Here is a 41,105-nt window from a genome sequence, read left to right on the forward strand (position 1 = left end):
AAGATTCATTTCGCAAAACCCCTATCTGCGTGAGCAGGTAGGGGTTTTGTCTTTCTGGCTGTCCAATACAGCGACTGAAAAGCCGATCTGGATCGCATCAGCCCCGCGCCAATTCGGCCAGGTGCGCCGTCGCTTCTTCGCTCTTGAGCACCAGTACATCCCCCTCAAGCGAATCAAGCACCACCTCGGCGGTATTGCCGATCAAGGCGCCAGATATCCCCGTGCGCGCCACGGTGCCGACGATGGTGACCACCGCATCGATCTGTTTCTCGGCATAGGGAATCAGTACATCGGCCGGCCCTTCGGCGACATGCAGGCGTTCTTCGCTGATATCGAACTCCGCCTGGAATGCCGAGCACGCTTCGCGGTAGCGTTTTTCGATGGTTTCGCTGAGCTGATACACAGGGTCTGACGCCGAGAGCATCGGCGAGGGATGAGCGCTGATGACGTGCAACTCGCCTTTGGCCAGTCTGGCGATCGCATAGCCATGGTCGATGATGCTGGCATGTAGTCGCCGATGATCCCCGTCCTGATTCCCCACATCCACCGCCGCGAGGATCTTGCCGCCGGTCCAGGGCCGTTCGCTTTTGACCATCAGCACGGCGCAGGGGCATTGGCGCAAGAGTTTCCAGTCGCTGGGTGTAAGCAGTGCCTTGCGCAGCGGATTGTCCGGACGATGCTCCTTGATCACCAGTTCGCACCCTTCGGCTTGCTGCACACTGACAATCGACTCGTGCAGCGTGTCATGCCAGGCCTGCTCATGGGTGACATTGTCGTAGCCATCATCATGCAGCTGGCTACTCAGCAGGCTGAGCAAGGCGCTGTGGTCCTGCTTCTTGTCGCACATCAGCAGATGCAGGCGTGCGCCGGTCACCCCGGCGATCAGCTTGGCCCGAGTCAAAGCCCGGCTGTGGGCGTGCTCGGGGTCGAGTACGACGAGGATGCTGCGAACGGCTTGCATGGGCATGACTCCCTTGGGATATGAAGACCAATGCCTGACTATAGTCGGCGGTCTGTGTCGCGCCGTTTGACGTGTATCAAGCATAGTCGCTGGCGATCGGCATCGCCCTCGGTATAATCCGCGCTCCTGCGATGTCACCCAGCTGTGAGCCTATGTCCCTGACCCCTGAAATCGACGCCTTCCTTGGCTGCCCTACGCCTGACGCCTGGATCGAAGCGGCGCTCGCCGACCAGGAAACCCTGCTGATCGACCACAAGAACTGCGAGTTCAAGGCCGCCAGCACTGCGCTCAGCCTGATCGCCAAGTACAACACCCATCTGGACTTGATCAACATGATGTCGCGCCTGGCCCGTGAGGAGCTGGTGCACCACGAACAGGTACTGCGCCTGATGAAACGTCGCGGCGTTCCCCTGCGACCTGTTTCGGCGGGACGTTATGCTTCGGGCCTGCGCCGCGTTGTGCGTGCCCACGAGCCGGTCAAGCTGGTCGATACCCTGGTAGTCGGTGCTTTTATCGAAGCGCGCAGCTGTGAGCGTTTCGCGGCGCTGGTGCCGCACCTGGATGAGGAGCTTGGTACCTTCTACCACGGCCTGCTCAAGAGTGAGGCACGTCATTACCAGGGCTACCTGAAACTGGCGCACCACTATGGTGAAGAAGCGGATATCGCGCGGGTGGTGGAGAAGGTGAGGGCAGTGGAGGCTGAGCTGATCAGCTCGCCAGACATGGAGATGCGCTTTCACAGCGGCATCCCGATGGCCCAGCCTGCCTGAGGGCGGCCGGGCCTGTGGAGGTGGGTCAGCTCACTGGCGACGGCCGAGCAGCAAGCCGACCACCAACCCGAATCCTGCGGAGATCGCGACGGTCTGCCACGGGTGGCCACCAATATATTCCTGCGTGGCATCTACCACCGGCTGTGCCTTCTGCCCCAGACGACTGGTGGCCTGGCGAGCCTGGCGCAGCTTCAGGCCGAGCTGGGCGCGCAAGGTGTCGGCTTCTTCGCCCACCAGTGAAGCGCTATCGTCGAGGAGCTTTTCGGACTCCTCGATCAAGGCCTGCAGCTCGCTGAACACCTGGTCCTTGATCTGATCGCTATCGGCTGTTGCGGTGGATTTCCTGGCCATGAACACGTCCTCGTAGGTGGATTGACTTGTACAGTGGATAACGGCGTGCGTCGAAAGTTGCAACGGCATACCGGCGGCTCGCCGCTACAGTGTAAGATAGCGCTCATTTTCAAGCGGCAGGAAAGACCATGAGTTTCAATCTGGCCAATAGAGACTTCGCCGAACGTGCACAGATCGAGGCGGAAAAATCACGACTGTTCCAGTTTTGGCAGAACAATCTCGGCAAGGCCAAGGGCGAGGCGGCCCGCATGATCGCCGAGAAGCCTCGACGCAAGGGCAAGTGGGCCGAATGGGTCCGTGCCGAGCTGGAGGGTATGTCGCCTCCGGAGTTCGCCGACATGGTGCGCAGCGAAGTCAACAGGATGATGGCGGCGGCCAGCGCCAACCGTTGATCCTCACCAGCCAGCACGCCCAGGCTGCGGTAAATCGAGCTTGCCTTTATCGGTGAAACGCACCGTGCCCAGCGGCCCACCGGCCAGCTTCCCGCGCAACACATAGGGCAATCCTTGTAGCGACTGGGTCTGGCTCAGGCCGTACGCCTGACGCAGGAACGAAAACGCGGTGATACTCACCGGGACCACGATCACCGCCTCGTCATATCGGCCGATATGCCCACGCTGGTCACTGACACCTGCTGCCAGCGGTTGATCGTTCACCTCCAGGTTCAGTGCAATACCGTTGAAGTCCACCGGCGTCTCGTTGGGGTTCTGCACGCGTATCTTCACGGCCATGCGCAACTCCAGGTCCTGTCCGGGCAGGGGCTCGATGCCGATGACATTGATGTTCAGCGGATCGCGGTTGTGCAGCAGCGCACAGGCATTGAGCGCCAGGGCCAGCAGCAGGGCCAGGCAAAGTCGGGCGGTGTTGCGCAAGCAGATGGTCATCGCAAGGGCCTTGGCTGGAGACGGCCTTTGAGTGTGGCAAATACGTCCCATCGTTGAAACCCTCGCTATCGGCCTGAAGGAAACATCGCGAATCAACTCCATTGGTTTTCATGCTTTTGTCGCGAACCTGAAGCGCCTTAGGCTATCCAACGCTTGGGCGCGATTTTTCGTACCGGAGATGAAGGATGAAACCTACACTGCCTTTCCTGGCCATCAGCCTGCTGCTGTGCCTTCCCGCTCACGCGGCACCCGTGCAGATGCCCTTGCTTGCTGCCAGCGACCGCAATAACCCCTACAACAGCCCAATTCAGCGCGCCAACCCCAACAGCCGCCAAGGCAGTGTGCCAGCGACGCCGCCGGTGCGCGGCCCCTCGACCCAGCCGATTGTGCGGCCACCGACGCTGGACAACCGCGGCATCGGTAACGGTGACAACCTGCGCCGTCAACAACAGACCCCGAACCTGGAACCCACTCGGCCACCGCGCGACTCACAACGTGCGCCCTGAGCCTCTTGATTGGAAGGATCCCTGCATGACGCCACGTATCTGGATGACCACCCTGGTTGCTGCCGCACTGTTCCCGTTATTGGCACAGGCTGCCGACGACAAGCAGTTTGCGAGCGAAGAAGGGCAATTGACCGTCAGTACCGTCGCTGATGGTCTGGCCTACCCGTGGGCTCTGGCATTCCTGCCGGGGGGCAAGGATATGCTGGTCACCGAACGCACGGGTAACCTGCGCATCGTTGGTGCCGAAGGCAAGGTCGGGCCGCCGCTGTCAGGGGTGCCCAAGGTCTGGGCGCAAGGGCAGGGCGGCCTGCTGGACGTGGTGCTTTCGCCGGAGTTCGCCAAGGATCGCACGGTCTATCTGTCGTATGCCGAGGAAGGCGCGGACGGCAAGGCGGGGACGGCGGTCGGACGTGGCCAGCTGTCGCAGGATCGCGCGCGTCTGGAAAATTTCACCGTGATCTTCCGCCAGCAACCCAAGCTGTCCGAGGGTAACCACTTTGGCTCGCGCCTGGTCTTCGACCGCGAGGGCTATCTGTTCATTGCCTTGGGCGAGAACAATCAGCGCCCCACCGCCCAGGACCTGGACAAGTTACAGGGCAAGCTGGTCCGCATCCTGCCCGATGGCGAGGTGCCCAAGGACAATCCCTTCGTCGGCCAGAAGAATGTGCGCTCGGAAATCTGGTCGTACGGGCACCGCAACCAGCAGGGCGCGGCGCTCAACCCCTGGACAGGCAAGCTCTGGACCCACGAGCACGGCCCGCGCGGCGGCGATGAGATCAACATCCCCGAGGCAGGCAAGAACTACGGTTGGCCGATCGCGACCCATGGCATCAACTACTCGCTGCTGCCGATCCCCGAAGCTAAGGGCAAGCATGTAGAGGGTATGGAAGATCCGCACCATGTGTGGGAGAAGTCCCCAGGCATCAGTGGAATGGCCTTCTACGACAGCCCGACCTTCAAGGCCTGGGATCACAACCTGTTCATCGGTGCGTTGGCCACTCAGGAGCTGATTCGCCTGCAACTCGATGGTGACAAGATCGTCCATGAAGAACGGTTGTTGGGGGAACTCAATGCGCGTATTCGCGATGTGCGGGTGGGGCCGGACGGCTACCTGTACGTGCTGACTGACGCCAAGGACGGGGCGCTGCTGAAGGTGGGCCTGCGCGAGGGTTGATGGCGGATCCGGGAAACCCCCATTACCATGGCGTTTTGCCTGCGATCCAAAGCCATGACGCCCTACGCCCTTTATCAGCAAGCCATCGAGCAGCAAGGCTTTGCCGCCGACCCTGCGCAGGCCGAGGCCGTTGCCGCCCTGCAGCAGTGCTTCGAGGCGCTGGAGCAGGGGCGCGGCGGCCAGGGCGTCTATCTATGGGGGCCGGTCGGGCGCGGCAAGACCTGGTTGATGGATCAGTTCCAGCAGTGCCTTGCGGCTCCTTCCCGGCGACAGCATTTTCATCACTTCATGGCCTGGGTGCACCAACGCCTGTTTCTGCTGGCTGGCACCGCCGATCCACTGCACGCGCTGGCCCGGGAGCTGGCCAGGGATATTCGCGTACTGTGCTTCGATGAGCTGTTTGTCAGCGATATTGGCGACGCGATCATCCTCGGTCGCCTGTTTCAGGTGCTGTTCGACCAGGGCGTGGTCATCGTCGCTACGTCCAACCAGCCGCCCGATCAGCTGTACCTCGACGGGTTCAATCGTGAGCGCTTCTTGCCGGCCATCGCCGCGATCCAGCGGCACATGCAGGTCATCTCCGTGGCCGGCGAGCAGGACCACCGCCTGCACCCTGGCGAACAGCGTCAGCGTTTCTGGATTGCCGAGGCGGGCAAGCCCAGCGCATTGGCCGAGGTATTCCGGCAACTGAGCGCGGATGACCCCGGCACCGACCAGCCGTTGCAGGTCGGTTCGCGGCAGATCCAAGTGATTCGCCGCAGCGAGCAGGTGATCTGGTGCCACTTCGCCGACCTGTGCGAGCAACCGCTGGCGGCGACTGAGTTCATGGCCCTGTGCGACCGCTATACGGCCATCCTGCTGGAGGGGCTGCCTGCACTGGGCGGGGTGCAACGTGCCGGGCGCATCGCCCGCGGAACCGAGGACGGCGCCCAGCGTGTAGTGGCCGGCGATCGCCAGCTACCGGCGCTGTCGCCCCGCGATGACAGTGTGCGGCGCTTCATCGCGTTGGTCGACGAATGCTACGACCGTCGGGTCGCCTTGTACCTGGAAGCCGAGGTCGCGCTCGAAGCGCTCTACACTCAAGGGTATCTGGCGTTCCCGTTCAGGCGGACCCTGAGCCGGCTGCGGGAGATGCAACTGCAACGCTTCGCCTGAAGGAGTCGACCATGGAGCTGCTGTCGCACCATCTGCTGACCCAGGCCTACAACAACGGCTGGGCCAACCATCGCCTGTACAAGGCATGCCTGCAACTGACCCACGACGAGTTCGTCGCCCCCCGTTGCAGCTTCTTTCCTTCGATCAAGGCCACGCTCAATCACCTGCTGACGGTGGACTGGTTCTACCTCAATGCCCTGGAGTGCGAGCAGCGCGGCGAAGCCCCCGAGGCCGATGGCGAGCGCTTCTTCGAGCCTGAGCAGCCGTTTGCCACCTGTACCGACCTGCATGCCCAGCAGGCCCAGGCCGACCAGCGACTGATCGCGTATTGCCGGCTGTTGCGTGACGACCAGTTGCGGCGCTATGTGAGTATCGTGCGGGCTGACCGGGTCCAGCGCGAGCAGCGCCTGCGCCTGCTCTCGCACCTGTTCGAACACCAGATCCATCACCGCGGGCAGGTGCATGCGATGCTCAGCGACACCTCGGTGCGCCCGCCGCAGCTGGACGAATTCTTCTGCGAGGAGGAAGCGCCCCTGCGCGCGGATGATTTTGCCGAACTGGGGTGGAGCGAAGGGCAGGTCTGGAGGGCGTGACAGCTTCGTTCACAGAGTCTGTTCAGGAGCGGCCTTGTGGCCGTAAAAGACCGCTCCCAGCCTGCAGCAAGGCGAGTGCTACTGCTGCAACCAGTTGATCAAGGCTTTGTGGAACACCTCAGGTTCCTCGATCTGCGGGGCATGCCCCATGCCTTCGAAGGTGACCAGTTGCCCTTGGGGGATCAGCTTGGTCACCTGCGGTCCGAGCACTGCGTATTTGCCCAGGCGTGCCTTGACCTCTGGCGGGGCAATGTCGCTGCCGATGGCGGTGGTGTCTTTGTCGCCGATCAGCAACAGCGTCGGCATCTTCAGGTCCTTGAACTCGTAGACCACCGGCTGGGTGAAGATCATGTCGTAGATCAGCGCCGAGTTCCACGCCACCGCTTCGTGCCCAGGCCCTTTGTTCAGGCCTACCAGCATCTGCACCCAGCGCTCGTATTCCGGCTTCCAGCGCCCGGCGTAGTAGGTGTTGCGCTCGTAGTTGCGCACCCCTTCGGCATCGAGCTTGAGTTCACGCTGATACCATTGATCGACACTGCGATAGGGCACGCCCAGGGCTTTCCAGTCCTCCAGGCCGATCGGATTGACCATGGCCAGGCGCTCCACCTGCTGTGGGTACATCAGCGCATAGCGGGTGGCGAGCATGCCACCGGTGGAGTGGCCCAGCACGCTGACCTTGTCGATGCCAAGCTGTTGGAGCAGTGCATGGGTGTTGTCGGCCAGTTGCTGGAAGCTGTATTGGTAATGCTCGGGCTTGCTCGAGGTGCAGAAGCCGACCTGGTCCGGGGCGATGACCCGGTAGCCGGCTTTGCTCAGGGCCTCGATGGTGGTTTCCCAGGTGGCGGCGCAGAAGTTCTTGCCATGCATCAGCACCACGCTGCGACCATTGGCCTTGCCCTGCGCAGGGACGTCCATGTAGCCCATCTGCAGGGCCTGGCCCTGTGAGGTGAAGGCGAAGTGCTGGAGTGGGTGAGGGTAGGTGAAACCTTCGAGCTGTCTGCCATAGGTGGGCGACTCGGCGGCGATGGCCGAGCTGCCGACGAGGCAGGCCAGGGCCAGGGCGGTTGCGCGCAGCATCGGGGTACTCCGTGTAGGTTCAAGTAGGAAAAGGCGACTGTAGCAGTCAGTTGACCTGCGGAACCGTGAAAGGTGTTACCCGCTGTGAAACCAGCCCAGGGTGATCATCGCGACCACCAGGTAGCGCCCGGCCTTGGCCAGGGTGACCAGCAACAGGAAGCGCCAGAACGGCTCGCGCATGATCCCGGCGATCAGGGTCAACGGATCACCGATCACGGGCATCCAGCTCAACAGCAGCGACCACTGGCCCCAGCGCTGGTAGCGCCGTTGTGCACCTTGCAACTGACTGGCGCTGAACGGAAACCAGCGTTTGTCACGAAAGCGCTCGATCGCTCGGCCCAGCAGCCAGTTGACCAGCGAACCGAGCACGTTGCCCAGGGTCGCAATCAGCAACAGCACAAGCCAGGCGTCGGGGGCGCGCAGGAGCAAACCGACCAGCACCGCCTCGGACTGCAGCGGCAGCAGGGTGGCTGCGCCAAAGGCGCTGAGAAACAGCGCCCAGAGACTGAGCATCAGTATTCGGCGACCACAGTGTCCTGGCCGTCCCGGGTCAGGCCGATGACCTGATAGGCATCCTTGTGGTCGCCCATTTCCATGCCGGGCGAGCCCATGGGCATACCCGGCACGGCCAGCCCCTTGAGATCGTTGCGTTTGGCCAGCAGGCGCACCTGTTCGGCGGGCACATGCCCCTCGACGAACTTGCCGTCGATCACGCCGGTGTGGCAAGACGCCAGGCGTGGTGCGACGCCCAGGCGCTGCTTGACCGCGCTCATGTTCGGCTCGACATGGTCGTTGACCGTGAAACCGTTGTCGCGCAGATGGCTGATCCACTGTTTGCAGCAGCCGCAGTTGGGGTCGCGGTAGACATCAATGACCTCGGCGGCCTGTGCCAGGCCACTGATGGCCAGCAGTCCAAAGGCCATCAGGTGTTTGCGTAGCATGGTCGAACTCCTTCAAAAACGCAGGCGCACACCTGCGACCAGACGGGTCTGCGCGGGGTCGTCGCCGTCTTCACGGGCCTGGTCGGCGCGGCTGCCGTGCAAGCGGTTGAAACTGACGCCGACATAGGGTGCGAAGCTGCGCGTGATTTCATAGCGCAGGCGCAGGCCTACTTCGCTTTCGGCCAGCCCCGAACCTTGCTCGCGCCCGGCATCGTTACGGCCGAAAAAGTTGGCTTCGAGGGTCGGTTCGAGGATCCAGCGATTGGTCAGCAGCATAGCGTAACTGGCCTCCAGGCGCAGCGCGGTCTGCTGTCGCTCACCGGCATAGGCGGTGGCCTCGAGCTCCAGCCCATACAGCGGCGTCCCTTGGATGCCGAACGCTGCCCAGGCCTGGCCGCTGGCAGGCTTGAAGTCCTGGCGTATACCGCCGACCAGCTCCCACCAGGGGCTGATGGCATGGCCCCAAAGCGCCTGCAGTTCGGCCTTGTGAGTGATGCCCTGTTCACGTTCACCTTCGCTGCGTAGCCACAGGCGATCGATGTCGCCGCCGATCCAGGCAGTGGCATTCCAGTTCAGCAGCCCGTTGTTGTCGAAGTGCTGGTATTCGAGTTGATCGACGATCACCGCCGCGTTCAGCGCATCGTCATGCACCTGGTGGCCCGACAGAGGGGGAAAGGCTGCGCGGCGGTCGGCATCGGTGATGACCGGCAACGCCGTGGTGGGCTGGGTCGGGTTTTGCTGCGCGCGCACCTCTTCGCTGGCCAGCAGCACCAGCAGGGTCACACTGGCCAGGAGCCAGCGGCTGTTGAGCTCATTCATCGACCCGTACCTCGCGGAACATGCCGGTCTCCATGTGGTAGAGCAAGTGGCAGTGGTAGGCCCAGCGGCCCAGGGCGTCGGCACTGACCCGATAGCTGCGCCGGGTTCCGGGCGGGATATCGAGGGTGTGCTTGCGCACCATGAAGTTGCCCTGTTCATCCTCCAGGTCGCTCCACATGCCATGCAGGTGAATGGGGTGGGCCATCATGGTGTCGTTGACCAGTGTGATGCGCACCCGCTCGCCATAGGTAAGGCGCAGTGGCTGAGCGTCGCTGAACTTCACGCCGTCGAATGACCAGGCAAAGCGCTCCATGTGGCCGGTCAGGTGCAGTTCGATGTCGCGTGAGGGTGGGCGGCCGTCGGGGTCTTCGAAGCGGCTGCGCAAATCGGCGTAGGTCAGCACCCGGCGGCCGTTGCTGCGCAGGCCGATACCGGGATCACCCAGGTGCGGGCGCGGCGCCATGGTCTGCATATCGACCAGCGGGTTGCCGCTCTCGCTGGCCGGGTGACGCTGCATGGCGGCCATTGCCGCGTGATTCATGCCGGCCATGTTGGCGTGGTCCATGCCAGGCATGTCTGCCATTGCGGCGCCGCCCATGCCGCCGTGCCCCATGTCGTTCAAGGTCAGCCGGGGGCGTGGGTCCGTTGGCGGGATGGGCGCCTGCTGGCCATGAGCATGGGCCAGGGTGCCACGGGCAAAGCCGGTGCGGTCCATGCTCTGGGCGAACAGGGTGTAGGCTGGGGCATCGCCCGGCTCGACCAGTATGTCGAAGGTTTCGGCCACGGCGATGCGCAGTTCGTCTACCGTCACCGGCACCACAGGCAGGCCGTCTGCGGCGATCACCGTGAGTTTCAGGCCGGGGATGCGGAAGTCGAAGTAGGTCATGGCCGAGGCGTTGATCAGGCGCAGGCGTACCGTCTCGCCGGGGCGGAACAGGCAGGTGAAGTTGCCCTCCGGTGGCTGGCCGTTGAGCAGGTAGCTGTAGGTGGCCGCGCTGATGTCGGCAAGGTCGGTGGGGCTCATGCGCATGTCGGCCCACATCAGGCGCTCGTCGACGGTCTTGCGCCAGCCGTCGCGCGCGACATCCTCGATGAAGTCACCCACAGTGAGCTTGTGGTAGTTGAAGGCGTCGGACTGCTTCTTGAGCGTCGCCAGCAGTGCTTCGGGGGCCTGGTCGCTCCAGTCGCTGAACAGCAGCACATGGTCGCGTTGGTAAGCGTGAGGCTCGGCCTCGCGGGGTTCGATGACGATCGCCCCATAGACCCCCGCCTGCTCTTGCAGCCCGGAATGGCTGTGGTACCAGTAGGTGCCACTCTGGCGCAGGGTGAAGTGGTAGAGGTAGTCTCCGCCAGGCTCGATGCCGGCGAAGCTCAGGCCGGGAACACCGTCCATGTTGGCGGGCAGGATGATGCCGTGCCAGTGGATCGAGGTGGGTTCGGTCAGACGGTTGCGCACGCGCAGGGTCACGCTGTCACCTTCGCGCCAGCGCAACTGCGGGCCGGGCAGGCTGCCGTTGACGGTGAGGGCCGTGCGCGGGCGGCCGGTGATGTTGACGGGAGTCTGGCCAACGTACAGTTCGAAGTCCTGGCCCTGCAGCGGTTGGCCTGGGCGATGGCCTTCGGCGGCGCTGGCCAGTGGGCGCCAGAGGCCCAGGCCGGCCACCGCGGTGGCGGCGCCGAGGCCTTTGACGAAGGTACGACGGGAGGGGCTGTGGGGCATGAATGGGCCTCAGGCAGGGCTTGGGTAGAGGCCTTGTCGCGATCGGGCGCGCCTTTCGAAGCCGCGGGCTTGCCTGCGAACGGGCCATGGAATAGCCCGATGATCCACCGCCATCCCTGTCAGCCAGCTGAGGCTGTCATTACAGCGCTGTCAGCTTAGGGCCTGCTGCGCAGGCAGGTCACGCATCAGCAACCCGAACTCGAGCGATACCTGTTCGGGAATCGGCAGGTACACCAGGTGCCCGTCGCCTGGCGCCACCTCGATGGCCTGGCCTTGTCGATCACCCAGCCGGTCGAGTTCGAAGTGGTAGTTACCGCGAGGGGTCATCAGTTCGAGGGTGTCACCCAGCGCAAAGCGGTTCTTCACCTTTACCTCGGCCAGCCCGCCGAAACGCAGGCCCGTCAGTTCGCCAACGAACTGCTGGCGCTCCGAAACCGAGTTGCCACGCTGGTAGTTCTGGTATTCGTCGTGCACATGGCGGCGCAGGAAACCTTCGGTGTAGCCGCGCTGGGCCAGGGACTCGAGGTTGTCCATCAGGCTGCGGTCGAAGGGCCGACCGGCGACAGCGTCGTCGATCGCCTGGCGGTAGGACTGCACTGCACGGGCGCAGTAGAAGTGCGACTTGGTCCGTCCTTCGATCTTCAGCGAGTGCACGCCCATCCGGGTCAGGCGCTCGACGTGCTGTACGGCGCGCAGGTCCTTGGCGTTCATGATGTAGGTGCCGTGTTCGTCCTCGAATGCGGGCATCTCTTCACCGGGGCGATTGCCCTCCTGCAGCAGGAACACCTGGTCGGTTGGGGCGCCAATGCCCAAGTTCGGTTCGCACTCGCGCACGATCTCGCCGGTGGCGTTTTCCCCTGCCGGGGTCGCCTGGTACTTCCAGCGACAGGCGTTGGTGCAGCTACCCTGGTTGGCGTCGCGCTTGTTCAGGTAGCCCGACAACAGGCAGCGCCCGGAGTAGGCCATGCACAGTGCGCCGTGGACGAAGACCTCCAGCTCCATGTCAGGCACCTGTTGGCGGATTTCCTCGATTTCTTCCAGCGACAGCTCGCGCGACAGAATCACCCGGCTCAGGCCCAGTTGCTGCCAGAACTGCACGCTGGCCCAGTTCACGGTGTTGGCCTGCACCGACAGGTGCACGGGCATCTGCGGGAAATGCTGGCGCACCAGCATGATCAGCCCCGGATCGGACATGATCAACGCATCGGGCGCCATCTCGATCACGGGCGCCAGGTCCTTGAGGAAGGTCTTGAGCTTGGCATTGTGCGGCGCGATGTTGACCACCACGTAGAAGCGCTTGCCCAGGGCGTGGGCTTCCTGGATGCCCTGGGCCAGGTTGGCGTGGTCGAATTCGTTGTTGCGCACCCGCAGGCTGTAGCGTGGCTGGCCGGCGTAGACCGCGTCGGCGCCATAGGCGAAGGCGTAGCGCAGGGTCTTCAGGGAGCCGGCAGGGGCCAGCAGTTCGGGCTTGGCGAGAAGGTTCATGGGTGCACCAGGGCAAAAGGTGCGGATGCTAAGGCGCGGCTGGCGAAGCAGTGTTGATCTGGGTCAAACGGCGTTGATGGCACTTTTGCCGCTTCGCTACGCACTAACGTCCAGGACAATCGAGGAATGCCCATGAATCAAACCGCTCTCCAGAATAGAGCCCTGGCCGTATTGCTGGCGCTGGTCACCGTCGCCTTCGTCTGGATCCTGTTGCCTTACTACGGCGCCATCTTCTGGGCCGTGATCCTCGGCATCCTGTTCGCGCCGTTGCAACGCAACCTGCTGCTGCGTTTCAACCGGCGGCGCAACCTGGCAGCCGGGGCCACCTTGGCCACCTGCCTGATGATTGCGATCCTGCCGGTGATCATCATCAGTGCCCTGCTGGTGCAGGAGGGCGCCACCCTGTACCAGCGCATTGAAAGCGGCCAGCTGGATATCGCCGGCTACATCGAGCGCGGCAAGGACATGCTGCCGCACTTCGTCCAGAACGGTCTGGACCGCATGGGCATGGGCAACCTCGATGGCCTGCGCGACAAGATCACCAAGTGGGCGACACAGGGCAGTCAGTTTCTGGCCGGGCAGGCATTCAGCTTCGGCCAGGGCACCTTCGACTTCCTGGTGAGTTTCGGCATCATGCTCTACCTGCTGTACTTCTTTTTGCGTGAGGGGCCGGAGCTGGCGCGCAAGGTGCGCCAGGCCGTGCCGCTACCCGAGCAGCAGAAGCGCCGCTTGCAGCTGAAGTTCAACCGGGTGGTGCGGGCTACGGTGAAGGGCAACCTGTTGGTGGCGATCACCCAGGGGGCTCTTGGCGGTTTGATTTTCTGGGTGCTGGATATTCCCAGTGCGCTGGTGTGGGCGGTGCTGATGGCGTTTTTGTCGCTGTTGCCTGCGGTGGGGGCCGGGATCGTCTGGGGGCCGGTCGCAGTGTATTTCCTGCTGACCGGCGCTATTTGGCAAGGCATCGTGCTGACGGCGTTCGGCGTGCTGGTGATCGGGCTGGTGGACAACCTGTTGCGCCCGATCCTGGTGGGCAAGGATACGCGCATGCCCGACTACCTGATCCTGGTGTCGACCCTGGGCGGTCTGGCGGTGTTCGGCCTCAACGGTTTCGTGATCGGGCCGCTGATCGCCGCGTTGTTCATCTCCAGCTGGACGATCTTCACCGAGAGCACGCCACAGGTGCAGTTGCCGTGAGGCTGTTCAGTCACGCTCCAGGATGAAGAACTGAAACAGCGCCTGGGTATCAGGGCAGGCGGCGATCGTACCGGTGACCTTCAGGCCCAGACGCTTGGCTTCGGGCTCGATGGCGACCAACACCGGGGTATGGCCGAAGACGATGATTACACCGGCTCGTCGCACACGTCGGCTCAATGCCTGTAAGAGGCGGGTGGCCTGCTGGCGGAGCATGACCTCGGCATTCAGGAAGCGCAGGATCAGCACGTCGCAACTGTCGGCGGCGGCCGAATCAGTGGCGTCGGCAATGTCGAACTTCAGGTTGGGCAGTCGCTGATGCATGCGGGCATGGGCGATCATGGCAGGGGATACGTCGCTGCCCAGGCACTGCGCGTCGGGCAGCCCTTGTGCGAGCGTTGCGATGAAGGTGCCGGTCGAGCAGGCGGGGTCGTGTATCACGGCGCCGGGAGCAAGGCGCTTTTTCAGTGTCGCCAGGCAGTGCTCGCGAAAATGCCGTTCCTGTGCGTCCAGGCGCCGAGCTAGCTGCGGGGTGTCATTCCAGAATGATGCAGGTGCTACTAGCTCTTGGCCCTGTTCGTCCACGACCGGAAAGGGGAAGTGGATGCTGGTGTCGTTGCTGCGCCGGGCCTGGGCGAACACCTGGTGTTTTTCGTCGGTGGACAGCGTCCGATAGTGCATCTGCAGGCGGTTGCCACACTGTCGGGTTCTGAGCAGCGGCCCCAGCAACATGGCCGGTGTCAGTCGGCTTCCCAACTGCCCCTGTTCATCCAGCAGCTTGCGCCCCAGGTATTCGAGGTTTTGCAGGCGGAGTATGAACAGGTTGTTCAGACCATGGCCAACAGGTTCTTCCAGCGTTGCGACCCCGCCTGGAGTATGGGCGCGCGAGGGCAGGTGCCGGGCCAGCCAGCGTTCGTGTCGGGCGTGTTCTGGTTGCATGGCGACCCCTCAAGGTTGCTGACTTCGGTGGGCGAGGCCCCTGGGCCCGGGGCAGACGACATTCCCGCTGCAGACGAGGTGGAAACGTTCGAGTCCGGGAACCACGACGTTCACCAGGCTGATGCCTTCGTGGCCTTGGAACAGCTGGCAGATACCGGCTTGCCTGCCATGGCGTTGAAGGTCTGCGTACAGATATCGCAGCTGTTGACGCACACTGCATCGAGGGCCTGGGTCAGGCAGCGCCACCGTGTGTCCTGCTTTTTCCAGCAGTACGTCGAGGTCGAACTGCAGGCACGATTGCAGGCGAGGAAAAGGCCGCAGCAGGCGTTCGGCCAGTTTCAGCTCATCCAGCGCACCGGGGGGGCGACTGTTGAGCTGTACCTGAACCAGTTCGGTGACCGCGCGGCGCACGGCATGCCAGGGGTCGAGCGAGGCGCCTGCGCCGAACAGCGCGCCATGCAGGCGTGATGCTTGCGACATGCGCAGTGCCAGATAGGTGCTGCTGGCAAACTCGCTGCTGATGTCCAGAACACCAATTGGCGCTTCCAGGCAGTCCTCGGCATGCTGCCAGATGCGTCCGAGCTCGGTGTGCGTGCCGGGTTTGCTTATCCAGCGCAAGGGGGAGGGTTGTCTGTAGTAGTAATGACGCAGGAAGAACAGCGACAGCGCATCGCGTTCGATGCTCTGGTTCAACGCATGCAGTATGGCTTCCTGGAGGGTTGCGCCGATGGCTGACCCATCATTGCTGCTGTAGCGTCGGAGCCCACGAAGGTCGAAGGTTTCGCCGGCAGCCGGGTGATCGGCGTAATCCGGCCGCGTGAGGCACAATGGATAGTCGAACAGCCATTGGCCGTCCAGGTCGTGGTAAGCCTGGCACGCCAGTTTCTCGTGGGGCTGTGCCGCAAGCCAGGGTTGCAGCATGTCATCTTGCAGGGTAGGCATTCGGGCCAAGTCGCTGGCCTCGTTGAGGTGATCATTACGGGTAAGGTGATCATCGAGAAAGTGCTCCAGTGCCTCGAAGCGTGCGCCGACCCGAGCTTCTTGCTCCAGGCCTTTTCCGCAGCCTTGGCTGGTAGCCCCGGTCTGTGAGCTGAGGCCTATGCGGGCCGAGCCGACCCATGTGCCTTCCCAGTGCTCTTCAACGTTCAGCGCCAGTTGTGCGAGTTGTTCATCGATGCGTTGCCTTGCCGTTGCCAGGGGGAGTTCACGTTCAGCCACGTACGTCATATGCATGCTGACTCCTGGGAGCAAGGCGGCTTGAGGGCCGCCTTGCAGGCTGGATTATTCGCGTTCGAGCTCGACGTGCTCGTGCTCGGCCAGTTGCATTGCGTCTGCGTGCTCGGTAGTCAGTTCGCCAGCCGCCTGATCAACCACGACCTCTGCTTCCAACTCGTTCAGTTTGTTGCTCATGCCACGATAAATGTATCCCATGGTGAAACTCCTTCTTGAACTCTGAGGGTTGTTGGCGGCGTTCTAAGGCCGCCGACGCAGTGTTCGTCAACAAGACGGTCTACGGAAAGGGAGGGTGCGCGGAGAGCCGTGTTAATGAAATGTGCGGTCACGGTTATGGCAGTTGACTGCATGCTTTCGCAGATCAATCCGCCCACACAGAGGGCTCAGGAGAAAGGAGGCGAGCTTTTGACAGCGGTCTGAGGGAAGGAATGAAGCAGTACCTTCGCGCAGTGTCTGTAGGCGCTTTCTATTTGAATGGCGATAACTGCTTTTTGGTCATGCTTTCATACTGCCTTCGATGTTTTTTCTGCATGGTCGAAGGCAATATGCTTGGCCGCCAGATGCTTTTGTATTATTTCAGCGTGTAAGAAACACCGATGTAGGCTGCAAAGCCCTCCCCAGGGGTCGAGCGCGCCATGTCGCTACCCTGGTCGTCATAGCCTGGGGTTACCGTGGCCGCATAGCGTTCGCCCGTCAGATTGCGCAGATCGATCCAGGTCTGCCAGTCCTGCTTCGGTGAGTCCCAGCCCAGGCGCGCGCCAAGCAAGGCGTAGTCGTCAGCGTGATAGCTGTTGGCGTAGTCAACCTGCACCTTCGAGGCCATCTGTGTATTCACACCGGCGTAGAAACCGCTGGGCCAGTCGTAGCGCAACTCGGCCTGGTAGTAATGCATCGGGATACCGGGCAGGCGGTTGTCGCCGAAGCGGTCATCGTCGCGGTAATGGAAGTCGCTGAAGGTGTAGGCCTGGCGCAGCGACAGCTTGCCGACGCCCGGCTGTTGCCACAGCGTGCTGTCCAGGCCTGCTTCGACGCCCTGGTGCACAGTGGGGCTGGCGTTGTACTCCTTGAACGGCTGGCCCGGCACGATTTCGACCGCCAGCAGTTCATGGCGCACCTGCGAGTAATACCAGGCCAGGTCACAGCGCCCCAGCACCGACTCGCCACGGGCTCCCAGCTCCAGCGTGGTGGCTGTCTGGTTCTGCATCTCGATGGGTTGCGTCGCGACGGTCGAACTCCAGATCAACGACCAAGGATGCGGTGGCTCGACGGAGCGGCTGAGGTTGCCGTAGACCTGGGTCTGCGGGTCGATGTCGTAACGCAGGCCCAGGCGCGGTGCATAGTCCCAGTCGTGCTGGCTGACCTTACCGCCGTTGGCAGGGAAGGTGACGGCACTTTCGCGGCGGGTGTAGATCATGGCAAGGCCGGTGGTCAGCCACAGGTTCGGCACCAGCTCCAGGTCGTTGCCCAGGTGCAGCACGGTGTCCGAGCCCTGGTAGCTGAAGTCGCGGCTGCGTGGGCCGAACACATCGCCATTGCGCACGAACTGCGAGGCGCCGCTGTTGGGCAGGTGCTTGGTAGTGCGCCAGCCAACGGTGGTCTTGCTCTCGTGGCCGAACAGGGTATCGCGACGCAGGTAGTTGAGCGTGCCGCTGACATCGGTGTAAGCCACTTTCAGGCGCATCGGGCCTTCGCGCAGGTCCATTGGGTAGTCGTGGTAGACCAGCTTGGCCTCCAGACGTGAGTCATCATCGAGGAAGAAGGTGGTCTTGTTGCCCACCCAGGTGCTGCCAGGCTGCGGACGGCTGTCATCGCGGGCGAGATAGGCCGGGTTGGCGGCGCGCGGGTGGTGCTTGATCTGGTCCTTGGTCAGGCGCCCGGCCAGGTCGTTCTCGGTTTCCCGGTAACGCAGGTAGAAGCGTGTTTCCAGATTCGGGTTGAAGCGATAGCCGACGTTGGCGGCGATGCCCTTGGCACTGCCGCTGCTGTGTCGCTGGTAGCCGTCGTACTCGGCGTCGGTCAGCGCCACGTAGTAGTCGAGATTGCCCAGTACCTGGCCAGAGCTGATGTGCCGGCGCTGGTAGCCGTGGCTGCCGGCCTCATAGCGCAGTTGCAGGGGCGCGGCGTCGTGGCCAGTTTGGGTCACGTAGTTGATCGCGCCGCCGAGGGCCAAGGCGCCCTGGTCGAAGCCGTTGGCACCGCGCAGCACCTCGGCACGGCTCAGCCACAAGGGTTCGAACAGCTCGTAGGGCGTACCGCCGGGGCCGGTCAGCGGCAGCCCGTCGAACATCGTGTAGACCCCCGAGCCATGGGCGCCTGGCGCGCGGTTGATACCCGAGCCCCGGATCGACAGCTTGATCCCGTCGTTGCCCGCCGACTGGGCGAATACCCCCGGCTGGTAGGCCAGTACATCCTGGTTGCTGGCCACACGCCCCTGGCCGACGCTGTCCATGTCCACCAGGTTGCTGGCGCCGGGTATCTCACGCAGTCGTTCGGCAGCGGCTTCCTGCTCGGACTGCTGGCGGTCCTGGATCAGCACCTGTTCGAGCTCGATGCGCTCGGCGGCGTGGGAGGCGGTGCCGGCCAGCAGGGCCAGCAGCGAGAGGGGGAGGTTCGGACGCATGGGCAGGGGGTTCCAGATCGGGTGCGGGTGTGTGACGCTGCAACTGTCAGACGAAGCACAGTTGTCGATCTGCAGAGCGCAGCGATGGCTCGTGCGTGTTAGCCTTGAGCGGTTCCTGCCGTTTCGGACGCCCTATGGCCAACCACAAGATCGAAATTCGCCGTCGCAATATCGAGAAAATTCTCCAGGCCGCCGAGCAGGTGTTCGCCGAGCAAGGCTACGGCGTCACTTCCATGGGCGACATCGCCGAGCGCGCGCAGTTGCCGCGTTCCAACCTGCATTACTACTTCAGTACCAAGGATGAGCTCTATCGTGCGGTACTGCAGGACTTGCTGGACGTCTGGAAGCAGGATGCCCTGTGTTTCGAGCGCTTCGAAGACCCACGCGTCGTGCTGACCAGCTATATCCGCGCCAAGATGGGACACTCGCGCTCGCGGCCGCTGGGCTCGAAAGTCTGGGCCGAGGAAATCCTCCACGGCGCGCCGCTGCTGGGCGACAGCCTGGACGATTCGCTGGTGCCCTGGGCGCAGTTGAAGGAAGCCAAGATCCGTCGCTGGGTGGAGGAGGGGCGCATCCTGCCGGTCGAGCCGTCGGCGCTGCTCTACATGATCTGGGCTTCGACCCAGCATTACGCCGATTTCGGTTACCAGGTGGCTTTGTTCAATGACGGCGAGCCGCTGTCGGACATGGCGTTCGAGCGGGCGGTGCAGACGGTGACCAGCGTGATTCTGCGGGGCATCGGGCTGGAGCCTTGAGCCTGCCGGGGTGCCTGACAACCCCGGCGAGGGATCTTGCAGGGTTCAAAATCTGAAGGCCAGCCCAGGTCAGCTCGCTTCACGATAGGGGTTGCGCGGATCCTGGGTCCAGTTCAGGTACGGCTTGCCGGTCTCCTGGGCCACCATGTCGATGCAGTTTTCAACCGGGCAGGTGATCTGGCACAGGTTGCAACCCACGCATTCGGCCTCGATCACGCTGTAGACATGCGTTCCATCGGCCTGCAGGGTGTTGGCGATGGCCTGGTGCGAGGTGTCTTCGCAGGCGATGTGGCAGCGTCCGCAGCCGATGCAGGCATCCTGGTCGATATGCGCTACCGACTTGTAGTTGATGTCCAGGTACTTCCAGTCGGTGGTGTGCGCCACGGCCTGGCCGCGGAAGGCTTCCAGGCTGCGGTGCCCGTGCTGGTCCATCCAGCGCGCCAGGCCATCTTTCATGTCTTCGACGATGCGAAAACCGTGCAACATCGCCGCCGTGCACACCTGCACCGCGCCGCTGCCCAGTGCGATGAATTCCGCGGCATCGCGCCAGTTGCCGATACCACCGATGCCGCAGATCGGCAGGCCCCGGGTTTCAGGATCGCGCGCAATCTCGGCGACCATGTTCAGCGCGATCGGTTTGACCGCCGAGCCGCAGTAACCGCCGTGGGTGCTCTGGTCTCCGACGATGGGGTGGGCGACCATGCGGTCCAGGTCGACACTGGTGATCGAGTTGATGGTGTTGATCAGCGACACGGCATCGGCGCCGCCTCGATGTGCGGCGCGGGCCGATTGGCGGATGTCGGTGATGTTGGGCGTGAGCTTGACGATCACCGGCAGCGAGCAGTGCGTTTTGCACCAACGGGTGACCATTTCCACGTATTCCGGCACCTGACCGACCGCCGCGCCCATGCCGCGCTCGGGCATGCCGTGGGGGCAGCCGAAGTTCAGCTCGATGCCATCGGCGCCAGTGGCTTCGACCAGCGGCAGGATGAACTTCCACGATTCCTCCACGCACGGCACCATCAGCGACACCACCAGCGCCCGGTCGGGCCAGTCCTTCTTCACCTGGGTGATTTCACGCAGGTTGATCTCCAGCGAGCGGTCGGTGATCAGCTCGATGTTGTTGATGCCCTGCACCTGACGGTTGGCGCCGAAGTGCGCGGAGTAGCGCGACGACACGTTGACCGCCGCCGGGTCCTCGCCAAGGGTCTTCCAGACCACGCCACCCCAGCCCGCCTCGAAGGCGCGGACTACGTTGTAGGCTTTGTCGGTCGGTGGCGCGGACGCCAGCCAGAAAGGGTTGGGTGCCTTGATACCGGCGAATTCGATGGACAGATCGGCCATTTACGCTGCCTCCACATTGAGCATGAGTTGGGCATGGATGGCTTCGGCGGCCAGCTTGCCATGTTGCACGGCCTGGACGGTGAGGTCCTGGCCCAGGGCGGTGCAGTCGCCACCGGCATAGATGCCGGGCAGGCTGGTGCGCATCTGCTCGTCGACGCGGATACGTTCGCCATCGCGCGCCAGTTGCGCCGCTACCGGGTCCTTGAGCGCTGTGTCATCGAAGCATTGGCCGATGGCCTTGAAGATCGCGTCGGCGGGCAGCTCGAAGGTTTCGCCGGTATCGGCCAGTTTGCCTTCGACCTGTTCGGTGCGTACGAAACGCATCCCTTTCACGCGGCCCTGGTCGTCCAGCAGCACAGCATCGGGCCGTGCCCAGGTGTGCAGGCGCACCTGGTTGGCCTTGGCGATGTCCTGCTCGTGGCCGGTGGCGCCCATGTCGGCGGCACCGCGGCGATACACCAGGTTGACGTCGCGCGCACCCAGGCGGCTCATCTGCACTGCCATGTCGATGGCGGTGTTGCCCGCGCCGATCACCAGGCAGCGGTCGGCCAGCGGCAGTTGGCTGAGGTCTTCGGCCTGGCGCAGTTCACGGATATAGTCGGTGGCGGCCAGCACCCCAGGGGCCTCCTCGTCAGGCAGGCCGAGCTGGCGCACGGCATTCAGGCCAAGGCCCAGGAACACCGCGTCGTACTGGTCACGCAATTCGCCCAGGGTGAGGTTGTCGCCCAGGCGTTGGCCATGGCGGATCTCGATGCCACCGATGCCGAGCAGGAAATCCACCTCACGCTGGGCATAGTCGTCCACCAGCTTGTAGCGCGCGATGCCGTACTCGTTGAGGCCGCCAGCCTTTTGCTGTGCCTCGAAGACCACCACGTCATGACCATGCAAGGCCAGGCGGTGCGCACAGGACAGCCCGGCGGGGCCGGCCCCGACCACGGCGATGCGTTTGCCGGTGCTGGGCGAGCGTTTGAACGGGTGCTCGCTGAAACCGGCGTTGTCCAGGGCGTAGCGTTGCAACTGGCCGATCAGCACCGGCGCGCACTCCTGGGCGTTGTTGCGCACGCACGCCTGCTGGCAGAGGATTTCGGTCGGGCACACGCGGGCGCAGCTGCCACCGAGGATGTTCGCCGACAGGATCCGCTCGGCGGCGCCCTGCAGGTTTTCATCACTGATGCGGTGGATGAATGAAGGGATGTCGATTTCGCTCGGGCATGCATTTACACAGGGGGCGTCGTAGCAGTACAGGCAGCGCGCGCTTTCCACGGCGGCCTGGCGTGCGGTGAGGGGTGGGGCGAGGTCGGTGAAGGCGTCGGCGAGCTGCTCGGCGCTGGCCCTCGGGCGCGGCAAGTGGTTCAGGGTGTCGATCACAGTTGTAGCCTCTCTCTTTTTTATGGGTACAGGCGGCGGTTACTCGCCCGTCCGTTCTGGGATGGCAGTCAACAGGTGTGTCTGGATTGTTATTGCCGGAGGCGCTGCGGCCCCCGGCTGTTATGGGCTGCTCAGCGGCTGACCGGTATCGGCCGCTGCTGCTCGGCCCGTCGCCCGAGGACCTCGTACACCGAGGGGTAGGCGGGCCTTTCCACATAGCGCCCCGCGCCCGGCTCGGCGCGCAGGTCGCCATCGGCCCAGAGCACTCGCCCCTGGCTGATGGTGTGGCTGGGAATGCCGCGCACCGTGCGACCTTCGAAGATGTTGAAGTCGACCTTCTGGTGATGGGTGCTGGCAGAAATCGTGCGTGTGCCCTGCGGATCCCAGAGCACCAGGTCGGCGTCGGCACCCACGCGGATGGCGCCTTTGCGTGGGAACAGGTTGAAGATCTTGGCCGTATTGGTCGAGGTCAGTGCCACGAACTCATGCATCGACAGGCGCCCGCTGTTCACGCCAGCGTCCCACAACACCGCCATGCGGTCCTCGATGCCGGCGGTGCCGTTGGGGATGCGGCTGAAATCATCGCGGCCCATGGCTTTCTGCTCGGCGCAGAAGCAGCAGTGGTCGGTGGCGGTGGTGTGCAGGTTGCCCGATTGCAAGCCGCGCCACAGGGCTTCCTGGTGTTCGCGCGGACGGAATGGCGGACTCATCACATAGCCGGCAGCGGTGGACCAGTCGGGGTTGCGATAGACGCTGTCGTCGATCAGCAGGTGCCCGGGCAGTACTTCGCCATACACCGGCTGGCCCTTGGCCCGAGCGTAGGTGATCTCATCCAGCGCTTCTTTGCTCGAGATGTGCACCAGGTACAGCGGTGTGCCCAGCGTTTCGGCAATACGGATGGCGCGGCTGGCCGCCTCGCCCTCGACCTGCGCCGGACGCGACAGCGGATGGGCCTCGGGGCCGGTGATGCCCTGGGCCAGCAGTTTCTTCTGCAGGTGGAACACCAGCTCGCCGTTCTCCGCATGCACGGTCGGTACCGCGCCCAGTTGCAGGCAGCGCTCGAAGCTGGCGACCAAGGTGTCGTCGGCGGCCATGATCGCGTTCTTGTAGGCCATGAAGTGCTTGAAACTGTTCACGCCGTGGTGGGCGACAAGTTCGCCCATTTCCTCGGCGACCTGCTCGCTCCACCAGGTGATTGCGACGTGAAAGCCATAGTCGCTGGCCGACTTCTGCGCCCAGCCGCGCCAGGTGTGGAAGGCCTCCAGCAACGACTGCTGCGGGTTGGGGATGACGAAGTCGATGATCGAGGTGGTGCCGCCGGCCAGGCCTGCGGCGGTGCCGCTGAAGAAGTCCTCGCTGGCCACGGTGCCCATGAATGGCAACTGCATGTGAGTGTGCGGGTCGATGCCGCCGGGCATCAAGTATTGGCCGCTGCCGTCCAGGACCTGGCAACCGCTGGGCACTTCGAGGTCTTTGCCAATGGCGCGGATCAGGCCATCGGCACACAGGACATCGGCGGGATAGCTTTCTTCGTGGGTAACCACGGTGGCGCCACGGATCAACAGGGACATACCGTCTTCCTCGCAGGCTGACCGGTCGTTTTGCCGGTTCTTGAAATTGTTTTTTGCCAGCGGTTGGAGGTTGCGTTGCAATCCTGTCAGTGCTGACAAGATTGGAATCTAGATGCTGATCAAGGATTGATCAAGAAAAAATTTTATGAGTTTACATATTCAGTAAATAATTGAAATTTAAGGTTTTTTTGAATAAATCACCAAAATGGACAGGCTGCTCACCATTTTGACGCACTTGACAAGAAGCAGATTTGGTCAAGATTTTCCATGCGAAATCAGCCGTTTGAAACCTGGCTTGCCGGCGCGAACCACGCCGCGCAAAAACCAGGCTGCACCAGATTGAAACCCGGTGCGCAGGCCAGGGCAGGCCTCCACCAGCAAAACGTCAGGGCAGGGCATGACCGTACCTTTCCCTGGCGCAACTCAATGCCTTGCAAATCAGTGAATTACCTCCAGTCGGCGGTAGCCGGCAGGGTTGGCCCGGGCCAATCCGGCATGCAATTTGAGTGCGGCCACAACCGCCAGGCCGGACCGGAGGTGCAGTACAGGTGAGATGTGTAACTCCGGCCATCGATTCAGCCGATGAGCGAATAACTAGAACAATCTGGAGAAGGCCCCATGCAACAGAGCAGATCGCAAGTGATCGAGCAGCACGGGCTGTACGAGCTGTCCGAAGGCACTGACGTCCTCGACAGCCCTCGCTACAACCACGACATCGCTCCGACCAAGGTGCACCAGCGTACCTGGAACAAATGGCACATCACCGCCTTGTGGGTCGGCATGTCCATCTGCGTCCCCACCTACACCCTCGGCGGGGTACTGACCGCCTACTTCGGCCTGAGCGTCGGCGAGGCGCTGCTGGCGATCTTGCTGGCCAACCTCATCGTGCTGATTCCGCTGACCCTCAACGCTTTTCCCGGCACCAAGTACGGCATTCCCTTTCCGGTACTGCTACGCGCTTCGTTCGGCATCCTCGGCTCCAATGTGCCGTGCCTGATCCGCGCGGTGGTGGCGTGCGGCTGGTTCGGTATCCAGACGATGTTCGGCGGTCTTGCCATCCACCTGTTTTTGGGTTCGCTGTTCGATGGCTGGAAGAGCCTGGCCGGAACCGGCGAGGTGATCGGTTTCATGCTGTTCTGGCTGCTCAACCTTTGGGTGGTGCTGCGCGGCTCGGAGTCGATCAAGTGGCTGGAAACCCTGTCGGCACCGCTGCTGGTGGCGGTGGGCGTCGGCCTGCTGTTCTGGGCGCTGCCGCACATGTCGATGAGCGAACTGCTGGCCCAGCCGCCCAAGCGCCCGGAAGGCGCCAGCGTGATCGGCTATTTCTGCGCGGGGCTGACGGCGATGGTCGGGTTCTGGGCCACGCTGTCGCTGAACATTCCCGACTTCAGCCGCTACGCCAGAAGCCAGAAGGACCAGATTCTCGGGCAGATCTTTGGCCTGCCACTGACCATGTTCCTGTTCGCAGCCCTGGGTGTGGTCATGACCGCCGCCTCGGCATCGCTGGTGGGGGAAACGGTGTCGGACCCGGTGAACCTGATCGGACGTATCCAGAGCCCGGGCTGGGTGGCGCTGGCCATGGCGCTGATCATCATCGCCACGCTGTCGACCAACACGGCGGCGAACATCGTCTCACCGACCAATGACTTCCAGAACATCGCCCCGCGCCTGATCGGGCGCAGCCGTGCGGTGTGGCTGACCGGTTTCATCGGTTTGGCGCTGATGGGCCACGAACTGCTGAAAAAGCTTGGCTGGATCGTTTCCGACCTGAGCCTCGAGAGTGTCTATTCCAACTGGCTACTGGGCTATTCGAGCCTGCTCGGGCCGATTGCCGGGATCATGGTGGTGGACTACTTCCTGATCCGCCGCCAGCAACTGGACCTTGCCGGGTTGTACCGCGATGACGTGTACCCGGCCTGGAACTGGGTCGGGTTCCTGGCGTTCGCGGTGCCGGTGGCGCTGACCGTAATGTCGATCGGCAACAGCCGCTTCAGCTGGTTCTACGACTATGGCTGGTTTACCGGTTCGCTGCTGGGGGCGGGGCTGTACTACGTCCTGGGCCGCGTCGCGGTGCGTGGAACGGCGCGCCTGGCCAAACCATCACCCTGAATCTGGCTGGCCGCTACAGCCGAATCACCAGAACAAGAAATCGCCTGAGGAGAGTCCCGATGAAACCGATCAAGGAAGTGCTGCACTCCACCGACCACCATGTCGACAGCGCGCGCCTGTGGCAATCGCTGATGGACCTCGCGCGCCTGGGCGCCACGCCCAAGGGCGGGGTCTGCCGATTGGCACTGACCGACCTGGACCGCCAGGCCCGCGACCTGTTCCGGCAGTGGTGCGAGGCCGCAGGTTGTAGCGTCAGCGTCGATGCGATCGGCAACATGTTCGCCCGGCGTCCCGGACGCAACCCCAAGCTGCCACCGGTGATGACCGGCAGCCACATCGACACGCAGCCTACTGGCGGCAAGTTCGATGGCTGCTTCGGGGTGATGGCAGGCCTGGAGGTGATCCGCACCCTGAATGACCTCGGCGTGGAAACCGAAGCGCCGCTGGAGGTGGTGGTGTGGACCAACGAGGAAGGCTCGCGTTTCCCGCCGTGCATGATGGGATCAGGGGTGTTCGCCGGCAAGTTCACCCTCGAAGAGACGCTGGCCAAGCGCGATGCCCAAGGGACCAGCGTCGGTGAGGCGCTGCAGGCCATCGGCTATGCCGGCCCGAGGGCCGTGCAGGGGCATCCGGTCGGGGCGTATTTCGAGGCGCATATCGAGCAGGGGCCGATTCTGGAGGATCAAGGCAAGACCATCGGCGTGGTGCTCGGCGCCCTCGGCCAGAAGTGGTTCGACCTGAGCCTGCGCGGCGTCGAGGCGCACGCCGGGCCGACGCCGATGCACCTGCGCAAGGATGCCCTGGTCGGCGCGGCGGTAGTGGTCGCGGCAGTCAACCGCACGGCACTGGCGCATCAGCCCCATGCCTGCGGCACGGTCGGTTGCCTGCAGGCGTATCCGGGGTCGCGCAATGTGATTCCGGGTGAGGTACGCATGACCCTGGACTTCCGTCACCTTGAAGGGGATCGGCTCGATTCGATGATCGCCGAGGTGCGTGAGGTGATCGACAGCACATGTGCCAAACACGGGCTGAGTTTCGAGCTGACGCCAACGGCGGACTTCCCGGCGCTGTACTTCGACCGTAACTGTGTCGATGCCGTGCGTGAGTCGGCCAAGAGCCTTGGCTTGGCGCACATGGATATCGTCAGCGGGGCAGGGCACGATGCGATCTTCCTGGCCGAGCTGGGCCCGGCAGGCATGATTTTCGTGCCGTGCGAGAACGGCATCAGCCACAATGAGATCGAGAACGCCACGCCCGAGGATCTGGCGGCGGGTTGTGCAGTGTTGCTGCGGGCGATGCTGGCAGCGTCGGAGGCCATTGCCCAAGGGCGATTGGCGGCCTGACTGCGAGCGGTGCCTGGCATCGGCTCAGCCGGTGTCAGGCATTGGACATGCCCCTTGCCGACGTGACCGTGCTGGCCGGGCGCTGGGCGTTGCACAAGCGCGGCGATTACTGACGCCCGGCCTTCCTGGTTCAGATCACGCCGCAGGCCACGCGGTCGCCGCCACCGCCCAGGGGCATGGGCATGTCGGCGTGGTTGTCGCCACCGGCATGGATCATCAAGGCGTGGCCCTTGATTTCGGAAATCGTCTTCAGGCGCGGCGCCAGGACCGGATAGGTGGAGGTGCCGTCGGCGCTCACATAGAGTGCCGGCAGGTCGCCCAGATGGCCATCGCCATAGGGGCCCAGGTGCTTGCCGGTCTTGGCCGGGTCGAAGTGACCGCCAGCAGCCAGTGCCGCCACGGCCTTGCCATCTTTCATGCCGGGCGCACAGCTGCCGTTCTCGTGCACGTGGAAGCCATGCACGCCTGCGGGCAGGTTGTTCAGTTTGGGGGTGAAGACCAGCCCGTAGGCCGATTCGCTGATGCTGACCTGGCCGATGGGTTGTGCTTTGCCATCGGCGCTGACCAGATTGACCGGTACATCAAGGGTCGCGGCGTGGGCGCCGATGGACAGGGTGCCCAGCAGGGCGAGCCAGAGGTGTCGTTTCATGTTTGCCTCTTCAATTCAATGACAGGAAAGAGCCTTGGCGGGAACCTGAAAGTTGTTCCGGCGGGAGCGAGAATAAGAAGGGCGGCGCGCGAGTGTCCAACTAAAATTGGTAATTAAAAAAAACAGGAAAATCTATGGAATAAACGACGCAAGACAAGTGTTATGGGGGCTATATCGTCAAGAAGTGCTGTTTCATGAAACAAGGGCGATAAATAACAAGATGAGTTCCCTTCACTTGTAAAAATAATTCGTCCGGCGCACTGTATGAAAAAACATCAAGCCGGAAGTTGCGCAGCAGTTTCCCTTTAGGGCGTATGCAGGTGCCAGGCAACGCACGCGAAGGTTCAGGTGCGCAGCAGGTCGCGGCCAGGCGCCGAGGGCTTGGGGCTGTCGTTGAGCAGTGTGCCAATCGTTTGCCTGGCGCGGAACAGCCGACTCATGACCGTGCCGATAGGCACCTCCAGGATTTCGGCGGCCTCCTTGTAGCTGAAGCGCTCCACGGCCACCAGCAGCATCACTTCGCGCTGGCCATCGGGCAGGCTGTTCACCGCCGTGAGGATCTGCTGGTGCATCAGATCGGTTTCCGGGGTGGGCGCGGCCGGGTCGGTCACCGACTCGATGACGCTGTCGTTCCACTCCGAGCGCGAGCGCACCTCGTTGATCCAGGTGGTGTGGACGATGGCAAACATCCAGCTCAGCGGCGCAGTGTCCGGTCGCAACTGGTGGGTGCGTTCGAGGGCGCTCCCCCCGGTTCCAGACAGCCTGGTGCGCAACGTCGATGCACTGATCGCGCAGCACGCCGCCCCGGCCAGCGCTGCCCCGTCTGTTCGGTCGCCCCCGGTTCGGTTGGCTGGCCGTGGCCTTCGCCACCGGCGCGGTGTGTTACGGCCTGGTGCTGCAGGCCGGCTTCATCGGCGAAGCGCTGAACACCGACCGCGCGCTGCAGGCCCCCAGCGTGGCCCAGGTACAGGCCTCGCCCTGGGTGATGCAGGCTGCCAGCTACCAGCAGTTGTACACCCGCGACACGGTCAACTACGTCACCCCTGACACCGACGATGTGCGCAAGACCCTTGCCGACATCCGCCAGATCGATGGCCTCGAGCTGCGTGTGCCAGACCTCAGTGCCGCTGGCCTGACCTTCAAGCGCGTGCAGCGCCTGCGCTTCAACAACAAGGCGCTGATCCAGTTGGTGTACCTGCCGCAGCAGGGCGATCCGGTAGCCCTGTGCGTGATGAAGGAGCCCAAGCCCGACCAGTCCATGGTCCAGTTGAACGTCGCGGGCATGGATGTTGTGGTCTGGCGTCAGTCTCAGCTAGGCTACGCGCTGATCGGCGCCCCGGACGGCGTCGACCTCGATGCCGTGGCCCGCGTGGTCGCGGACCGCAGTTCAGGCCAGTTGTATACGGCCAATGCCAGCCTGCCATCGCTGTTGTGGTTCACCGGTATCCGCCAATAAGGCCCCTGGGGGTGGGCGACCGGATTCTTGGATCGCCTGAATGCCCGCACAGTACCGCCACCACTTCCTCGTTGCCTTCTTCCCGACCCTGTTCACCGGCCTTGCCTGTGCGCTGTTCGTCGAGCGCAATAGCTGGACAGCCCCTCCATCACTGTCCTCTGCGGCCGGCGTTGCCCGCGTCGTCGATGCGTTCGAAGCGGTGTCCGGCCCGCAGCCGGGCTTTCACCGCAATCACGCCAAGGGCCTGCGCGCCAGCCGCGAGCGCCTGGGCGCGGAGTGGGAGCAGGCCTACCGCTGCAGCCCGATCTGGCATTTCGCCTTGGCTGCCGGGGTGTGCGGCGAGGTCGCCTGGGCCGGCGTGATGATGCCCAGTGTCGACCGGGTGGGGCGCTATTTTCCCCTGACCCTGGCCTATGGCGGGCCGGACATACCAGTGCTGGAGCGCCTGCGGCGCGACGGCGCGTGGTACGCCGAAGTGGAGCGCCTGGCATTGTCGACCCTGGAGGCGGGATTCGTGCTGGAGCGCTTCGACCGCGACCTCAGCCAGTTGCCCGCTCCATCCCGGCCCGAGCCCGCAAGCATCGCGCCTGCGTGGGGGCAGCCAGCGATGGGCGCGATGTGGCTGACGTTGCCGGAGCAGGACGGGATGGCGCAGGCGGTCGAACAGTGGTTGATGCAACTGGACGGGCTGGCGGGGCAGCGGTCGTTGGCCGGGCATGCCTTGTTCTGGACCGAAGGCGGGCCGCGGGTGGCGCCGACGCTGTTGGTGAGCCGGGGATTGCCGGGGGCGGGGTGGTTCGTTGGCATGTTGGGCGGCGCGGCTTGAGCTTGATACCGACACCGCCGCTCCCACAAGTACGGCGCTGACTCTGGGTTCCGCGCCGCACCTGTGGGAGCGGGCTCGCCCCGCGATCACGGGCAACGCCCGTGCCATGCGCCGCATTGAGGCGCAGCGGGTTGCATCAGCAGCAAGCGGCCACCGCATCAATCTCCACCAGCATGCCATCCAGCGCCAGCCGTGGAACGGGGATCAGGGTGCAGACCGGATGCCCGCTTTCCCAGACCCGATTTGCTTCGCTGACCCATTCACGCAAGCGATGCTCATCATGATCGACGATCAACAAGGTCAGCTTGAACACCTGTTGCAAGCTCGCGCCCTGCGACCGCAGTGCCGTGTCCAAATTGGCGAGTGCCTGCCTGGCCTGCGTGGCAAACTCGGCGGGCAGTCGCCCGTCGACATCCTCGCCACCTTGCCCGGCAATGAACAACAGCCTGGCTCCAGGTGCTACTGCGGCGACGTGGGAGTACCCGTTGCTGCTCGGGTCGTACAGCCCGGGTGGATTGGACAGCGCGAATGCAGGGCGGGAATCTGCGGACATGGGATTGCTCCAGAGAAATGAGCGGGCAGTCTGCAACCTCGAGTCAACTTGAGGTCAAGCGTGTTTGTGGCCGAGAGAAGAAATCTCCTGGACGCAACCCAGTCACTCAATCAGGCGCAAATCCCCCGCCACGATCATGCTGCGCTCGATGCCGTGCATGCACCGCATCGCCTGCTTCGCGGGTAAACCCGCTCCCACGGAGTGGGCGTCGCACTTACGAAACGCGATTTTTCAGTGTCCGAAATGGGTCGAAAGCAGTCACCCGCTACCGCCAGCTTCCCCTCCTAAGGCGGTGGGGAATTTCAGGAATGAGGGTGAGTCGTTGATTGCACGATACCCAACCAAAACCATCAGGGTCAGCTAGAGTTTTGATGAGTACAACGCCGCGAGACAACGATCATGCTAAAACAAGAAGCAGAGAACGTGATTGAGCGTATTCGGGAAGATCTGAAAAGGCACGGTGTGCTGATCGGCTACGATCCCGAGTTTACTACTGCTGAATTCGGGTGCGACCTCGACCATCACGTTGCTCAGGTCAGAGAGGATCCGAACAACCGTGTGTTGCAGATTGCGATACATGACGAAGGGCTCTGGAACCAGCTCCAGCAGGGAAATGTGTATCGGTGTAGCGTCAGTGAATGTCGAGGAAAGCTCTTCGGCATTCCTATTACGATAGAACCCAGAGACGATGAGTCCTACACCATTGAGTACAGGCTCTGAAGTTTCAGGAGGGTAGTCTGCCGTCCAGATTCCCGTCCCGCAGACGAGTCGGCAGATCACCCTCTGTCGGAAGCAAAAAGCCCCCAGCGATTTTCGCAGTGGGCTTGCGTCTATACAGGATGCCAAGCCTCGATCCCATCTGCCCTGATGCCCAGGAACTGCCTGTCGAGCTGGAGTATGGACGGCGCATCAGTTGTTGGCACAGCCATTCCCCACGATTCTGTACTCCATGATATGCCGCTCGCCATTGGAGTCGTCGTAAGTCAGCTGCATCGGCACAACTTCGCAGACATTGGGCACCGGGGTAACAGCCACAACGTGCGCGATATCCAGGTTCTGAGAGTAGCGATAGGGTTCAACCGTCATTGGTGCAGTTCGAGTACCTTGGTCATCGGCCATGGCAACAGAACCAAGGCCGCCTAGGAACAAAACGAGTAAGAGTTTCATGGTGATCACCTGTACTGAGGGCGTAAGAAGGCCTGAGCATCCGATCGGCGCTCAGTCGTCATGAATGTTGGAGATGGCCCGGCGCGGTATGGCGCCGGGCTGAGTTACATCAGAAAGGCTTGGTAGGCAGGTACTTGCCGTCAAGGGTGATCACAGCACGGTGACCACCGTCTGGATCTTCGACCTTCTTGATGTCCAGCTTGAAGTTGATGGCACTAATGATGCCGTCGCCGAACTTCTCGTGGACCAGCGCTTTGAGGGTGGTTCCATACACCGACATCATTTCGTAGAAGCGGTAGATGGTAGGGTCGCTCGGCACCCCGTCGAAGAAGCTGCCGCGGATCGGCATCGATTGCAGCAGTGCGACTTGATCAGCATCGAGATCGAGCTTTTCGCCTACGACCTTCGCGGCGCTTTCAGGCAGCGGATGCTGGCCAAGCAAGGCTGCGGTGACAAAGGCCTCGGACAGGCCCGTACCGTCAACGATTTGCGCAAAGGACAGGTCCTTGCGAGCCTTGGCCTGGATGATGACTTCGGTCAGTTCCTGGCGAGCGGTGCGGGTGGCTTGAGTCTGGATCATGGTGAGTCTCCTGGGTAAGAAAAGGTGCAGATACAGGCTTCAGGCGACGTGCCTGGCCGGCTGGGAAACGGCGTGGACTTCTGGGTTTTGCGCGAGAGACACGAAGGTGCCGGTGCTGCCATCAAAAGCGTCGATACGTCCGGTCTCGATGTCATAGATCCAACCGTGCAGGGTCACGCGGCCTTCTTCGAGCGCCAAGCGCACGGAGGGGTGGGTCTGGATGTTGGCCAACTGCGCGACCACGTTTTCGCGCACCATGGAAGCAACCTTGCTTGGGCCGTCCGCATGCTGACGGGCCTCATTGACTACCTTGGCTGAGTCGGCGTACCGCAACCAACTGGCTACGGCGGGCATGTGATCCAGGCATTTGCAGGTGGCGATGGCGGTCATCGCGCCGCAGTCGGAGTGGCCGCAGATCACGATGTCTGCAACCTTGAGGCCGGCGACCGCGTATTCGACCGACGCCGAAACCCCACCCGGCTCTGGCCCATACGAGGGCACGATATTGCCGGCGTTGCGGATTACAAACAGATCGCCTGGCTCGCGTTGGGTGACCAGTTCAGGCACCAGTCGGCTATCAGAGCAGGAGATGAAGAGAGCCTTTGGCGCTTGCTGATTGGCAAGGTCCTTGAACAGTTTGACCCGCTCCGGAAAGGCGTTTTTTTGAAACTTCAGAAATCCGTCGATGATCGCTTTCATGGTTGCTGTCTCGATGTCGCTGGGTGTGAGACGGAGATTAAGCAGCGCATGACATAAGGTAAAAGTCTCATTTATTATGAGCTGGATCAGATTATCTTATGGGTTTAGGCATGCTCGCTCGCCACATCCAGTATTTCCTGGCCGTTGCAGAACATCTCAGCTTCACGAAGGCCGCAGCAGCGCTGCATGTCTCTCAGCCGGCGCTTTCTCAGCAAGTAAGGCAGTTGGAAGAGAGCCTGGGAGCCCAGTTGTTCGACCGATCAGGCCGCACGACGCGTTTGACTGACGCGGGGGATGTCTACCTTCTCTATGCGCGCCGTGCGTATCAGGAACTGCAGGAAGCCAAAAGGGCTATACATGATGTCAGCGACCTCAGCCGTGGCTCATTGCGTGTTGCCGTAACGCCGACGTTCACGACCTATCTGGTGGGGCCGCTGATCGAGGCATTTCACTCCAGATACCCCAAGATCACCGTCAACCTGAAAGAGATCTCCCAGGAGCGTATCGAGGAGTTGCTGTTGGCGGGAGAGCTGGACGTAGGGATCGCATTTGATGAAATACATGCGCCGGATATCGAAGCCATCCCCTTGCTGAACGAAACGCTTGCTTTGGTCATGAACCGCAGACACCGCCTGGCCGAGGAACGCTCCATTACCTCGCACGGCCTGAGTGCAGAGTCTTTGGTCTTGCTCAGCACAGAGTTTGCCACTCGCGAGCAAATCGACCGCTACTGCCGCAAATATGAGATTCGTCCCAAGGTGCAGATGGAGGCCAATGCCCTCGGCGCGGTGATCGAGATCGTTCGCCGGACGAATCTCTCGACCTTGTTGCCTGCCAGAATTGCGTTGGCCCATGACGACCTTGTAGCCATCACACTGGAGCCGGAGCGCTTGCAGCGACGGGCCGTTCTAATGCGGCGCAAAGACGCCTTTCTGAGTGCGGCGGTGCGTGTCTTCATCGAGCTGGCTAAAGAAATATCCAGCGATCTTGATCAGTGAGGGTTTGCGCGACCGCAGGATGTGCGTGTGCGCAAGTGCAACGATGATGGCCTAGCCGACCTGCGAAGCGGAGACTGGCAGGGGAGGGAAGCCCCTATTGCTTTCTAGCTGCTGACGGCGCACTGATGTGTACTACATAACCTCCAGCAAGCAACTCACCCCAAAATTAGATGGCTTCCTACACGAACGAATCAGATTTTCGCTATTTGATGTAGGCCCTTTCCTAAGCATCCTTGGCCCGCTTTTGCGCCATCGCAGTCACGGCTAGTCTCGCCGGGCCGCTGCTAAATCAGCGGCCAGGTCTGCAAGCCTGTGCGGTATTACGATGGCGCCCACCTCCTGACGTCTTCGGCGTTTCGCCGTAGGTCCGGTTCAATGGTGGCTGCGTGCGGGTGACCTTTGGGTCAACCGGGTTTTTGCCTCGTAATGCCCCGGTCTTGCAGGCCTGCACGTAGCCGCCACCCTTCACCTGCAAGTGAAGAGTGGACGGTCGGACTTCCGCATTACGAGGTGCATATGCTCAAGATCGTCCCCGACCCACCGCACACTACAGAAGCCCCCGACTACCTCGAAGACACCCTGGTCGAAGCCATGGAATACACCCTGTGTGGCCTGGCGGTAGCCAACCAGTCGATCACCTCCCTCCCCAAATCCCCCGCCACGATCATGCTGCTTAGCGTGATGCACGAGCTCGACGCCGTGCGCTCGCTGTTGGAGTGCGCGTTGGCGCAGGTGCAGCTCAAGAGTCGAGCGCGGCCGCTGTCCCTGCATTAGTCCGTACTCATTTCCAAAAGGCTTGCAGGGCCTCTGTGGGAGCGGGCTTGCCCCGCGATCACGGGCAACGCCCGTGCCATATACCGCATCGCCTGCTTCGCGGGTAAACCCGCTCCTACAGGTACCCCGCTGTACTCAAAATCAGCGGAGTACCTGTAGGAGCGGGTTTACCCGCGAAGAGGCCAGCAATGGTTCAGCACAGCCAATTGCCCACACCATCACCGGTGCCCTCGCACACCCACCCCATTCACAGCACCTCGAAGGACTTCCCCATGGACAAGGACTCACCAGACCACCTCGGCAAGCTCGGCTGGACCGTCGGCACCACCACCTGCCTGGAAAGCGAAGCCAAAGGCAAACACCTGTTCCGCGTTGAACCCGGCAACTGTGCCGACCATGCGCTGCAACAGGCTTCGGAACTACTGGCTAGCGCGCGGCGGGCGTCGTTCATCGGGGTGATGGACGACGAACCGGTGCTGGTTTGGGCGGCGCATTACCTCAGCGAGATGGCCAAGGCGTTGATGGATGATGCGCGTAGGGGGATGCATAAAAGCGATTGAGGTGGAGGTTGGGCGATTCAGAGTTGTCCGTTCGGATCTACGGCTACGTCTTCGGATGACAGCTTCCGACCCAAAGCTGCCGTCCGCGAAAGAGCAGCAAGAGGCCTGTAGCGCCTCTCCGCCTCTACTGCTCGACGGGATCATCATGGCGCACTTCGCCACAGGCATGGTCTAGTTCGAAATCACCATCTTGGCTCTGTGTGGCTAGTCCAAGCATGGCTAGAGTGGGCTCCAACGGACACTAACCCACTGCGAGTACCTGCCCATGAACAACCGCCTTGATTACTTCAAGCTGTCTCCCCAAGCGTCCAACAAACTGGTGGAGTTGACCCTGCAACTGAGCAAGAAGCCGTTGATGGTCGATCTTGCCCACCTGATCATGTTGCGGGCTTCGCAGCTCAACGGCTGTGCGTTCTGCGTGGATATGCATGTGAAAGAGGCGAAGATCCATGGCGAGCGCGAGCTGCGTCTTCACCACGTCGCCGTCTGGCGTGAGTCGCAGCTGTTTACGCCCGTAGAGCGAGCGGCGCTGGAGTGGACCGAAGCCCTGACCCAGTTATCGCCTCATGGTATCTCCGACAGCCTCTATGCGCGTGTGCGCGAGCAGTTTTCCGAGCACGATCTGTCGGATCTGTCGTTCCTGATCGTCGCTATCAACGGCTGGAACCGCCTCAACGTAGCTTTCCAGGCCATCCCGGGCTCATCCGATGAACTGTTCGGCCTGAGCAAGGCCAACCTCAACTGAGTAACGTGCTGATCACTGCGCCAAGCTGCTCGCCAGGAGCAGCTGTGGCGCAGTTGGTAAAGCTCAGGAGCAGACCCGACTGACGCTGCGACGAGGCAGCCCAGCGCGACAACGCCTGTACCGACATGCCCCTGCCCAGCAACTGCTCGGCCAGGGCGGTGTCGTTTACGTCCTTCGGCAAACGCAGTACCAGGTGCATGCCGCCCGGCGAGCGCTCCACCTGCATACCCTGCGGCAAACTTCGCTCCAGTGCTTCGATGGTCAATGCTCGTCGCTCGTTGTAGATGCGGCGCATGCGTTGGATATGCCGGGCAAAGTGTCCTTCGGCAACGAACTCCGCCACCATGGCCTGGGTAATTGACGGTGACCCGGCAGCGAACAAGGCCCGGCCGACGCGCTCGAACGCTGCCACCTGCGCCTGCGGCACCACCAGATAAGCCAGGCGAAGGCTGGGAAACAGCACCTTACTGAAGGTCCCGGCATACAGCACGCGCCCATGGCGATCCAAGCTGGCCAGCGCTGGGAGTGGACGGCTGACGTAGCGATACTCGCCGTCGTAGTCGTCCTCGACAATCCACCCCCCGGTGCGGGCAGCCCAATCCAATAGCAGTTGTCGGCGTGGCAACGACAGTGCCATCGAGAGCGGGCTCTGATGCCCCGGTGTCACCATGGCGACCTGCGTAGCCCGGCCACCCGCGATGGCATGCTCTACATTCATGCCATCGGCATCAACCGGCACCGCTTCCAGCTCCAGTCCGAATTGGCGAAGCACCTGGCGCGTGGGGGGATAGCCCGGGTCTTCCACCCAGGCTCGCGCCCCTGGCTGCAACAAGGTGTGCGCGATCAACGTCAGGCTATTGCGCCAACCGCTGGTGATAAACACCTGGTGGGCACCGCAATCGATGCCTCGGGATACCTGAAGATACGAGGCGATGGCGCTGCGCAACGCTGGCAGGCCGTGGGGTGCTGGATAGTCCAGATCTCCCACACGCATCCCGCGTAGATACCGGGCACCCAGACGCGCCCATATCTTGCGCGGAAAAGCATCCAGCGCCGGCACCCCCATCTGGAATGGCAACAGCTGCGGTGGACGCCAGAGCGAATCAGGGGAGTCTTCGATCACCCGGCTGCTGACGGGTGCTGTGCTGGCCGCCAACGCGGGCTTCTGCAGTTCAGGATTGATCACGGTGCCTTTCTGCCCGAGCGCAAGGATGTAGCCCTCGCTGGCTAGCAGTGAATAGGCCAGTTCGACGGTCCCACGGGCCACACCCAGCTCCTTGGCCATGGCGCGCGCCGACGGCAAGCGGTCACCGGCGGACAACGTGCCGGCGGCAATGGCGGCCAGCACGCGGTCGTAGAGTTGGCGATACAGAGGCAGCGCGGACTGCTCTTCCAAGGGGGCGAAAGGCGGTTTTGGCGAAGTCATCATGGACTAGTTCGTATCCCATTTCTTGGCTCAATCAAGTGGGTCAATGGTAGTCCAATATAGCGCCATCACTTACGCATGAGGCCAATCCCATGACATCTACGTTGACCAACTTCATACCCAGCGTGCTCGACCTGGCCGACACGGCCCTGCGTCCCCTGGACAACATCCATGACCTGTGCGGCGCATTCCCGGTAATGCAGCAATTGCGCCCTCATCTGACCAGCGAAGCCGACTTCACCAGCCGCATCGAGCGTATGCGTGTTGAAGGCTATCACCTCATTGGCGCGTATGACTCAGGCGTCCTTGTGGCATTGGCTGGTTACCGCCTACAGGAAAACCTGGTCTACGGCGCATTCCTGTATGTCGATGACCTTGTCACCGCCGAGGCTCATCGGGGTGGCCAGTGGGGGGCGCGCTTGTTGCAAGCCTTGGAGCGACTGGCCCGCGCCAGCGGCTGTGCGCGCCTGGTGCTCGACACAGGTTTGGCCAACGCCCGAGCGCAACGTTTCTACTTCCGTGAAGGCCTGTTGACTGGGGCAATGCGCTTTCAAAAACAGTTCGATACGCCATAACCCGCACACATCCAAGGAGGCAAACATCATGACATCGTCCCGACCGCTACTTGCTCCTTTGCGCGTTCTTCGCCTGGTCGCCAGCCCCAACGCAAACCATTCGGAAAGTCTGAAGCTGTCCCAGCAGATCCTGTTTGGCTTGGCCACCGTGGCCGGCAGAAGGGGTATCCAGTTGACCGATCTAGATCTCAACGCCTTGGCACCCGTCGATGCGCCTTACGCCCAGGCATTAGCCAATCAGCGCATAGTCGCGGTAAGCGGGCGGGACAGTACGTTGAGCCGTTCCAACGAATTGATCGACCAACTGCAAGCATGCGACGTACTGCTGATTGCCACGCCGATGCACAACTACAGCGTGCCCGCCCCACTCAAGATGTGGATCGACCAGGTGGTACGCGTGGGTAAAACCTTTGTTGGCACCGCCAAAGGTAAAGTCGGAAAGCTGACGGATCGTCCGGTCTACGTCGCAATCGCTAGCGGGGGCCACATCAGCGGTCCACAGGCCCGTCAACCGGACTTTCTGCGCCCCTACCTGTCGGCCGTCCTCGCCACCATTGGTCTCACTCAGGTGCATTATTTCACCGTTGAGGGTACCGCAAAGGGGGGGGAGTCACTGAGTACTGGAAGGGCAACAGGGTACGGTGATGTGCAGGCGTTCTTTGGTAGGCATAGCTGTCGAGTAGGTCAAGTCTAAAGTCCGCTTCAAGGCCGACATCTACTCCAAGCGCTTAGGTTTGCATCTCAACTGGGCCGTATGCGAACAAGCGGCCACGCTCTTCATCGCTCATACAAAGGAAAAAATCATGAATCGTCTCAATTGGTTTGAAGCTTCGCCTGGTGCAGCTAAGGCCCTCGGCGGCCTGCATCATTTCGTGACCACCGCGACAAATTTGCCAGCCTCGCTGATCCACCTCGTGTTTCTCAGGGTGTCTCAAATCAACGGCTGCGCTCATTGCATTGATCTTCACTCACGCGATCTGATCAAAGCAGGTATGTCAGTGGACAAGGTGCTGTTAGTGCCGGTATGGCATGAAGCGCAATATTTGTTCTCGGATCAGGAGCGCTCAGCACTGGCTTGGGCGGAAGAAGTCACCAGGGTAAGCGAGACACAGGTATCCGACGAAGCTTATGCAGCCGCATCGGCGATGTTTGCAGAAAAGGATCTTGTTGACCTGACAGCGGCCATTGCCGCGATGAATGCGTTCAACCGTATGGGCGTCAGCTTCCGACTCAAACCTGCGGCTAGGGCTTGATGACCTAGTGACTCGGCCTGGAGAGGTAGTACTTCGGAGATGGCACATCGCTTGTATCGCGTACCGTCTGATTCAGGCCAATTGCTGCCCTTTCCGAACGACCGCTATGGCTCGGATACGGTCGTTCGCTAATGAACAGCCTTGGGGGCCCAACTCGGCCCCAGGTAACGCACCATTTTCGATAATGCCAGCAATCCTGTGAGGCCAGCCCCTACCATCTCTCACTCAAACTTCACCAACACCACCGTAGCGTTATCCCGCCCGCCATACTCCGCCGCCAACCGAATCAACCGCTGACTACTCCCCTCCAGACTCTCCCGCCCGGCGCCCTCCAGCACCCGCGCCATCTCATGATGCGGCACACACCCATGAACCCCATCACTGCACAGCATCAGCAAGTCCTCCGCCTGCACCACCTGCACCCACACCTGCGGCTCCACCCGCGGCGCTGGTCCGATCGCCTGCAACAGCACGTTGCGCGCCGGCAGCCGATCGAAATGCCCGGCATCCAGCGCCTGCTGGTACCAGGTCTGGTCGCGACTCAACTGCTCCAGCTCACCGTGGCGATAGCGATACAGGCGACTGTCACCCACATGAAACGCCAACAACGGCCCGCCGGCCTGGGGGCGCCAGATGCCGGTGAGGGTGGTGCCCATGCCGCGCCCCTCGCTGAGCTGACGGGTGTGGTTGTGCGCGTACAAGCGGGTGTTGACCGCTTCGAGCGCCTCGTGCAGCGCGCCCAGGGCCTGCATCGAGGGCACCTGGCAGGTGGCGTCGGGGTCGCTGGAGGCGTGGGTCGATCAGGAAGTGGTCTTCGTTGTGCTGGCGCACCGGGCCGGTGTCGCTGTGACCGAAGGCGATGCCGCCGCGCAGCAGGCAGGGCGCGGTGGCCATGTGGTTTTGTGACGCGCTCATGGCTGCTCCTCGAGAAAGGCGCTGCGTTGGGCGGGGTCGGGGATGTGTTCGGCCAGGGCCTGCAACAGCGCCTGGCGGGTGCTGGCGTGGGGCAGGGCGCGGCGCATGACGATGCGGGCGATCGGGCCGATCAGGTAGGTCAGGCGCGTTTCGCTGGCCTGCACGAAAGCGGGGTCCAGCTCGGGGGCTGGGTGTCTGTCGTATCTGTCTGGTGGGGCAGGCTGTCGTCTTGCGGCGGGGTTTCGGTCGTGGCCAGCAGCGCTTCGGTGGCGGCGACGAACTGTTCGCGGCCACGCTCGGAGGGAATGTGCGGTAGCAGGGCGCTGCGCAGGCTGGCGAAGTCGTCGGCGCTGGCCAGGCTGCGCTTGACCAGCAGGCGCGCCAGGGGGCCGATCTGTTGCGACAGCAAAGATTCGAGCTGCGGGCGGAGCTGGCGTTGGCGGGCTTCACGTCGCGGTGCACTGCCTTGGGGTACGCCAGTCAACGGTTGCAGCTTGAGCCAGCCTTGCAGCAGGTTGAGATGGGTGGTGTTGCCCGTGTGTTCCAGATACAGACGGGTGTGCGGGCCAAGGGCAATGCGTGTGCCGGCCAGTTGGTCGATGAGCACGCCTGTGCTGCCGGCTTCGAGGTAGTCGGCACTCTGCAGGCGTGTGCCGGCGTTGGCTTGGTAGACGCTCGTGGCACGCAACAGTTGCACGGGCTTTTCCGCTGCGCTTATCACTCCGATCTCTGCCGGGGCGGCGAGCAGAGGCGAGAGGTGGAGCAGGCCAGCCAGGAGGGGGAGGAGCGCGGTTCTGTTCACGGTTCGGTCATCGTGTGTACGGAAGGGGTAACCCCGGGATGAGCGCAGGCTACCGATTCACGGGGTGCGATGAACGTCAATTTTTTCTATGTATTTCAAGGGGATGAATTGAATGAAATCATGGAATAAAACGGCGGCGGCGGGTGTTTTCGTCATGGGCGCGCGGGTTATTCGTTGGCCTTGCTGGCCCTATCGCGGGACAAGCCCGCTCCCACAGG

At 62.5% G+C, this 41,105-nt stretch carries 46 protein-coding genes; 20 read left to right on the forward strand and 26 right to left on the reverse strand.

Annotated elements, in window-relative coordinates; translation table 11 throughout:
* Positions 1–97 precede the first annotated feature (97 nt).
* Positions 98–961: a universal stress protein gene (locus tag HU729_RS10330; protein WP_186668807.1), complete on the reverse strand. Its 864-nt coding sequence runs from the start codon at positions 959–961 to the stop codon at positions 98–100.
* Positions 962–1,113: 152 nt separating this feature from the next.
* On the opposite strand from HU729_RS10330, the gene miaE reads away from it, so the two are divergent.
* A complete protein-coding gene (gene miaE / locus HU729_RS10335) occupies positions 1,114–1,731 on the forward strand; it encodes a tRNA isopentenyl-2-thiomethyl-A-37 hydroxylase MiaE (protein ID WP_186668809.1) in 618 nt (205 codons plus the stop codon).
* Positions 1,732–1,761: 30 nt separating this feature from the next.
* On the opposite strand, the gene HU729_RS10340 is transcribed toward miaE, so the two are convergent.
* Entirely contained in the window at positions 1,762–2,082 is a 321-nt protein-coding gene (locus HU729_RS10340; RefSeq protein WP_186668811.1) for a DUF883 family protein, read from the reverse strand.
* Positions 2,083–2,210: 128 nt separating this feature from the next.
* Between HU729_RS10340 and HU729_RS10345 the strand changes: the two genes are divergently transcribed.
* Positions 2,211–2,474 carry a hypothetical protein gene (locus HU729_RS10345; protein WP_186668813.1) on the forward strand — a complete coding sequence of 88 codons (264 nt, stop codon included), beginning with the start codon at positions 2,211–2,213 and terminating at the stop codon, positions 2,472–2,474.
* A 3-nt stretch (positions 2,475–2,477) separates the two neighbouring features.
* On the opposite strand, the gene HU729_RS10350 is transcribed toward HU729_RS10345, so the two are convergent.
* Entirely contained in the window at positions 2,478–2,966 is a 489-nt protein-coding gene (locus HU729_RS10350; RefSeq protein WP_186668815.1) for an LEA type 2 family protein, read from the reverse strand.
* Positions 2,967–3,151: 185 nt separating this feature from the next.
* Between HU729_RS10350 and HU729_RS10355 the strand changes: the two genes are divergently transcribed.
* Genes HU729_RS10355 through HU729_RS10370 form a run of 4 tightly spaced genes read left to right on the forward strand, consistent with a single transcriptional unit; the run spans position 3,152 to position 6,394 of the window.
* Entirely contained in the window at positions 3,152–3,472 is a 321-nt protein-coding gene (locus HU729_RS10355; protein WP_151926147.1) for a hypothetical protein, read from the forward strand.
* A 25-nt stretch (positions 3,473–3,497) separates the two neighbouring features.
* On the forward strand, positions 3,498–4,646 hold the full coding sequence (locus tag HU729_RS10360) for a PQQ-dependent sugar dehydrogenase (protein ID WP_186709839.1): 1,149 nt from the start codon (positions 3,498–3,500) through the stop codon (positions 4,644–4,646).
* Between the two features lie 54 nt (positions 4,647–4,700).
* Complete coding sequence (gene zapE, locus HU729_RS10365; protein ID WP_186709840.1) at positions 4,701–5,801, forward strand: cell division protein ZapE; 1,101 nt, start codon at positions 4,701–4,703, stop codon at positions 5,799–5,801.
* Between the two features lie 11 nt (positions 5,802–5,812).
* Positions 5,813–6,394 carry a DinB family protein gene (locus HU729_RS10370; protein ID WP_186668821.1) on the forward strand — a complete coding sequence of 194 codons (582 nt, stop codon included), beginning with the start codon at positions 5,813–5,815 and terminating at the stop codon, positions 6,392–6,394.
* Between the two features lie 78 nt (positions 6,395–6,472).
* Here the strand turns inward: HU729_RS10370 and HU729_RS10375 are convergent, their stop codons facing one another.
* The 6 genes from HU729_RS10375 to yegQ form a co-directional block, all read right to left on the reverse strand.
* A complete protein-coding gene (locus HU729_RS10375; protein WP_186709843.1) occupies positions 6,473–7,471 on the reverse strand; it encodes an alpha/beta hydrolase in 999 nt (332 codons plus the stop codon).
* Between the two features lie 75 nt (positions 7,472–7,546).
* Complete coding sequence (locus HU729_RS10380; protein ID WP_186709845.1) at positions 7,547–7,984, reverse strand: YqaA family protein; 438 nt, start codon at positions 7,982–7,984, stop codon at positions 7,547–7,549.
* On the reverse strand, positions 7,984–8,412 hold the full coding sequence (locus HU729_RS10385; RefSeq protein ID WP_186709847.1) for a DUF411 domain-containing protein: 429 nt from the start codon (positions 8,410–8,412) through the stop codon (positions 7,984–7,986). Before HU729_RS10385 ends, HU729_RS10380 begins: the two co-directional genes overlap by 1 nt.
* A 12-nt stretch (positions 8,413–8,424) precedes the next feature.
* Positions 8,425–9,231 carry a copper resistance protein B gene (locus tag HU729_RS10390; protein ID WP_186709849.1) on the reverse strand — a complete coding sequence of 269 codons (807 nt, stop codon included), beginning with the start codon at positions 9,229–9,231 and terminating at the stop codon, positions 8,425–8,427.
* Entirely contained in the window at positions 9,224–10,951 is a 1,728-nt protein-coding gene (locus HU729_RS10395) for a copper resistance system multicopper oxidase (protein WP_186709851.1), read from the reverse strand. The genes HU729_RS10390 and HU729_RS10395 overlap by 8 nt, the downstream gene beginning before the upstream one ends.
* A gap of 150 nt (positions 10,952–11,101) precedes the next feature.
* The gene (yegQ, locus tag HU729_RS10400; RefSeq protein ID WP_186709853.1) at positions 11,102–12,436 is read right to left on the reverse strand and encodes a tRNA 5-hydroxyuridine modification protein YegQ; all 1,335 of its coding nucleotides are present in this window, start codon (positions 12,434–12,436) and stop codon (positions 11,102–11,104) included.
* A gap of 132 nt (positions 12,437–12,568) precedes the next feature.
* On the opposite strand from yegQ, the gene HU729_RS10405 reads away from it, so the two are divergent.
* On the forward strand, positions 12,569–13,630 hold the full coding sequence (locus HU729_RS10405; protein WP_186709855.1) for an AI-2E family transporter: 1,062 nt from the start codon (positions 12,569–12,571) through the stop codon (positions 13,628–13,630).
* A 6-nt stretch (positions 13,631–13,636) separates the two neighbouring features.
* On the opposite strand, the gene HU729_RS10410 is transcribed toward HU729_RS10405, so the two are convergent.
* From HU729_RS10410 to HU729_RS10425, 4 genes are all read right to left on the reverse strand, one after another.
* Positions 13,637–14,566, reverse strand: coding sequence for a methyltransferase domain-containing protein (locus HU729_RS10410; RefSeq protein ID WP_186709857.1), 930 nt, complete (start codon positions 14,564–14,566; stop codon positions 13,637–13,639).
* A gap of 9 nt (positions 14,567–14,575) precedes the next feature.
* Positions 14,576–15,799 (reverse strand): YcaO-like family protein, encoded by a 1,224-nt coding sequence (locus tag HU729_RS10415; protein WP_186709859.1) that lies wholly within the window; start codon positions 15,797–15,799, stop codon positions 14,576–14,578.
* 48 nt (positions 15,800–15,847) lie between these two features.
* Positions 15,848–15,997, reverse strand: coding sequence for a hypothetical protein (locus HU729_RS10420; RefSeq protein WP_186668837.1), 150 nt, complete (start codon positions 15,995–15,997; stop codon positions 15,848–15,850).
* A gap of 373 nt (positions 15,998–16,370) precedes the next feature.
* Positions 16,371–18,419 (reverse strand): TonB-dependent receptor, encoded by a 2,049-nt coding sequence (locus HU729_RS10425; protein WP_186709860.1) that lies wholly within the window; start codon positions 18,417–18,419, stop codon positions 16,371–16,373.
* A gap of 134 nt (positions 18,420–18,553) precedes the next feature.
* On the opposite strand from HU729_RS10425, the gene HU729_RS10430 reads away from it, so the two are divergent.
* Positions 18,554–19,174, forward strand: a complete 621-nt coding sequence (locus tag HU729_RS10430) for a TetR/AcrR family transcriptional regulator (protein ID WP_186709861.1) — start codon at positions 18,554–18,556, stop codon at positions 19,172–19,174.
* A gap of 69 nt (positions 19,175–19,243) precedes the next feature.
* Here HU729_RS10430 and preA read toward each other — a convergent pair whose 3' ends face one another.
* The 3 genes from preA to hydA form a co-directional block, all read right to left on the reverse strand.
* Positions 19,244–20,518 carry an NAD-dependent dihydropyrimidine dehydrogenase subunit PreA gene (gene preA / locus HU729_RS10435; RefSeq protein WP_186668843.1) on the reverse strand — a complete coding sequence of 425 codons (1,275 nt, stop codon included), beginning with the start codon at positions 20,516–20,518 and terminating at the stop codon, positions 19,244–19,246.
* Positions 20,519–21,886, reverse strand: coding sequence for an FAD-dependent oxidoreductase (locus tag HU729_RS10440; protein ID WP_186709862.1), 1,368 nt, complete (start codon positions 21,884–21,886; stop codon positions 20,519–20,521).
* A gap of 131 nt (positions 21,887–22,017) precedes the next feature.
* The gene (hydA, locus tag HU729_RS10445; RefSeq protein ID WP_186709863.1) at positions 22,018–23,457 is read right to left on the reverse strand and encodes a dihydropyrimidinase; all 1,440 of its coding nucleotides are present in this window, start codon (positions 23,455–23,457) and stop codon (positions 22,018–22,020) included.
* Between the two features lie 618 nt (positions 23,458–24,075).
* Here hydA and HU729_RS10450 point away from each other — a divergent pair.
* Positions 24,076–25,566: an NCS1 family nucleobase:cation symporter-1 gene (locus tag HU729_RS10450; protein WP_186709864.1), complete on the forward strand. Its 1,491-nt coding sequence runs from the start codon at positions 24,076–24,078 to the stop codon at positions 25,564–25,566.
* A 59-nt stretch (positions 25,567–25,625) separates the two neighbouring features.
* Positions 25,626–26,909, forward strand: a complete 1,284-nt coding sequence (locus HU729_RS10455) for a Zn-dependent hydrolase (protein WP_186709865.1) — start codon at positions 25,626–25,628, stop codon at positions 26,907–26,909.
* Between the two features lie 130 nt (positions 26,910–27,039).
* On the opposite strand, the gene sodC is transcribed toward HU729_RS10455, so the two are convergent.
* Both sodC and HU729_RS10465 read right to left on the reverse strand, forming a co-directional pair.
* Positions 27,040–27,558: a superoxide dismutase family protein gene (gene sodC, locus HU729_RS10460; RefSeq protein WP_186709866.1), complete on the reverse strand. Its 519-nt coding sequence runs from the start codon at positions 27,556–27,558 to the stop codon at positions 27,040–27,042.
* A 344-nt stretch (positions 27,559–27,902) separates the two neighbouring features.
* Positions 27,903–28,277: a sigma factor-like helix-turn-helix DNA-binding protein gene (locus tag HU729_RS10465; RefSeq protein WP_238348342.1), complete on the reverse strand. Its 375-nt coding sequence runs from the start codon at positions 28,275–28,277 to the stop codon at positions 27,903–27,905.
* A gap of 137 nt (positions 28,278–28,414) precedes the next feature.
* On the opposite strand from HU729_RS10465, the gene HU729_RS10470 reads away from it, so the two are divergent.
* A complete protein-coding gene (locus HU729_RS10470) occupies positions 28,415–29,014 on the forward strand; it encodes an anti-sigma factor (protein WP_238348343.1) in 600 nt (199 codons plus the stop codon).
* A 40-nt stretch (positions 29,015–29,054) separates the two neighbouring features.
* Complete coding sequence (gene tagF / locus HU729_RS10475) at positions 29,055–29,840, forward strand: type VI secretion system-associated protein TagF (RefSeq protein ID WP_202883550.1); 786 nt, start codon at positions 29,055–29,057, stop codon at positions 29,838–29,840.
* Positions 29,841–29,976: 136 nt separating this feature from the next.
* Here tagF and HU729_RS10480 read toward each other — a convergent pair whose 3' ends face one another.
* Positions 29,977–30,393: a RidA family protein gene (locus HU729_RS10480; protein WP_186668854.1), complete on the reverse strand. Its 417-nt coding sequence runs from the start codon at positions 30,391–30,393 to the stop codon at positions 29,977–29,979.
* 399 nt (positions 30,394–30,792) lie between these two features.
* Between HU729_RS10480 and HU729_RS10485 the strand changes: the two genes are divergently transcribed.
* Positions 30,793–31,113 (forward strand): hypothetical protein, encoded by a 321-nt coding sequence (locus tag HU729_RS10485; RefSeq protein WP_186709870.1) that lies wholly within the window; start codon positions 30,793–30,795, stop codon positions 31,111–31,113.
* A gap of 189 nt (positions 31,114–31,302) precedes the next feature.
* Here the strand turns inward: HU729_RS10485 and HU729_RS10490 are convergent, their stop codons facing one another.
* The 3 genes from HU729_RS10490 to HU729_RS10500 form a co-directional block, all read right to left on the reverse strand.
* Positions 31,303–31,560, reverse strand: a complete 258-nt coding sequence (locus HU729_RS10490) for a DUF2790 domain-containing protein (protein ID WP_186668858.1) — start codon at positions 31,558–31,560, stop codon at positions 31,303–31,305.
* Positions 31,561–31,669: 109 nt separating this feature from the next.
* Entirely contained in the window at positions 31,670–32,140 is a 471-nt protein-coding gene (gene cynS, locus HU729_RS10495) for a cyanase (RefSeq protein WP_054895305.1), read from the reverse strand.
* 39 nt (positions 32,141–32,179) lie between these two features.
* Positions 32,180–32,839: a carbonic anhydrase gene (locus tag HU729_RS10500; RefSeq protein WP_186668860.1), complete on the reverse strand. Its 660-nt coding sequence runs from the start codon at positions 32,837–32,839 to the stop codon at positions 32,180–32,182.
* Between the two features lie 110 nt (positions 32,840–32,949).
* Here HU729_RS10500 and cynR point away from each other — a divergent pair, with 110 nt between their 5' ends.
* The 4 genes from cynR (at position 32,950) to HU729_RS10520 (ending at position 35,916) form a co-directional block, all read left to right on the forward strand.
* A complete protein-coding gene (gene cynR / locus HU729_RS10505; protein ID WP_125929448.1) occupies positions 32,950–33,837 on the forward strand; it encodes a transcriptional regulator CynR in 888 nt (295 codons plus the stop codon).
* A gap of 516 nt (positions 33,838–34,353) precedes the next feature.
* Positions 34,354–34,611 (forward strand): hypothetical protein, encoded by a 258-nt coding sequence (locus HU729_RS10510; RefSeq protein WP_186709872.1) that lies wholly within the window; start codon positions 34,354–34,356, stop codon positions 34,609–34,611.
* A gap of 272 nt (positions 34,612–34,883) precedes the next feature.
* Complete coding sequence (locus HU729_RS10515; RefSeq protein ID WP_186668863.1) at positions 34,884–35,171, forward strand: DUF3077 domain-containing protein; 288 nt, start codon at positions 34,884–34,886, stop codon at positions 35,169–35,171.
* Between the two features lie 265 nt (positions 35,172–35,436).
* Positions 35,437–35,916, forward strand: coding sequence for a carboxymuconolactone decarboxylase family protein (locus tag HU729_RS10520; RefSeq protein ID WP_153773441.1), 480 nt, complete (start codon positions 35,437–35,439; stop codon positions 35,914–35,916).
* Here HU729_RS10520 and HU729_RS10525 read toward each other — a convergent pair.
* The gene (locus tag HU729_RS10525) at positions 35,909–37,345 is read right to left on the reverse strand and encodes a PLP-dependent aminotransferase family protein (protein WP_186709874.1); all 1,437 of its coding nucleotides are present in this window, start codon (positions 37,343–37,345) and stop codon (positions 35,909–35,911) included. The two genes, HU729_RS10520 and HU729_RS10525, sit on opposite strands and share 8 nt — an antisense overlap.
* 89 nt (positions 37,346–37,434) lie before the next feature.
* Between HU729_RS10525 and HU729_RS10530 the strand changes: the two genes are divergently transcribed.
* From HU729_RS10530 to HU729_RS10540, 3 genes are all read left to right on the forward strand, one after another.
* Positions 37,435–37,917 carry a GNAT family N-acetyltransferase gene (locus HU729_RS10530; protein ID WP_186668865.1) on the forward strand — a complete coding sequence of 161 codons (483 nt, stop codon included), beginning with the start codon at positions 37,435–37,437 and terminating at the stop codon, positions 37,915–37,917.
* 28 nt (positions 37,918–37,945) lie between these two features.
* Entirely contained in the window at positions 37,946–38,611 is a 666-nt protein-coding gene (locus HU729_RS10535) for an NAD(P)H-dependent oxidoreductase (RefSeq protein WP_186668866.1), read from the forward strand.
* 109 nt (positions 38,612–38,720) lie between these two features.
* Complete coding sequence (locus tag HU729_RS10540; RefSeq protein WP_012314951.1) at positions 38,721–39,170, forward strand: carboxymuconolactone decarboxylase family protein; 450 nt, start codon at positions 38,721–38,723, stop codon at positions 39,168–39,170.
* Positions 39,171–39,391: 221 nt separating this feature from the next.
* Here HU729_RS10540 and HU729_RS10545 read toward each other — a convergent pair whose 3' ends face one another.
* The 3 genes from HU729_RS10545 to HU729_RS10555 all read right to left on the reverse strand — a co-directional run bounded on the left by HU729_RS10545 (position 39,392) and on the right by HU729_RS10555 (position 40,782).
* Entirely contained in the window at positions 39,392–39,922 is a 531-nt protein-coding gene (locus HU729_RS10545) for a protein phosphatase 2C domain-containing protein (RefSeq protein ID WP_238348344.1), read from the reverse strand.
* A 159-nt stretch (positions 39,923–40,081) separates the two neighbouring features.
* Complete coding sequence (locus HU729_RS10550) at positions 40,082–40,249, reverse strand: hypothetical protein (protein ID WP_186668868.1); 168 nt, start codon at positions 40,247–40,249, stop codon at positions 40,082–40,084.
* Positions 40,225–40,782: a hypothetical protein gene (locus HU729_RS10555; RefSeq protein WP_186668870.1), complete on the reverse strand. Its 558-nt coding sequence runs from the start codon at positions 40,780–40,782 to the stop codon at positions 40,225–40,227. The genes HU729_RS10550 and HU729_RS10555 overlap by 25 nt, the downstream gene beginning before the upstream one ends.
* Between the last annotated feature and the right edge of the window lie 323 nt (positions 40,783–41,105).

Source organism: Pseudomonas sp. RW10S2, from assembly GCF_014268985.1.
In the GTDB taxonomy this organism is placed as follows: domain Bacteria; phylum Pseudomonadota; class Gammaproteobacteria; order Pseudomonadales; family Pseudomonadaceae; genus Aquipseudomonas; species Aquipseudomonas wayambapalatensis.

What these genes read in the sequence shown, in the direction of transcription:
- HU729_RS10330 (WP_186668807.1), bottom strand. Translation starts at nt 961, where the DNA reads ATGCAAGCCGTTCGCAGCATCCTCGTCGTACTCGACCCCGAGCACGCC.
- miaE (WP_186668809.1), top strand. Translation starts at nt 1,114, where the DNA reads ATGTCCCTGACCCCTGAAATCGACGCCTTCCTTGGCTGCCCTACGCCT.
- HU729_RS10340 (WP_186668811.1), bottom strand. Translation starts at nt 2,082, where the DNA reads ATGGCCAGGAAATCCACCGCAACAGCCGATAGCGATCAGATCAAGGAC.
- HU729_RS10345 (WP_186668813.1), top strand. Translation starts at nt 2,211, where the DNA reads ATGAGTTTCAATCTGGCCAATAGAGACTTCGCCGAACGTGCACAGATC.
- HU729_RS10350 (WP_186668815.1), bottom strand. Translation starts at nt 2,966, where the DNA reads ATGACCATCTGCTTGCGCAACACCGCCCGACTTTGCCTGGCCCTGCTG.
- HU729_RS10355 (WP_151926147.1), top strand. Translation starts at nt 3,152, where the DNA reads ATGAAACCTACACTGCCTTTCCTGGCCATCAGCCTGCTGCTGTGCCTT.
- HU729_RS10360 (WP_186709839.1), top strand. Translation starts at nt 3,498, where the DNA reads ATGACGCCACGTATCTGGATGACCACCCTGGTTGCTGCCGCACTGTTC.
- zapE (WP_186709840.1), top strand. Translation starts at nt 4,701, where the DNA reads ATGACGCCCTACGCCCTTTATCAGCAAGCCATCGAGCAGCAAGGCTTT.
- HU729_RS10370 (WP_186668821.1), top strand. Translation starts at nt 5,813, where the DNA reads ATGGAGCTGCTGTCGCACCATCTGCTGACCCAGGCCTACAACAACGGC.
- HU729_RS10375 (WP_186709843.1), bottom strand. Translation starts at nt 7,471, where the DNA reads ATGCTGCGCGCAACCGCCCTGGCCCTGGCCTGCCTCGTCGGCAGCTCG.
- HU729_RS10380 (WP_186709845.1), bottom strand. Translation starts at nt 7,984, where the DNA reads ATGCTCAGTCTCTGGGCGCTGTTTCTCAGCGCCTTTGGCGCAGCCACC.
- HU729_RS10385 (WP_186709847.1), bottom strand. Translation starts at nt 8,412, where the DNA reads ATGCTACGCAAACACCTGATGGCCTTTGGACTGCTGGCCATCAGTGGC.
- HU729_RS10390 (WP_186709849.1), bottom strand. Translation starts at nt 9,231, where the DNA reads ATGAATGAGCTCAACAGCCGCTGGCTCCTGGCCAGTGTGACCCTGCTG.
- HU729_RS10395 (WP_186709851.1), bottom strand. Translation starts at nt 10,951, where the DNA reads ATGCCCCACAGCCCCTCCCGTCGTACCTTCGTCAAAGGCCTCGGCGCC.
- yegQ (WP_186709853.1), bottom strand. Translation starts at nt 12,436, where the DNA reads ATGAACCTTCTCGCCAAGCCCGAACTGCTGGCCCCTGCCGGCTCCCTG.
- HU729_RS10405 (WP_186709855.1), top strand. Translation starts at nt 12,569, where the DNA reads ATGAATCAAACCGCTCTCCAGAATAGAGCCCTGGCCGTATTGCTGGCG.
- HU729_RS10410 (WP_186709857.1), bottom strand. Translation starts at nt 14,566, where the DNA reads ATGCAACCAGAACACGCCCGACACGAACGCTGGCTGGCCCGGCACCTG.
- HU729_RS10415 (WP_186709859.1), bottom strand. Translation starts at nt 15,799, where the DNA reads ATGCATATGACGTACGTGGCTGAACGTGAACTCCCCCTGGCAACGGCA.
- HU729_RS10420 (WP_186668837.1), bottom strand. Translation starts at nt 15,997, where the DNA reads ATGGGATACATTTATCGTGGCATGAGCAACAAACTGAACGAGTTGGAA.
- HU729_RS10425 (WP_186709860.1), bottom strand. Translation starts at nt 18,419, where the DNA reads ATGCGTCCGAACCTCCCCCTCTCGCTGCTGGCCCTGCTGGCCGGCACC.
- HU729_RS10430 (WP_186709861.1), top strand. Translation starts at nt 18,554, where the DNA reads ATGGCCAACCACAAGATCGAAATTCGCCGTCGCAATATCGAGAAAATT.
- preA (WP_186668843.1), bottom strand. Translation starts at nt 20,518, where the DNA reads ATGGCCGATCTGTCCATCGAATTCGCCGGTATCAAGGCACCCAACCCT.
- hydA (WP_186709863.1), bottom strand. Translation starts at nt 23,457, where the DNA reads ATGTCCCTGTTGATCCGTGGCGCCACCGTGGTTACCCACGAAGAAAGC.
- HU729_RS10450 (WP_186709864.1), top strand. Translation starts at nt 24,076, where the DNA reads ATGCAACAGAGCAGATCGCAAGTGATCGAGCAGCACGGGCTGTACGAG.
- HU729_RS10455 (WP_186709865.1), top strand. Translation starts at nt 25,626, where the DNA reads ATGAAACCGATCAAGGAAGTGCTGCACTCCACCGACCACCATGTCGAC.
- sodC (WP_186709866.1), bottom strand. Translation starts at nt 27,558, where the DNA reads ATGAAACGACACCTCTGGCTCGCCCTGCTGGGCACCCTGTCCATCGGC.
- tagF (WP_202883550.1), top strand. Translation starts at nt 29,055, where the DNA reads ATGCCCGCACAGTACCGCCACCACTTCCTCGTTGCCTTCTTCCCGACC.
- HU729_RS10480 (WP_186668854.1), bottom strand. Translation starts at nt 30,393, where the DNA reads ATGTCCGCAGATTCCCGCCCTGCATTCGCGCTGTCCAATCCACCCGGG.
- HU729_RS10485 (WP_186709870.1), top strand. Translation starts at nt 30,793, where the DNA reads ATGCTAAAACAAGAAGCAGAGAACGTGATTGAGCGTATTCGGGAAGAT.
- HU729_RS10490 (WP_186668858.1), bottom strand. Translation starts at nt 31,560, where the DNA reads ATGAAACTCTTACTCGTTTTGTTCCTAGGCGGCCTTGGTTCTGTTGCC.
- cynS (WP_054895305.1), bottom strand. Translation starts at nt 32,140, where the DNA reads ATGATCCAGACTCAAGCCACCCGCACCGCTCGCCAGGAACTGACCGAA.
- HU729_RS10500 (WP_186668860.1), bottom strand. Translation starts at nt 32,839, where the DNA reads ATGAAAGCGATCATCGACGGATTTCTGAAGTTTCAAAAAAACGCCTTT.
- cynR (WP_125929448.1), top strand. Translation starts at nt 32,950, where the DNA reads ATGCTCGCTCGCCACATCCAGTATTTCCTGGCCGTTGCAGAACATCTC.
- HU729_RS10510 (WP_186709872.1), top strand. Translation starts at nt 34,354, where the DNA reads ATGCTCAAGATCGTCCCCGACCCACCGCACACTACAGAAGCCCCCGAC.
- HU729_RS10515 (WP_186668863.1), top strand. Translation starts at nt 34,884, where the DNA reads ATGGACAAGGACTCACCAGACCACCTCGGCAAGCTCGGCTGGACCGTC.
- HU729_RS10520 (WP_153773441.1), top strand. Translation starts at nt 35,437, where the DNA reads ATGAACAACCGCCTTGATTACTTCAAGCTGTCTCCCCAAGCGTCCAAC.
- HU729_RS10525 (WP_186709874.1), bottom strand. Translation starts at nt 37,345, where the DNA reads ATGATGACTTCGCCAAAACCGCCTTTCGCCCCCTTGGAAGAGCAGTCC.
- HU729_RS10530 (WP_186668865.1), top strand. Translation starts at nt 37,435, where the DNA reads ATGACATCTACGTTGACCAACTTCATACCCAGCGTGCTCGACCTGGCC.
- HU729_RS10535 (WP_186668866.1), top strand. Translation starts at nt 37,946, where the DNA reads ATGACATCGTCCCGACCGCTACTTGCTCCTTTGCGCGTTCTTCGCCTG.
- HU729_RS10540 (WP_012314951.1), top strand. Translation starts at nt 38,721, where the DNA reads ATGAATCGTCTCAATTGGTTTGAAGCTTCGCCTGGTGCAGCTAAGGCC.
- HU729_RS10545 (WP_238348344.1), bottom strand. Translation starts at nt 39,922, where the DNA reads ATGCAGGCCCTGGGCGCGCTGCACGAGGCGCTCGAAGCGGTCAACACC.